The sequence below is a fragment of the Pseudomonas defluvii genome (assembly GCF_001695625.1).
GTDB lineage: Bacteria > Pseudomonadota > Gammaproteobacteria > Pseudomonadales > Pseudomonadaceae > Aquipseudomonas > Aquipseudomonas defluvii.
In genome coordinates this window covers 1-56,569 of sequence record NZ_MBPN01000023.1, presented here as the reverse complement: position 1 = coordinate 56,569, position 56,569 = coordinate 1, and the positions used below count along the sequence as shown (strand labels likewise).

Annotated in this window: 51 protein-coding genes and 1 tRNA gene (1 of these 52 cut by a window edge); 24 read left to right on the top strand and 28 right to left on the bottom strand. The window is 59.4% G+C overall.

Going from position 1 to position 56,569, the window contains the following annotated elements; genetic code table 11:
* The 7 genes from EKA13_RS09000 to rpsU form a co-directional block, all read right to left on the bottom strand.
* Positions 1-815, bottom strand: partial view of a flavin monoamine oxidase family protein gene (locus EKA13_RS09000; RefSeq protein WP_065759048.1) — the 5' end (the start) only. It extends 868 nt beyond the left edge of the window; the window shows 815 of its 1,683 coding nt (coding positions 1-815); it begins with the start codon at positions 813-815; its stop codon lies off the left edge, out of view.
* Between the two features lie 203 nt (positions 816-1,018).
* A complete protein-coding gene (locus EKA13_RS08995) occupies positions 1,019-1,480 on the bottom strand; it encodes an Lrp/AsnC family transcriptional regulator (protein ID WP_065759047.1) in 462 nt (153 codons plus the stop codon).
* Between the two features lie 303 nt (positions 1,481-1,783).
* A tRNA-Ile gene (locus EKA13_RS08990) sits at positions 1,784-1,860 on the bottom strand.
* Positions 1,861-1,874: 14 nt separating this feature from the next.
* Positions 1,875-5,618: a bifunctional diguanylate cyclase/phosphodiesterase gene (locus EKA13_RS08985; RefSeq protein WP_065759046.1), complete on the bottom strand. Its 3,744-nt coding sequence runs from the start codon at positions 5,616-5,618 to the stop codon at positions 1,875-1,877.
* A 128-nt stretch (positions 5,619-5,746) separates the two neighbouring features.
* The gene (gene rpoD, locus EKA13_RS08980; protein WP_065759045.1) at positions 5,747-7,597 is read right to left on the bottom strand and encodes an RNA polymerase sigma factor RpoD; all 1,851 of its coding nucleotides are present in this window, start codon (positions 7,595-7,597) and stop codon (positions 5,747-5,749) included.
* 68 nt (positions 7,598-7,665) lie between these two features.
* Entirely contained in the window at positions 7,666-9,639 is a 1,974-nt protein-coding gene (dnaG, locus tag EKA13_RS08975; RefSeq protein ID WP_065759044.1) for a DNA primase, read from the bottom strand.
* 301 nt (positions 9,640-9,940) lie between these two features.
* Positions 9,941-10,156: a 30S ribosomal protein S21 gene (gene rpsU / locus EKA13_RS08970; RefSeq protein WP_002551877.1), complete on the bottom strand. Its 216-nt coding sequence runs from the start codon at positions 10,154-10,156 to the stop codon at positions 9,941-9,943.
* Between the two features lie 200 nt (positions 10,157-10,356).
* Here rpsU and tsaD point away from each other — a divergent pair, with 200 nt between their 5' ends.
* Complete coding sequence (tsaD, locus tag EKA13_RS08965; protein ID WP_065759043.1) at positions 10,357-11,382, top strand: tRNA (adenosine(37)-N6)-threonylcarbamoyltransferase complex transferase subunit TsaD; 1,026 nt, start codon at positions 10,357-10,359, stop codon at positions 11,380-11,382.
* A 26-nt stretch (positions 11,383-11,408) separates the two neighbouring features.
* Here tsaD and plsY read toward each other — a convergent pair whose 3' ends face one another.
* Positions 11,409-11,978, bottom strand: coding sequence for a glycerol-3-phosphate 1-O-acyltransferase PlsY (gene plsY / locus EKA13_RS08960; protein WP_065759042.1), 570 nt, complete (start codon positions 11,976-11,978; stop codon positions 11,409-11,411).
* Between the two features lie 74 nt (positions 11,979-12,052).
* Between plsY and folB the strand changes: the two genes are divergently transcribed.
* Together folB and folK are read left to right on the top strand one after the other, a co-directional pair.
* The gene (folB, locus tag EKA13_RS08955) at positions 12,053-12,406 is read left to right on the top strand and encodes a dihydroneopterin aldolase (RefSeq protein WP_065759041.1); all 354 of its coding nucleotides are present in this window, start codon (positions 12,053-12,055) and stop codon (positions 12,404-12,406) included.
* Entirely contained in the window at positions 12,397-12,954 is a 558-nt protein-coding gene (gene folK, locus EKA13_RS08950; RefSeq protein WP_065759040.1) for a 2-amino-4-hydroxy-6-hydroxymethyldihydropteridine diphosphokinase, read from the top strand. The genes folB and folK overlap by 10 nt, the downstream gene beginning before the upstream one ends.
* On the opposite strand, the gene EKA13_RS08945 is transcribed toward folK, so the two are convergent.
* The 11 genes from EKA13_RS08945 to EKA13_RS08895 all read right to left on the bottom strand — a co-directional run bounded on the left by EKA13_RS08945 (position 12,951) and on the right by EKA13_RS08895 (position 27,033).
* Positions 12,951-14,180: a multifunctional CCA addition/repair protein gene (locus EKA13_RS08945; protein ID WP_065759039.1), complete on the bottom strand. Its 1,230-nt coding sequence runs from the start codon at positions 14,178-14,180 to the stop codon at positions 12,951-12,953. The genes folK and EKA13_RS08945 overlap by 4 nt on opposite strands.
* A gap of 60 nt (positions 14,181-14,240) precedes the next feature.
* Complete coding sequence (locus tag EKA13_RS08940; protein ID WP_065759038.1) at positions 14,241-15,803, bottom strand: SpoVR family protein; 1,563 nt, start codon at positions 15,801-15,803, stop codon at positions 14,241-14,243.
* Positions 15,800-17,071 (bottom strand): YeaH/YhbH family protein, encoded by a 1,272-nt coding sequence (locus EKA13_RS08935; protein ID WP_065759037.1) that lies wholly within the window; start codon positions 17,069-17,071, stop codon positions 15,800-15,802. The genes EKA13_RS08940 and EKA13_RS08935 overlap by 4 nt, the downstream gene beginning before the upstream one ends.
* 196 nt (positions 17,072-17,267) lie before the next feature.
* Positions 17,268-19,190, bottom strand: a complete 1,923-nt coding sequence (locus EKA13_RS08930) for a PrkA family serine protein kinase (protein WP_065759036.1) — start codon at positions 19,188-19,190, stop codon at positions 17,268-17,270.
* 282 nt (positions 19,191-19,472) lie between these two features.
* The gene (glpE, locus tag EKA13_RS08925; RefSeq protein ID WP_065759035.1) at positions 19,473-19,802 is read right to left on the bottom strand and encodes a thiosulfate sulfurtransferase GlpE; all 330 of its coding nucleotides are present in this window, start codon (positions 19,800-19,802) and stop codon (positions 19,473-19,475) included.
* Positions 19,803-19,812: 10 nt separating this feature from the next.
* Complete coding sequence (locus EKA13_RS08920) at positions 19,813-20,688, bottom strand: symmetrical bis(5'-nucleosyl)-tetraphosphatase (protein ID WP_065759034.1); 876 nt, start codon at positions 20,686-20,688, stop codon at positions 19,813-19,815.
* Positions 20,688-21,068: a Co2+/Mg2+ efflux protein ApaG gene (gene apaG, locus EKA13_RS08915; protein ID WP_065759033.1), complete on the bottom strand. Its 381-nt coding sequence runs from the start codon at positions 21,066-21,068 to the stop codon at positions 20,688-20,690. Before apaG ends, EKA13_RS08920 begins: the two co-directional genes overlap by 1 nt.
* 101 nt (positions 21,069-21,169) lie before the next feature.
* On the bottom strand, positions 21,170-21,976 hold the full coding sequence (gene rsmA / locus EKA13_RS08910) for a 16S rRNA (adenine(1518)-N(6)/adenine(1519)-N(6))-dimethyltransferase RsmA (protein WP_065759032.1): 807 nt from the start codon (positions 21,974-21,976) through the stop codon (positions 21,170-21,172).
* Positions 21,973-22,962: a 4-hydroxythreonine-4-phosphate dehydrogenase PdxA gene (gene pdxA / locus EKA13_RS08905; RefSeq protein ID WP_065759031.1), complete on the bottom strand. Its 990-nt coding sequence runs from the start codon at positions 22,960-22,962 to the stop codon at positions 21,973-21,975. Before pdxA ends, rsmA begins: the two co-directional genes overlap by 4 nt.
* On the bottom strand, positions 22,959-24,275 hold the full coding sequence (surA, locus tag EKA13_RS08900) for a peptidylprolyl isomerase SurA (protein ID WP_065759030.1): 1,317 nt from the start codon (positions 24,273-24,275) through the stop codon (positions 22,959-22,961). Before surA ends, pdxA begins: the two co-directional genes overlap by 4 nt.
* Positions 24,256-27,033, bottom strand: coding sequence for an LPS-assembly protein LptD (locus EKA13_RS08895; protein ID WP_065759029.1), 2,778 nt, complete (start codon positions 27,031-27,033; stop codon positions 24,256-24,258). The genes surA and EKA13_RS08895 overlap by 20 nt, the downstream gene beginning before the upstream one ends.
* Positions 27,034-27,163: 130 nt before the next feature.
* Between EKA13_RS08895 and EKA13_RS08890 the strand changes: the two genes are divergently transcribed.
* From EKA13_RS08890 to EKA13_RS08880, 3 genes are read left to right on the top strand one after another with little or no spacing between them, the layout of a single operon-like run.
* On the top strand, positions 27,164-28,189 hold the full coding sequence (locus EKA13_RS08890) for an aminoglycoside phosphotransferase family protein (RefSeq protein ID WP_065759028.1): 1,026 nt from the start codon (positions 27,164-27,166) through the stop codon (positions 28,187-28,189).
* Complete coding sequence (murU, locus tag EKA13_RS08885; RefSeq protein WP_065759027.1) at positions 28,186-28,860, top strand: N-acetylmuramate alpha-1-phosphate uridylyltransferase MurU; 675 nt, start codon at positions 28,186-28,188, stop codon at positions 28,858-28,860. The genes EKA13_RS08890 and murU overlap by 4 nt, the downstream gene beginning before the upstream one ends.
* A gap of 1 nt (position 28,861) precedes the next feature.
* Complete coding sequence (locus EKA13_RS08880; protein WP_065759026.1) at positions 28,862-29,626, top strand: TerB family tellurite resistance protein; 765 nt, start codon at positions 28,862-28,864, stop codon at positions 29,624-29,626.
* Here EKA13_RS08880 and EKA13_RS08875 read toward each other — a convergent pair.
* Positions 29,623-30,624 carry an alpha/beta hydrolase family protein gene (locus EKA13_RS08875; protein WP_065759025.1) on the bottom strand — a complete coding sequence of 334 codons (1,002 nt, stop codon included), beginning with the start codon at positions 30,622-30,624 and terminating at the stop codon, positions 29,623-29,625. The genes EKA13_RS08880 and EKA13_RS08875 overlap by 4 nt on opposite strands.
* Positions 30,625-30,718: 94 nt before the next feature.
* On the opposite strand from EKA13_RS08875, the gene EKA13_RS08870 reads away from it, so the two are divergent.
* From EKA13_RS08870 to EKA13_RS08810, 13 genes are all read left to right on the top strand, one after another.
* Positions 30,719-33,109: a PAS domain-containing sensor histidine kinase gene (locus tag EKA13_RS08870; RefSeq protein ID WP_065759024.1), complete on the top strand. Its 2,391-nt coding sequence runs from the start codon at positions 30,719-30,721 to the stop codon at positions 33,107-33,109.
* 15 nt (positions 33,110-33,124) lie between these two features.
* Positions 33,125-33,754, top strand: a complete 630-nt coding sequence (locus EKA13_RS08865; protein WP_065759023.1) for a response regulator — start codon at positions 33,125-33,127, stop codon at positions 33,752-33,754.
* A gap of 245 nt (positions 33,755-33,999) precedes the next feature.
* Positions 34,000-35,124: an ABC transporter ATP-binding protein gene (locus EKA13_RS08860; RefSeq protein ID WP_065759022.1), complete on the top strand. Its 1,125-nt coding sequence runs from the start codon at positions 34,000-34,002 to the stop codon at positions 35,122-35,124.
* A gap of 39 nt (positions 35,125-35,163) precedes the next feature.
* Complete coding sequence (locus tag EKA13_RS08855) at positions 35,164-36,198, top strand: ABC transporter substrate-binding protein (protein ID WP_065759021.1); 1,035 nt, start codon at positions 35,164-35,166, stop codon at positions 36,196-36,198.
* 65 nt (positions 36,199-36,263) lie between these two features.
* A complete protein-coding gene (locus tag EKA13_RS08850) occupies positions 36,264-37,511 on the top strand; it encodes an ABC transporter permease (RefSeq protein WP_065759020.1) in 1,248 nt (415 codons plus the stop codon).
* An 11-nt stretch (positions 37,512-37,522) separates the two neighbouring features.
* Positions 37,523-38,350, top strand: coding sequence for an ABC transporter permease (locus tag EKA13_RS08845; protein WP_065759019.1), 828 nt, complete (start codon positions 37,523-37,525; stop codon positions 38,348-38,350).
* 138 nt (positions 38,351-38,488) lie between these two features.
* Positions 38,489-39,163, top strand: coding sequence for a ribulose-phosphate 3-epimerase (gene rpe / locus EKA13_RS08840; protein ID WP_065759018.1), 675 nt, complete (start codon positions 38,489-38,491; stop codon positions 39,161-39,163).
* A complete protein-coding gene (locus EKA13_RS08835; RefSeq protein ID WP_065759017.1) occupies positions 39,160-39,975 on the top strand; it encodes a phosphoglycolate phosphatase in 816 nt (271 codons plus the stop codon). Before rpe ends, EKA13_RS08835 begins: the two co-directional genes overlap by 4 nt.
* A gap of 69 nt (positions 39,976-40,044) precedes the next feature.
* The gene (gene trpE / locus EKA13_RS08830; protein ID WP_065759016.1) at positions 40,045-41,526 is read left to right on the top strand and encodes an anthranilate synthase component I; all 1,482 of its coding nucleotides are present in this window, start codon (positions 40,045-40,047) and stop codon (positions 41,524-41,526) included.
* A gap of 62 nt (positions 41,527-41,588) precedes the next feature.
* Positions 41,589-42,182: an aminodeoxychorismate/anthranilate synthase component II gene (locus EKA13_RS08825; protein ID WP_065759050.1), complete on the top strand. Its 594-nt coding sequence runs from the start codon at positions 41,589-41,591 to the stop codon at positions 42,180-42,182.
* A gap of 9 nt (positions 42,183-42,191) precedes the next feature.
* Positions 42,192-43,241 carry an anthranilate phosphoribosyltransferase gene (gene trpD, locus EKA13_RS08820; protein ID WP_065759015.1) on the top strand — a complete coding sequence of 350 codons (1,050 nt, stop codon included), beginning with the start codon at positions 42,192-42,194 and terminating at the stop codon, positions 43,239-43,241.
* Positions 43,238-44,074, top strand: coding sequence for an indole-3-glycerol phosphate synthase TrpC (trpC, locus tag EKA13_RS08815; RefSeq protein WP_065759014.1), 837 nt, complete (start codon positions 43,238-43,240; stop codon positions 44,072-44,074). The genes trpD and trpC overlap by 4 nt, the downstream gene beginning before the upstream one ends.
* Positions 44,075-44,127: 53 nt before the next feature.
* Positions 44,128-44,832: a lipoate--protein ligase family protein gene (locus EKA13_RS08810; protein ID WP_065759013.1), complete on the top strand. Its 705-nt coding sequence runs from the start codon at positions 44,128-44,130 to the stop codon at positions 44,830-44,832.
* Here the strand turns inward: EKA13_RS08810 and crp are convergent.
* Positions 44,829-45,473: a cAMP-activated global transcriptional regulator CRP gene (gene crp, locus EKA13_RS08805; RefSeq protein ID WP_065759012.1), complete on the bottom strand. Its 645-nt coding sequence runs from the start codon at positions 45,471-45,473 to the stop codon at positions 44,829-44,831. The genes EKA13_RS08810 and crp overlap by 4 nt on opposite strands.
* A gap of 188 nt (positions 45,474-45,661) precedes the next feature.
* Here crp and EKA13_RS08800 point away from each other — a divergent pair, with 188 nt between their 5' ends.
* Positions 45,662-46,084, top strand: coding sequence for an OsmC family protein (locus EKA13_RS08800; protein ID WP_065759011.1), 423 nt, complete (start codon positions 45,662-45,664; stop codon positions 46,082-46,084).
* A gap of 232 nt (positions 46,085-46,316) precedes the next feature.
* Complete coding sequence (gene speD / locus EKA13_RS08795; protein ID WP_065759010.1) at positions 46,317-47,111, top strand: adenosylmethionine decarboxylase; 795 nt, start codon at positions 46,317-46,319, stop codon at positions 47,109-47,111.
* Positions 47,112-47,188: 77 nt separating this feature from the next.
* Here the strand turns inward: speD and EKA13_RS08790 are convergent, their stop codons facing one another.
* The 5 genes from EKA13_RS08790 to hemJ form a co-directional block, all read right to left on the bottom strand.
* Positions 47,189-48,229 (bottom strand): DUF2157 domain-containing protein, encoded by a 1,041-nt coding sequence (locus tag EKA13_RS08790; RefSeq protein WP_065759049.1) that lies wholly within the window; start codon positions 48,227-48,229, stop codon positions 47,189-47,191.
* Between the two features lie 5 nt (positions 48,230-48,234).
* Positions 48,235-48,882: a 2-polyprenyl-3-methyl-6-methoxy-1,4-benzoquinone monooxygenase gene (gene coq7 / locus EKA13_RS08785; protein WP_065759009.1), complete on the bottom strand. Its 648-nt coding sequence runs from the start codon at positions 48,880-48,882 to the stop codon at positions 48,235-48,237.
* A 65-nt stretch (positions 48,883-48,947) separates the two neighbouring features.
* On the bottom strand, positions 48,948-49,286 hold the full coding sequence (locus EKA13_RS08780; protein WP_028942126.1) for a histidine triad nucleotide-binding protein: 339 nt from the start codon (positions 49,284-49,286) through the stop codon (positions 48,948-48,950).
* 64 nt (positions 49,287-49,350) lie between these two features.
* The gene (locus EKA13_RS08775; RefSeq protein ID WP_065759008.1) at positions 49,351-50,133 is read right to left on the bottom strand and encodes an SDR family NAD(P)-dependent oxidoreductase; all 783 of its coding nucleotides are present in this window, start codon (positions 50,131-50,133) and stop codon (positions 49,351-49,353) included.
* A gap of 125 nt (positions 50,134-50,258) precedes the next feature.
* Positions 50,259-50,684, bottom strand: a complete 426-nt coding sequence (gene hemJ / locus EKA13_RS08770) for a protoporphyrinogen oxidase HemJ (RefSeq protein ID WP_065759007.1) — start codon at positions 50,682-50,684, stop codon at positions 50,259-50,261.
* A 149-nt stretch (positions 50,685-50,833) separates the two neighbouring features.
* Between hemJ and argC the strand changes: the two genes are divergently transcribed.
* Complete coding sequence (gene argC / locus EKA13_RS08765) at positions 50,834-51,868, top strand: N-acetyl-gamma-glutamyl-phosphate reductase (RefSeq protein WP_065759006.1); 1,035 nt, start codon at positions 50,834-50,836, stop codon at positions 51,866-51,868.
* Positions 51,869-52,025: 157 nt separating this feature from the next.
* Entirely contained in the window at positions 52,026-52,376 is a 351-nt protein-coding gene (gene erpA, locus EKA13_RS08760) for an iron-sulfur cluster insertion protein ErpA (protein WP_065759005.1), read from the top strand.
* A 54-nt stretch (positions 52,377-52,430) separates the two neighbouring features.
* On the opposite strand, the gene EKA13_RS08755 is transcribed toward erpA, so the two are convergent.
* Together EKA13_RS08755 and EKA13_RS08750 are read right to left on the bottom strand one after the other, a co-directional pair.
* The gene (locus EKA13_RS08755) at positions 52,431-53,528 is read right to left on the bottom strand and encodes an anhydro-N-acetylmuramic acid kinase (protein WP_065759004.1); all 1,098 of its coding nucleotides are present in this window, start codon (positions 53,526-53,528) and stop codon (positions 52,431-52,433) included.
* Between the two features lie 3 nt (positions 53,529-53,531).
* On the bottom strand, positions 53,532-54,944 hold the full coding sequence (locus EKA13_RS08750) for a peptidoglycan DD-metalloendopeptidase family protein (protein ID WP_065759003.1): 1,413 nt from the start codon (positions 54,942-54,944) through the stop codon (positions 53,532-53,534).
* Between the two features lie 209 nt (positions 54,945-55,153).
* Here EKA13_RS08750 and tyrS point away from each other — a divergent pair, with 209 nt between their 5' ends.
* A complete protein-coding gene (gene tyrS, locus EKA13_RS08740) occupies positions 55,154-56,353 on the top strand; it encodes a tyrosine--tRNA ligase (protein WP_065759002.1) in 1,200 nt (399 codons plus the stop codon).
* Positions 56,354-56,569 lie beyond the last annotated feature (216 nt).

Below are 56,569 nucleotides of genomic sequence, written 5' to 3'. Positions count from 1 at the left end.
ATGCCCTGCGGCACCTGCTCGACGCCACCGACGATCAAGTGCTGGTGATCGTCGCAGTTGGTCATTACCACACGGAAGATTTCCAGCATCGAGTTGGGGAAGTCCGAGTCCCAGCCGCCCGTGCCGAAACCCACCTGACCAAAGACTTCTCGGTGCAGGAAGCTGAGCTTGGCGAACGACTTTGAGGTCGCAACGAAATCGTAAAAGGTGCGGTCGTCCCAGAGCGGCACCAGCGTGTTCCACAGCTCTTTGAGGCGCGGAACATCACGGTCACGGATGGCTTGCTGGATATCCCCAAAGCGCGCGCCGCTTTCCAGGGCGTCGGCCCAGGCATCGGCCACTTCCTGGAACAGCTTGGGCAAATCGGAGAGTTTTTCAGCGTAATGGGTCTGGCCTTCCAGATCGATCACGGTGCTGCCGGACGCCGGGGTCAGCGGGTTGGGGAAGGGCTTGGTCTCAAGGCCGAGCTTGTCCACATAGTGATAGAACGCCGTGGAGGACACTGGAAAACGCATTCCCCCCAGTTCTGCAATGATCCCGTCAGTGCCTTCAAAGGCTTGCGAGCGCAGGCGGCCGCCCATCCTCGAGGCTTCGTAAACGACCGGTTTCAGGCCCAGCTTCATCAACTCGTACGCGGCCACCAGGCCGGCGATCCCGGCACCGACAATCGCTACTTCCTCACCCTGTCGCTCGGCCGGGATGCTGCCGAGGCCTGCGGGGTGTTCGATCCAGTCGTCAAAGGCGAAAGGGAAGTCCGGGCCGAAAATAGTGACGGGTTTCTTTCCATCGGCGGGGTGGCGATTGTTCTTGTTCATGATTGACCTTGCCAGGGCTGCGCGGAGTGCGGAGCTTGAGTATAGGAAACTGCCTGGCGGTCATTTTAGAGGGTGTGGATTTCGTTATTAAGATGCAGAGTGTCGTCGTTATGCTCTTATTTATGTCATTTAGACGACGATACGCTACAAAGTGACGATCTGTGTGGGCGCCGGCGTGGCTCATGCCATGCCGGCCGAGGCGGTCAAATCGGCTGCCTGCGATCCACCTTGCTGCTGAGGATGATCGAGGTGGTGGTTTTCTCCACACCTTCGACGTTGCCGATTTGATCGAGCAACTGGTCCAGTTGCTCCGGTGAGTCGCTGCGCAGCCAAGCCACATAGTCAAACTCGCCACTCACCGCACATAACTGCTGGATCTGGCCCATGGCACTGAGCCGCCGCACCACATCCTTGCCGGAGCGTGGCTGCACGGTAATCCCGACATACGCCTGCAAGCCGCCATCAATCACTCGCTGCCCGAGGCGAACACCGTAGCCAGTGATTACCTTGGTTTTCTCAAGGCGAGCCAGCCGTGAGGTGACGGTAGTACGAGCGATGCCCAACTGCCGGGCCAGCGTTGCCACGCCTTCACGGGCGTTGATCTGCAACAGGGCGATGAGTTGACGGTCGATTTCGTCGAGGGCTGCAGCGCGTGTTTCAGGCATGGGGTATCTCGGATACAGGCCCTGGGTCAGGGCTATTGGGCTGGCTGAAAGGCCTTGGTGCCAGGTTAACGGCACTTGCATCCTCTGTGGGATGCAGGCTTGCCTGCGATGGATTCGGCGGGGTGCCCGCATTTACGCGGTGCTTGCATCACAGGCATGAGCTTATTCGGCTCATGGTGTGAGCCGATTGTGTCGGCTATTCGGCTCACTGTCCAACAATGAGGCAGTGCTGTTTGCGGACAGGCGTGACGTGAGCTTTTTAGGGCAGATACGAAAAAGCCGCGCAGTGCGCGGCTTTGAACGTGGTGGGCCCAGCAGGACTCGAACCTGCGACCAAGGGATTATGAGTCCCCTGCTCTAACCAACTGAGCTATAGGCCCTCAGTGGTCGCGGATTATAACGAGGGTTTCCAGGCTGTGCCATCCGAAAGATCTGAAACTGCTATACGAAGAAAGGTCGCGGCAAACTCTTCGGGTGGTAATGGCAAGCTGACGATGTAGCCTTGGATCTGTTCGCAGCCCTCGGCCGCGAGGAAGCGTTGTTGGGCAAGGTTCTCTACGCCCTCGGCAATGATGGTCAGTTGCATGCTGCGGCCCAGGGCGATAATGGCGCGGGCAATCGCTGCGTCATGCGGGTCGTCCGGTAGGCCGCGGATGAATGACTGATCGATCTTGAGGATGTCCAGCGGCAGGCGCTTGAGGTAACTGAGCGATGAGTAGCCGGTGCCGAAGTCGTCGATAGCCAACTGTACGCCCAGGCGTTTGAGTTGGTGCAGAATCGCCAGGGCCTCTTCGGCCTGGCTCATGATGAAGTTCTCAGTGATCTCCAACTGCAGGTCGCCCGCGCTGAGGTGGTAGGTATTGAGCAACTGTTCAATACGTTTGACCAGGCTGGGCTGACGTAACTGGGCCCCCGCCAGGTTGATCGACAGTGGGCCGAAGGCGAGGTAGGTCTCTTTCCATTGCTGCATTTGTCGGCAGGCATGTTCCAGCACCCAGTCGCCCAGTTGCAGAATCATGCCGTTCTCTTCTGCCAACGCAATGAAGTGTTCGGGCGGAACATCACCAAAGGTGGGGTTGCTCCAGCGAATCAGGGCTTCGGCACCAATCAGGCTTTGGGTTTTCAGGCTGAACTTAGGCTGGTAGTACAGGCTCAGTTCGTCGCGCTCAATGGCTCTGCGCAGTTCATGCTCCAAGGCAACGCGCGCGCTGGCCTGTGCGGTCAGGTCGCGTGTGTAGGATTCGACGCGGTTGCGGCCCTTGGCTTTGGAACGGTACATCGCGGCGTCGGCGTTTCGGATAAGTGATGCAACGTCGCTGCCGTCCTGTGGATAAAGGCTGGTACCGATGCTGGCGCTGGTGAAGAACTCATGTTCGCCCGCCTGGAAAGGTGCACTGAAGCAATTCAGTAGCTTGGCGGCGATGTGTTCGGCGTCGCTGGGTTGGTGCAGGCCGGGAAGCAGGATGATGAACTCGTCACCGCCCAGGCGGGCGACGGTGTCGATATCCCGCACTTGCTCCTTCAGGCGATGGGCGATGCCTTTGAGCAGCAGGTCGCCGACCGGGTGACCAAGGCTGTCGTTGATGTGCTTGAAGCGGTCCAGGTCGAGAAACAGCACGGCTCCCTGAGCCTTGGAGGTTTGTGTGCAGCTCAAGGCGGCCTGTAGCCGGCTTTCAAACAGGGTACGGTTGGGCAGGCCGGTCAGTGGATCATGGTGCGCCTGATAGTCGAGCTTGGCCTGGGCGTGTTTGATGCTGGAGATGTCGGCGAATACTGCCACGAAGTGGGTGATTTCCCGGCCGCTATTACGTACGGCACTGATGGTCAGCCAGCCTGGGTACACTTCGCCGTTCTTGCGGCGGTTCTGAATTTCGCCTTGCCAGTGGCCTTCGGCGGTCAGTTGGTGCCACATGGCCGCGTAGAAGGCGCTGTCGTGCTGGCCAGAAGCGAGCAGGCGCGGTGTCTGTCCCAGCGCCTCGAATTCGCTGTAGCCGGTGATCTCGCTGAAAGCCCGGTTGACCGCACTGATACGCTGCTCGGTATCGGTGATCAGCACGCCCTCGGCCGTATTCTCGAAGACAGTGGCCGCCAGTTGCAGTTTTTCCTGCATCAGGTGGCGCTCGGTAATATCGCGCGCGATGGTCAGCATGCACTCTTCGCCGGCGATGGGCAGTGGCCGCGCTGAGAGTTCACACAGGCGAATCTGCCCGTCGCTGCGGCGAATATGGCAGGTGTAGTCGCGCACGAAGCCGTCCCTTTCCAGCAGTTCCAGCAGGCGTTTGCGTTCATTGAGGTCAACCCAGATGCCCAGGTCAATCGATGTGCGGTCCAGCGTCACGCTCAGGTCATAGCCTGTCAGGCGGCAGAACCCTTCGTTGACTTCAATCAGCCTGCCGTCTCGCTGGCGCGACAGAAGAAGCCCGTCGGGTGAGGCATGGAAAGCCTTGGCGAACTTCTCTTCGGATGTTTGCAACTGATCCTGGGCTTCCTTGAGTTGGCTGATGTCGCGTACGGCCACCACCAGGGCAGGCGTGCTATCCAGCTGGAAGGCCTCGACCGAGGTCAGCCCGGTAAACACCTGGCCATTGCGACGTTTGAACAGCATCTCAAGATTGCGCACCTTTCCGGCCTGCAGGCGCCGCAGTAATTTGGGGCCTATGCCTTCGATGCCCCAGATGTTCAACTCGGTGGCGGTCTTGCCGATGACGTGTGCCGGGCTCAGGCCAAGCTGCTCCTCGAAGGCTTCGTTGACTTCAAGCAGGCAGCCGTCGCTGAGGCGGGCGATAACCAGGATGTCTGGGCACTGCTGGAACACTGAGGCGAACTTTTGCTCAGAAAGGCGCAGGGCCAGTTCGGTATTCTTGGCTTCACTGATGTCTATCATCAAGCCGCGCATGACCGGCTTGTGCCCGTGTTCGATCAGGCTGACGATGTCGCGCACCCACAGGCTACGCCCGTCGGCAGTGATCACCCGGTAGTCGAGGCTGTGATCGCGTCCTGCAGCGGTTTCGCTGTCACAGTAGGCCTGTGCCCAAAGCGCGTCGTCGGGGTGCAGAATGCTGTTCCAGAAGCCGGGCTTGAGCCAGTCGCTGAGTGGATAGCCCAGCAGGTTTTCGGCATGGGGCGAGACGTAGCTGTAGGTGAAATCTTCGGTGTCGGCTTCCCAGGCGATGGCCGAAAGGCTCTCGATCAAGCCGCGGTAGTGGTATTCGCTGCTACGCAACTCCTGTTCAAGGGCGATGCGTCTGGAAATCTCGGAGCTGAGTCGGCGGTTGCTCCAGATGACCACCGCCAGGATGGTGAGCAGCACCAGGATCCCTGGCAAGCCATACATCAGCAGGTCGTACCAGCCTGTGCGGCGATCCAACACCTTGCCGACCCAGCGCTCCTGGATATTGCTGATCTCGCCCGGGCTCATGTCGGCCAGGACTTTGTCGAGGATTGCGACGAGTATTTTTTCCTCGCGGGGCACGGCCATTGCCAGTTGATAGCGATAGGGGGTTTCCCCGCTGACATACAAGCCTTCCAGCTTCTGCTGGCGTAGGCTCCAGATACTAGATGCCAGGTCGCCGACCACCGCATCGACCTGGTCTGTCGCCAGGGCTTGCAAGGTCGAGCTGACGTTGGGCAGGGCGACCAGATTGAGGTCGGGGTGATGGGTGCGTAACAGTTCGTGGGGGGCGTAGTTCTCAACCACGGCGACTTTCAGGCCATAGAGGTCTTTCAGGTCGTGGGGTTGCGCGCCGCCCTGATGGGCAAGAATGACAATCGGAAAATCCAGGTAGGGGCGCGTAAAGGACAGGTAGCTTTGTCGTTCAGGCGTCGACATGATGCCTGGCAACAGATCCAGTTTGCCGTTTCGAGCCTCCTCCAGTACTGCAGTCCAACTGATCGGTTCGATCGGTTTGAATGCGACCCCCAGGCGATCCTCGAGCAAGGTGATGTAGTCGGCGGCCAGTCCCTGGTAGCGACCCTCCTGGTCCCGGTATTCAAAGGGTGGCCAGGAAGCATCGACGCCTAGGCGCAGTTGCGGGTGCGCACTGAGCCAGGCTTGTTCTTCGTCTGTCAGGGTCAAGGCGCCGGCCGTTGCACTCCAGAGAAGCTGGAGCAGCAACAGGATGGCCGGCAATCTGAGCATAGCGGCCTCGTCACACAGGTAGTCTGATTCGAGTGTAGACGGCGCTTTTGCCTAGGGGATAGTGGCGAAAGTCTTAAATGCAGATGCCATGAAAAGAAAAACCCCGGCGCAAGGGCCGGGGTTTGTCATCACTCGTCGAGGAAGGAGCGCAGATGCTCGCTTCGCGTCGGGTGGCGCAGCTTACGCAGTGCCTTGGCTTCAATCTGACGGATCCGCTCACGGGTCACGTCGAACTGCTTGCCGACCTCTTCGAGGGTGTGGTCGGTGTTCATGTCGATACCGAAACGCATGCGCAGCACTTTGGCTTCGCGTGCAGTCAGGCCGGAGAGCACGTCACGGGTTGCTTCCTTGAGGCTTTCGACAGTGGCCACATCAATTGGCGACTGCATGGTCGAGTCCTCGATGAAGTCGCCCAGATGCGAGTCTTCGTCGTCACCGATCGGGGTTTCCATGGAGATCGGCTCTTTGGCGATCTTCAATACCTTGCGGATCTTGTCCTCAGGCATTTCCATGCGCTCACCCAATTCCTCCGGCGTCGGCTCGCGCCCCATTTCCTGCAGCATCTGCCGGGAAATACGGTTGAGCTTGTTGATCGTTTCGATCATGTGTACCGGGATACGGATGGTGCGAGCCTGGTCGGCGATGGAACGGGTAATCGCCTGACGGATCCACCAGGTGGCGTAGGTCGAGAACTTGTAGCCGCGACGGTATTCGAACTTGTCCACCGCCTTCATCAAGCCGATGTTGCCTTCCTGGATCAGATCGAGGAACTGCAGGCCACGGTTGGTGTACTTCTTGGCAATGGAGATCACCAGACGCAGGTTGGCCTCGACCATTTCCTTTTTCGCGCGGCGGGCCTTGGCCTCACCGATCGACATGCGACGGTTGATGTCCTTGATTTCGGCAATCGTCAGACCGGTTTCTGCTTCCAGGTCTACCAGCTTCTGCTGGCAACGCACGATGTCGGCGTCCAGGCGGCCCAATGCTTCAGCCCACTTGGTGCTGCGCTTGGCAAGATCGCCGCTCCAGGTCAGGTCGACTTCGTTGCTTGGGAACATGCGCAGGAAGTCGGCACGTGGCATACGTGCATCACGTACGCACAGCTGCATGATTGCGCGTTCCTGGGCCCGCAGGCGTTCCAGGGCGCTACGTACACGCTCGACCAGTACTTCAAACTGTTTTGGAACCAGTTTGATCGGCATGAACAGCTCGGCCAGTTGCAGCAGTTCGGCGATGCCTTGCTTGCTGTTGCGACCGTGCTTTTTCAGCACCTTGACCGTCGCTTCGAGCTGTTCGGCCACTGCGCCGAAACGCTGGCGAGCCACTTCCGGATCCGGACCGCTTTCGGTCTCTTCCTCGTCGTCGGAGGCTTCGGCAGCCTCTTCCTCGTCGTCATCAGCGACCGCAGCCGGAGCGGCTTTGGTGTCGACCGGTGGCGGCATTTCGGCCGGCGCGGCGATGCCGTCATCCGGGTCGATGTAGCCACTGAGCACGTCGGACAGACGGCCGCCTTCGGCGGTTACACGGTCGTATTCGCTGAGGATGTAGTCGACAGTACCCGGGAAGTGGGCAATCGCACCCATGACTTCACGGATGCCTTCCTCGATGCGCTTGGCGATTTCGATTTCGCCTTCACGGGTCAGCAGCTCAACCGTACCCATTTCGCGCATGTACATGCGCACTGGGTCGGTAGTGCGACCAATGTCGGTTTCCACAGCTGCCAACGCGGCGGCCGCTTCCTCGGCGGCGGCTTCGTCGGTATCGGCTTCGGCCAACAAAAGGGCATCCGCATCCGGAGCACTCTCGAATACGTTGATCCCCATGTCGTTGATCATGCGGATGATGTCTTCCACCTGCTCCGGATCTGAAATATCCTCTGGCAGGTGGTCGTTGACCTCCGCGTAAGTCAGGTAGCCCTGCTCACGACCGCGGGTGATCAACTCTTTGATGCGAGACTGCTGTTGCGCTTTTCCGGACATAACACCCTATCCACTGAAGGTCTTGGCGGGCAAAAAAACAAGCCGAGGATTATACCCGAGCATGGACCTCACGCGCCAGTTGAGGTCGGGTTTTGTGCGGGAACATTACGGCTTAACAGGTCGCGCAGCTGATTTTTTTCCTCTGCGCTCAGTTCACTTTGACGTGCTTTCCTGAGCAAATGTTCCAGGCTGCGCTCGCGTTGGCGAGCGGACAAGCTAGTTATAGTGTCGAAAAACTGTTGTTCAAGGTTGTCGGCATCGATCAACCATTCCTTTTCTGCCAGCGCTCGCAGCAAGCGGCCTTGTTCAGTGCCGTGCCAGCGTGCGATCAGCTGTAATGAGCGTAGCTCAGGATTTTTCTGCAAGGCCTCAAGCAGCGCCACCAGTAGCTGAGCGTAATGGTGCTCTTCGGCAGCGAAGTGGCTGGCGTCCTCGACTTTTTTGGCCAGTCGCGGGTGGTGCAGCAGTGTACGCAGGGCGCTCAGCGTGGGTGGCTCGACGGCGGTCGGTACCCGTGGTGGCGCCTCTTGATTGCGGCCATTGCGCTCCCATGGCTTGCCTTTCTTGTCCCATGGCTTGCCGTCCCACTTCTTTTTCTGGCCACCCTTGTTCGGTGTCCACTGCTGCTGTGGCGGCGTGTATTCGGGCTGATGAAAATCATTGTAATCGGGTGTGTAGTCGGGCATCGCACCGTAGTCGATGCCCGGGTCGTAGCTGGGCGGCGCTTCGGTGGGCGCACTGTGCGACAGCTGCTCGACCTGCTCGCTATTGAGGCCGGTAATTTCCTTCAGCCGATTACGCATCAGGGCGCGCAGGTTTGCACCGGGCACTTTGTCGATCAGCGGTGCGGCGAGGGTGGCCATGTGGGCCTTGCCTTCGAGCGAGCGCGGGTCGGCCTCTTCGGTCAGTCGTTGAAAAAAGTAATCGGCAAGCGGTTGAGCGTGCTGGTTGATCCGTGCGCGGAAGGCGTCTGTGCCTTCGGCGCGAATCAGGGTGTCAGGGTCTTCACCTTCGGGCAGGAACAGGAAGCGTGCCTTGCGACCATCCTGCAGGCTCGGCAGTGCAGCTTCCAGTGCGCGCCAGGCGGCATTGCGGCCAGCCTGGTCGCCGTCGAAGCAGAACAGCACGCTGGGCACCACGCGGAACAGGCGCTTGAGGTGTTCTTCGCTGGTGGCTGTGCCCAGGGTGGCTACGGCATTGCGCAGGCCTTGCTGGGCCAGGGCGATGACGTCCATGTAGCCTTCTACGACGATAATTTCATCGAGATTGCGGTTGAACTTGCGCGCTTCGTAGAGCCCGTACAGCTCCTGGCCTTTGTGGAATACAGGCGTCTCCGGGGAGTTCAGGTACTTGGGCTTGTCGTCCCCCAGCACGCGGCCACCAAAGGCGATGACGCGGCCCCGGCTATCGCGGATCGGGAACATGACGCGATCGCGGAAGCGGTCATAGCGTTTGCCGGTTTCGGCGTTCTCGATCAACAGCCCGGCGTCGATCATGGCTTTTTGCTGCAGTGTATCGCTGCTGAGGTGCTTGAACAGGTTGTCCCAGCCGGGCGGGGCGAAGCCCAGGCCGAAGTCGCGGGCAATTTCACCGGACAGGCCACGCCCTTTGAGGTATTCGACTGCTGATTTGCGCGTCGGGTGGCTTTTCAGGGCCTGGCGGTAGTACTCCGCGGCGGCTTCCAGCAGTGGATAGAGCGGTGAATCGGTCGGTTGCCGGGGCTTGTGCCCGCGCTGGCCTTCTTCGCGTGGCACTTCCATGCCGGCCGCTTTGGCCAGTTCCTCGACAGCCTGGGGAAAGTCCAGGTTGTCGTGGTCCATGATGAAGCCCAGGGCGTTGCCACCAGCGCCGCAGCCAAAGCAGTAGTAGAACTGCTTGTCGGGGCTGACGCTGAAAGAAGGGGTCTTCTCTTTATGGAACGGGCAGCAGGCGGTGAGGTTCTTGCCGGCTTTTTTCAGTTGGACGCGTGAACTCACCACATCGACGATATCGGTGCGGTTGAGGAGGTCGTCAATGAAACTTTGGGGTATCAGCCCGGCCATGGCACTCTCATCATCAGGCGATAAACCAGTGTAATCGCTAATGCTGCGGGAACGGCTGCGCATTCGAGCGTGGTCGAATGTTCATAACACAAGTGTGGAAGAGTGTGCTCGCCTGCAGCCCGTGAGGACTCGTCAGTGTTGACGTGCACAGCTGGCGTGATGCCAGTTCTGACGATTGGAAGGCCTGCTTCAACCGACGAGCGGTCTCTGCAGCTCAGGTGTTTAGGCCTGAGTAAAACATCATCTGCCGACAACCCGGCGTTTAGACCGGGTTAGGCAGAAGCGTGGTCGAACGTCTGTATTAGTACAGGCGAACGGCGCGGCGCTGCTCGCGCTGGACTTTCTTGGCGTGACGCTTAACTGCAGCAGCAGCCTTGCGCTTACGCTCGGAAGTCGGCTTCTCGTAAAATTCGCGGCTACGAACTTCAGCCAGTACACCGGCTTTTTCGCAGGAGCGCTTGAAACGACGCAGAGCTACGTCGAAGGGTTCATTCTCTTTAACTTTGACGGCTGGCATCCAGAGCTACCTTCATTTAGTACCGGGGCAACGTACTCGTGGCAAAAATGTGCGCTGGAGAACGTCGGTTTTTAAGGGTTGCGGATGTTAACCCTTAGACGCTCGGAATGCAAAGCCTCTGATCGAAAACCGCTGGTCGGCATCGGGTACGGGGACTATCATGCGCGCCTTCGAATTCAGCCTATACAAGGCATAGACCCATGCTAGTACTGGGATTGGAAACATCCTGCGACGAAACCGGCGTCGCATTATACGACAGTGAGCGCGGTTTGTTGGCCGACGCGCTGTTCAGTCAAATCGACCTTCACCGTGTCTACGGCGGGGTGGTGCCCGAGCTTGCCTCGCGTGATCACGTCAAGCGCATGCTGCCGTTGATCCGGCAGGTGCTGGCCGAGGCCGACTGTGTCGCGACCGAGATCGATGCCATCGCGTATACGGCAGGCCCCGGGCTTGTCGGTGCGTTGCTGGTTGGTGCCTCCTGCGCCCAGGCCCTGGCGTTTGCCTGGGGCATCCCGGCGTTGGGCGTACACCATATGGAAGGCCATCTGTTGGCGCCGATGCTGGAAGCCCAGCCGCCGGAGTTCCCGTTCGTCGCCTTGCTGGTTTCGGGTGGCCACACCCAACTGGTCCGGGTGGATGGTATCGGTCGCTACGAACTGTTGGGCGAGAGCCTGGATGACGCAGCAGGTGAGGCGTTCGACAAGACTGCCAAGCTGATCGGTCTGAACTATCCGGGCGGGCCAGAGATTGCCCGCCTTGCCGCTCAGGGCGTACCGGGACGCTTCGTGTTCCCGCGGCCTATGACCGATCGTCCGGGCCTGGATTTCAGCTTCAGCGGCCTGAAAACCTTTGCGCTCAACACCTGGCAGCAGTGTCAGCGCGCTGGGGACGACGGTGAGCAAACCCGTTGCGACATCTCGCTGGCCTTCCAGCAGGCAGTGGTGGAGACTTTGACCATCAAGTGCCGGCGTGCCTTGAAGCAAACCGGCCTCAAGCGGCTGGTGATTGCCGGTGGAGTGAGCGCGAACAAGGCCTTGCGTGCGTCGTTGGAAGAGATGCTGGCCGGGCTCAAAGGCAATGTGTATTACGCGCGCCCAGCGTTCTGTACCGATAACGGGGCGATGATCGCCTATGCCGGCTGCCAGCGTTTGGCCGCCGGGCAGCACGAAAGCCTGGCAATTACAGTGCAGGCGCGCTGGCCGATGGAGCAGTTGCCAGCGCTTTGAAGCTGAAAGCCATTCATGTTTCAGGTTCAGAAGTGTCGTTCGCGTCCAGCGAAAAGGTCGCGTAGATTGCCGCGATGGCGCCAGACGATCAGTATCGTCAGCACGCTTATCGGCAGCAGTGCCTCAGGTTCGCGCCAGGCCAGCAAGGGCAGGGTGAGCGGTGTGGCGATCAACGCGGCCAGCGAGCTGGTACGGGTCAGGCGGAAGGTAAGCAGCCAGGCACTGATGGCCAGCAGAGCAGCCGGCGGGTAGAGGCCAAGGAGCATGCCGGCGGCAGTGGCAACGCCCTTGCCGCCACGAAAGCGAAAGTACACCGGGAACAGATGGCCGATGACGGCGTACAGGCCGATCCAGGCTTGTTGTTGCAGGCCAAGGCCCAGCGCTTGCGCGATCAGTACGGGCAGCAGGCCTTTGCAGAGATCGCCGAGCAGGGTCAGGATGGCGAGTTTTTTCCCCGCCAGGCGCAGCATGTTGGTCGCGCCGGCGTTGCCTGAACCGCTCATGCGCGGGTCGGGGCAGCCGTTCAGGCGGCTGAGTAGGATGGCAAAGGACAGCGAGCCGAGCAGGTAGGCGAGCAATGCCAGTAACCAAAACATGCTAACTATTCCGGGCGAGGACGCCCTGATTCTAACGGCGCAAGGCGCCCTTGTCGTGCAGCGGAGAAAAGTGCTTGGACAGAGTGTTCATCGAAGGGCTGGAAGTCGATACCGTCATCGGTGCTTACGATTGGGAGCGCGGTATTCGCCAGTGCTTGCGGCTGGACCTGCGATTCGCCTGGGACAATCGCCCGGCAGCCGCAGGTGATGACCTGACGCTGGCCCTCGATTACGCCAGTGTGTCGGCGCGCATCCAGGCTTTTGCCGAGCAGGCGCAGTTCCAACTGGTGGAAACCTTTGCCGAGCGCTTGGCCAAGGTGCTGATGGACGAATTTCAGATTCCCTGGCTGCACCTCAAGCTGACCAAGCCCGGCGCCGTCCCGGAAGCCAGCGGGGTGGGTGTGGAGATTGAGCGCGGATGTCTCTGACCACGGTTTACCTTGGGCTTGGTAGCAATACCGAGCGAGAACGGCATTTGACCGCAGGGCTTGATGCGCTGGCATCGTTCCTTGTGGACATGCACTGTTCGGCGGTGTTCGAGAGCCAGGCGGTGGGTATCAAGAGTGGCCCGTTCTTCAATCTGGTGGTGGTAGCGAAGACCGATCTGCAGCTGACGGAGCTGGATCGTCGCTTGAAGTTCATTGAGGCCGACAACGGTCGCTATGCGCCTGAGCGCAAAGGCTTGCCGCTGGATATCGATGTACTGCTGTACGGCGATCTGGTCGGTAATTTCGATGGTTTGGTGCTGCCGCGTGCCGAAATTCTGAAAAATGCCTTCGTGCTCTGGCCGTTGTCGCTGATTGCCCCCGAACTGGTTCATGTTGAGGTCGGTAAGACCATGGCTCAGTTGTGGGCTGACTCGCATATCGAACAGGTGTTGGCGCCTGTGCCGTTCGAGTGGCGCGGTCAGCAACTGACGCGTCAGGACAGCCTCGGCGGGGATGCAGGCGCCGCCAAGGCTGATGAGGCGTGCTAGTGTGCGGCCGCGTCCTTGTAGGCCTTCAGCGCCTTCAGCCGCTCTGATTTAAGCGCATCACCCAAGGCTTGCCCCGTCAGGCCTTGCTGCACCAATGGCTGGACTGCGACCGCGCGTGCTGCCGCAGCTGCACCACGCAGGTAGTCCGCTTGTGGGTAGGGCCGCTGCTCCAGCCCAAGGCGCCCACGGGCGTCCATTTCGCAGGCCGCGATGAACGCCTCAAAACGCTCTGGGCGGCGATACACATCGAAGCTCTGCAACAGCTCCAGCAGGGTCGACGCCTTGAGCTCCAGGGCCCGGTGGCTGTGGGTGTGATACTCGCCGACCAGTATTGCCAGTTCCTGGCAGTCTCGCGGTACCTTGAAACGCTGGTTGACCGCTTTGATCAAGGGCCGCCCGCGATGCTCGTGGGCAATGTGCTGTGGCCATTGCGCTTCAGGGGTCAGGCCTTTGCCCAGGTCGTGCAGCAGGCAAGCCCAGCGCACGCTGAGGGGCTGTTGATGCACGGCCGCCTGTTCCAGCACGGCGAGGGTATGCAGGCCGGTGTCGATTTCCGGATGGTGTGCAGCCGGCTGCGGTACACCGAACAACGCATCGACCTCGGGCAGCAACTCCTTCAGCGCGCCACACGCCCGTAGCACCTCAATGAAGACCTGTGGTTGGTCTTCCATCAGTGCGCGGGAGATTTCCTTCCAGCTGCGTTCTGCCGTAAGGGCCTGGAGTTCCCCGGAGGCGCTGAGTTGGCGCATCAGTTCAAGGGTTTCCGGAGCCACCGTGAAGCCCAGGTAGGCATACCGCGCGGCGAAGCGGGCTACACGTAATACGCGCAGGGGATCTTCGGCGAACGCCGGGGAAACATGGCGTAAGATGCGCGCTTCGAGATCGCGGATGCCGTTGTAGGGGTCAAACACCTGGCCGTGTTCGTCTTCGGCGATGGCATTGATGGTCAGGTCGCGGCGGATGAGGTCTTCTTCGAGGGTGACCTCGGGGCTTGCGTGAAAGGTGAACCCGCCATAGCCACGCCCGCTCTTGCGCTCCGTGCGTGCCAGCGCATATTCCTCGCCGCTGCGTGGATGCAGGAAAACCGGAAAGTCGGCACCGACCGGGCGATAGCCCAAGGCTTGCATCTGCTCGACTGTCGCGCCCACTACCACCCAGTCGATATCTGTTACGGGCCTGTTGAGCAGGCGGTCACGTACCGCGCCGCCGACCTTGTAGATGTGCATTAAAAAACCTCCGTTGATGCCACAGGATACCCTGTCCGGCAGCAACGGAGGCTGGCTTCGCTACAGGTGTACGACGGCCAAGTCGAGGCGACCGTAATCGCCGTCCGAGTGTTCGCCTTTGGGCGGCACATGGTGGGTTTTGACGATCTGGTCGCCCTGCAGGGTTTCCAGGTGGATATCGAAGCCCCAGAGACGGTGCAGGTGCTTGAGTACTTCTTCGGTGGAGTCCCCCAGAGGTTTTCGGTCGTGCTGCTGATGGCGCAGGGTCAGCGAGCGGTCGCCCCGCCGGTCAATGCTCCAGATCTGCACGTTGGGCTCGCGGTTGCCCAGGTTGTATTGGGCGGCCAGGGTTTCACGAATGGTCCGGTAGCCGGCTTCGTCGTGGATCGCAGGCACCAGCAGGTCGTCGCGTTGGTCATCGTCGAGGATGCTGAACAGCTTGAGGTCGCGGATGACCTTGGGCGACAGGTACTGCAGGATGAAGCTCTCGTCCTTGAAGCTGCTCATGGCGAACTTGATGGTCGAGAGCCAGTCGCCACCTGCGATGTCGGGGAACCAGCGACGGTCTTCTTCCGTGGGGTTTTCGCACATGCGGCGAATATCGCGGTACATGGCAAAGCCCAGGGCATAAGGGTTGATGCCGCTGTAGTAGGGGCTGTCGAAACCTGGCTGGAACACCACGCTGGTGTGCGACTGGAGGAACTCCATCATGAAGCCGTCGGTCACCAGCCCTTCGTCGTACAGGTCGTTCATCAGGGTGTAGTGCCAGAAGGTAGCCCAGCCTTCGTTCATCACCTGGGTTTGCCGTTGTGGGTAGAAGTACTGGGCGATCTTGCGCACGATGCGCACCACTTCACGCTGCCAGGGCTCAAGCAGCGGTGCATGCTTCTCGATGAAATACAGGATGTTCTCCTGTGGCTCGGCCGGGAAGCGTGCGTTGTCTCTGTCGCTGTTCTTGTCACTGTTCTTGGGTATGGTGCGCCACAGGTCGTTGATCTGTTTCTGCAGGTGTTCTTCACGGTCCTTTTGCCGACGCCGTTCTTCTTCGGCAGAGATCGGGTAGGGGCGCTTGTAACGGTCTACACCGTAGTTCATCAGGGCATGGCAGGAGTCGAGCAGGTCCTCCACGGCATCAATGCCATGCCGCTCCTCGCACTGGGTGATGTACTGCTTGGCGAACACCAGGTAGTCGATGATCGAGCTGGCGTCAGTCCAGGTGCGGAACAGGTAGTTGCCCTTGAAAAAGCTGTTGTGACCATAGCAGGCATGGGCCACCACCAGCGCCTGCATGCAGATGGTGTTTTCTTCCATCAAGTAGGCGATGCACGGGTCGGAGTTGATGACGATCTCGTACGCCAGGCCCATCTGGCCGCGGCTGTAGGACTTCTCGGTGCTGAGAAAGTGTTTGCCATACGACCAGTGGTGGTAGCCCAGCGGCATGCCGACCGAGGCATAGGCGTCCATCATCTGCTCGGCGGTGATCACCTCGATCTGGTTGGGATAAGTGTCCAGGGCATAGCGCTCTGCCAGGCGGCCGATCTCACGGTCATAGGCCTGGATGAGTTCGAACGTCCATTCGGACCCCGTGGAAATGGGTTGGCGCTTCTGTTCTCTGGCGGTCATGTCACTAACCTGCGCTGGAAGAGTTCACGGAAGACCGGATAGATATCACCGGCCGATACCAGTTGTTGCTGGGCGAATGTGTCGGGGAAGGACTCGCCGATGCGCTCATACTCGAACCACAGGGCCTGGTGCTCGCGCGGGGTAATCTCGACGTACGTGTAGTACTGCACGAAGGGCATGATCTGCTTGCTGAGGATCTCGCGGCAGATCGGCGAGTCATCATTCCAGTTGTCGCCGTCCGAGGCCTGGGCGGCGTAGATGTTCCACTCGTTGGCCGGGTAACGTTCGGCCATGATCTCCTGCATCATTTTCAGGGCGCTGGAAACGATGGTGCCGCCCGTCTCCCGTGAATAGAAAAACTCTTCCTCGTCCACTTCGCGGGCACTGGTGTGGTGGCGGATGAACACGACTTCGATCTTGTCGTAGTTACGCTTGAGGAACAGGTACAGGAGGATGAAAAAGCGTTTGGCGATGTCCTTGGTTGCCTGGGTCATGGACCCGGAAACGTCCATCAGGCAGAACATCACTGCTTTTGAGCTTGGGTTCGGCTGTTTGACCAGCAAGTTGTACTTGAGGTCGAATGTATCAAGGAAGGGGACGCGATGAATGCGCGCACTCAACCGCTCTATCTCCGCTTCTATTGCTTGAATGTCGCCGAAATTGTCAGGTTCTTCCTGTTTCAGTCGGGCAAGTTCTTCCTGAGCCTCGCGCAGTTTGGCGCGGCTGCTGCCAGACAGGGCAATACGCCGTGCATGGGCAGAACGCAATGTGCGAATGATGTTGATGCGTGACGGGTTGCCTTCGTTGCTGATACCGGCGCGTACGGTTTTGAAGGTGTCGGTACCGGCCAGGTGACGCTTGACCAGGTTGGGCAATTCGAGGTCCTCGAACATGAATTCGAGAAACTCTTCCTGGGTGATCTGGAAGACGAACTCGTCCATGCCTTCGCCGGAGTTACCGGCCTTGCCGCGTCCACTGCCGCCACCGCCGCCTTGAGGGCGGGCGATATGTTCGCCAGCGGTAAACTCCTTGTTGCCGGGGTGGACGACGGTCTGCTTGCCGCCGCGGCCATGGTGCAGCACCGGCTCGTCAATATCGCGCCCGGGAATACTGATCTGCTCGCCGTGCTCCATATCGGTAATGGAGCGGCGGCTTACGGCCTCCTCGACGGCTTTCTTGATGTGGTCGCGGTAGCGCCGCAAGAAGCGCTGGCGGTTAACCGTGCTCTTGTTCTTGCCGTTCAGACGTCGGTCGATCACATAGCTCATGACTGCTCCTTATGAAGCCGTCTTGGAAAACCTTAGGCGGGTCAATCGGCCAGAACATCCGAAACGGACTGCTCGGGTGCGCACTGAGTGTGGCTGAACCACGCCGCCAGCTTTCCGACAACTTCCCTCAAGCCTGTGTAGCAGATATTGCTGACACAGGCTCTGGGCTAACGACAACCGGTGCTCCGGTTGCGGGTTATTGTGACTTTCTGACCCGCAGGTACCACTCGGAGAGCAGCCGGACTTGCTTGTCGGTGTAACCGCGTTCCACCATCCGTGTGACGAAGTCGTTGTGCTTTTGTTGATCCTCTTTGCTGGCTTTGGCGTTGAAGCTGATGACAGGCAGCAGGTCCTCGGTGTTGGAGAACATTTTCTTCTCGATGACCACGCGCAGCTTCTCGTAGCTGAGCCAGGTCGGGTTCTTGCCGTTGTTGTTGGCCCGGGCGCGCAGCACGAAGTTCACGATCTCGTTGCGGAAATCCTTCGGATTGCTGATACCGGCCGGTTTTTCGATCTTCTCCAGTTCCTCGTTGAGGGCAATGCGGTTGAGGATCTCGCCGGTTTCCGGATCGCGGTACTCCTGGTCCTGAATCCAGAAGTCGGCGTAGAGCACGTAGCGGTCGAAGATGTTTTGACCGTACTCGCTGTAGGACTCCAGGTAAGCGGTCTGGATTTCCTTGCCGATGAACTCGATGTAGCGGGGCGCCAGGTACTCTTTCAGGTAGCGCAGGTAACGCTCGCGCACCTCAGCCGGGAACTGTTCCTGTTCGATCTGCTGCTCCAGCACATACAGCAGGTGTACCGGGTTGGCGGCGATTTCGTGTGGGTCGAAGTTGAAGACCTTGGACAGGATCTTGAAGGCAAAACGGGTTGAAAGGCCGTTCATGCCTTCATCGACCCCGGCCGCGTCGCGGTATTCCTGGATCGACTTGGCCTTTGGATCGGTGTCCTTGAGGTTTTCGCCGTCATAGACGCGCATCTTCGAGTAGATGTTGGAGTTCTCTGGCTCCTTGAGGCGCGACAATACGGTGAACTGGGCAAGCATCTTCAGGGTGTCGGGCGCGCAATGGGCCTTGGCCAGGGAGCTGTTGAACAGGAGTTTGTCGTAGATCTTGATCTCATCGCTGACGCGCAGGCAGTACGGCACCTTGACGATGTAGATCCGGTCGATGAACGCCTCGTTGTTCTTGTTGTTGCGGAAGCTGTGCCATTCCGATTCGTTGGAGTGGGCCAACAGGATCCCGGAGTAGGGGATTGCGCCCAGGCCTTCGGTACTGTTGTAGTTACCTTCCTGGGTTGCGGTCAGCAACGGGTGCAGGACTTTGATCGGCGCCTTGAACATCTCGACGAATTCCATCAGGCCCTGGTTGGCCCGGCACAACGCACCCGAGTAGCTGTAGGCGTCAGCGTCGTTCTGTGGGTACTCCTCCAGCTTGCGGATATCGACTTTACCGACCAGTGCAGAGATGTCCTGGTTGTTCTCGTCACCAGGCTCGGTCTTGGCTACCGCGATCTGGTTGAGGATCGAGGGGTAGAGTTTGACCACCTTGAACTTGCTGATGTCGCCGCCGAACTCGGACAGGCGTTTGGTGGCCCATGGCGACATGATGGTATTCAGGTAGCGCCGTGGAATGCCGTACTCTTCCTCAAGGATGCTGCCGTCTTCCGCGGCATTGAACAGACCCAGCGGGGACTCGAAAACGGGTGAGCCCTTGATGGCGTAGAAGGGCACTTTCTCCATCAACTGCTTCAGCTTTTCTGCCAGTGACGATTTACCGCCGCCGACCGGGCCGAGCAGGTAGAGAATCTGCTTCTTCTCTTCCAGGCCCTGAGCGGCGTGGCGGAAGTAGGAGACGATCTGGTCGATGCATTCTTCCATGCCGTGGAAGTCTTCAAAGGCCGGGTAGCGCCGTATGACCTTGTTGGAGAAAATCCGCGACAGCCTCGAGTTGTGCGAAGTGTCGATCAGCTCTGGTTCGCCAATAGCCATCAGCAGGCGTTCGGCCGCCGAAGCATAGGCACTGCGATCTTTCTTGCAGAGCTCTAGATACTCTTGCAGTGAAAGTTCTTCCTGACGGGTGGACTCGAAACGTTGTTGGAAGTGGCTAAAAATACTCATGACGTCACCTCGCTCGATACGTGGAGCCGACGCCGGATCAGTCAGCTGATGCTGGCAAACAACCGGATGCCCGATTGCTTCATACCCCCCAGAACACCTGTAAAATCGCTACCGATGACCCGCACGCCGGTGTACCGGCTCTCCCCTTTTTGGATGGCCTGAGCCTAAGAATAGTTCGGAATCGGGGAGGTCAAGGGTGGTTGCGTGATAAGTTCGCCACGACCGTTCGTCAGATCTGGCGCCAGCCCACAGGGGACGTGGGCTGGAGGACCGTGAAAAAAATTATTCGGCGTCGCCTTGAGCGGTTTGCTCGGGGTAGACGCTACGCCACAGTTCGAAACCGCCATCAAGGCTGTAGACATCGGAAAAGCCCTGGCTGACCAGATAGGCCGCTGCGCTTTGGCTGGAATTACCGTGGTAGCAGACCACCACCAGTGGGGCATCAAGGTCGGCATTGCGGATGAAGTCGGCAACCGACTGGTTATCCAGGTGGTGAGCACCTGTGATGTGGCTGGCGGCGTAGGTCTGTGGATCGCGAATGTCGACCACGACCGCACCTTGCTCACGCAGCGCTTGGGCTTGCTCGGGAGGGATGCGTTTGAATTCGCTCATGGGGGTTCCTTCAGGAGTGATCAGCCATCTGAGAGGCTGCAGGCATTGAGGGTTGTGGGCGCAGGCTGCCTTCGCTGCTGCATTCGCACTCGAAGCGCTCGCCTGTGTCGACGTTCATCAGGGTCATGGAACCGCCCCAGACACAGCCGGTGTCCAGTGCGTAAAGGCCGGGTACGTCACACCGGCCTTCAAGCGCAGCCCAATGACCGAAGATGATCTTCAGGCCGTGGGTGCGTCGCTCCTTGTGACTGAACCAGGGCGCATAGCCGGGGAGCGCAGTATCGACCCCCTCCTTGCCTTTGAGGTCGAGCTTGCCGTCACTGGTGCAGAAGCGCATGCGGGTGAAGTAGTTGGTGATGACCCGCAAGCGCGTCACCCCGTGGAGGCTCTTGTCCCACTTGTTCGGTTCATTGCCGTACATGCCGTCCAGGTAGGGCTTCAGGCGTGTGTCATCACGCAGCACTTCCTCGACTTCCGCGGCCAGGCGCCTAGCCTTGTTCAGGCTCCACTGCGGCGGGATGCCAGCATGCACCAGGGCGATGTCGCGTTGCTCATCGTAGTGCAGCAGCTTTTGCTGGCGCAGCCAGTCGAGCAGGTCGTTGGCGTCTGGCGCTTCGATGATCTCGCGCAGGGTGTCACTCTTTTTCAAACGCTCGATATTGTGCCCGGCCGCCAGCAGGTGCAGGTCATGGTTGCCCAGCACACACACCAGTGAGTCACGCATGTTGTAGAGAAAGCGCAGGGTTTCCAGTGATTCCGGGCCGCGGTTGACCAGGTCACCGACCAGCCACAGCGTATCGACGGCAGGGTTGAACGCTACGCGCTTCAGCAGGCATTTGAGGGGTTGCAGGCAGCCTTGCAGGTCGCCGACGGCATAAACCGCCATCAGTGTAGGGCCCCAGGCACTGCAAGCCGGAATGGCGCGATGATCGCATCGAAGCGTTTGCCGTCTTCGGCAAACATCTGGTAGGTGCCTTGCATGATTCCAACACGCGTGGTGATGACCGCGCCGCTGCTGTAGGTATGGCTGGCTCCGGGCTCGATCAGCGGTTGCTGGCCAACCACGCCGGCACCGCGTACTTCTTCGACTTCGCCATCGCCGTTGGTGATCAGCCAATGCCGGGACATCAGCTTGGCGGGCAACTGGCCGTTGTTCTGCACCGTGATGGTGTAGGCGAAGGCATAACGGTCGTTGTCGGGTTGGGACTGCTCGGGAAGGAATCGGGTGACGACGCTGACGTCGATCTGGTAGCGAGGATCAGACATGCAAAGGGCCTTAAGCAAACGCGAATGCTGCAATTGCTTCAGTCTAGGCCAAAGGCGGGGCGGCCGGCCAGCCGTGAATGCACGGTTGACCGGCGGGAGGCTTATTCGGCGCCGTTCTGCTCGGCCAGTTTGTCGGCCAGGCGGACAAAGGCGGCGAGATCGAGTTGCTCCGGACGCAGGCTGCCATCAACATTGGCCGCCTCGATCGCCTCGCTGCTGAGCAGCGCCTTGAGGGTGTTGCGCAAGGTCTTGCGGCGCTGGTTGAAGGCTTCACGAACAATGCGCTCAAGCAGCCGGTGGTCTTTGGCTGGGTGCGGCAGGGTTTCGTGAGGCACCAGGCGGACGATGGCTGAATCAACCTTGGGAGGCGGGTTGAAGGCGCCAGGCCCGACGTTGAACAGGTGCTCGACCTTGCAATGGTACTGAACCATGATCGACAGACGTCCCCAGTCGCCGCCACCAGGCCCTGCGGCCAGGCGCTCGACCACTTCTTTCTGCAGCATGAAGTGCATGTCACGGATCAGCCCGGCGTTATCCAGCAGGTGGAAAATCAGCGGGGTGGAGATGTTGTACGGCAGGTTGCCGACGACACGCAGGCTGTGTGGGGATGCCCCCAGGCTGGTGAAGTCGAACTTCAGGGCGTCGCCCTGGTGCAGGCGGAAGTTGTCACGGCCGGCGAACTGGTGGTTGAGGATCGGGATCAGGTCCTTGTCCAGTTCCACCACGTCCAGCTCTGCGCCACTGCCCAGCAGGCCAGCGGTCAGTGCACCCTGGCCGGGGCCGATTTCCAGCATGCGCTCGCCTGGGCGAGCGTGAATGGCACGCAGGATACGGTCGATAACGCCTGCGTCATGCAGGAAGTTCTGGCCGAAGCGCTTGCGCGCCCGGTGTTGGTATTGCTCACTCATAAACGGGTCTCGGCCATCTGATAGGCGGTTTCCAGGGCGACCTGCAGGCTGCCGGTGTCGATCTTGCCGGTTCCGGCAAGGTCCAGGGCGGTGCCATGATCAACCGAAGTGCGGATGATCGGCAGGCCCAGGGTCACGTTCACTGCAGCGCCAAACCCTTTGTACTTGAGTACGGGCAGGCCTTGGTCGTGGTACATCGCCAGCACTGCATCGCAGTGCTCCAGATATTTGGGGGTAAACAGGGTATCGGCGGGCAGTGGGCCGCGCAGGTCCATGCCTTCGCTGCGCAGGCGCGCCAATGTCGGTTCGATAATGTCGATTTCTTCGCGGCCCAGATGGCCGCCTTCACCGGCATGCGGGTTGAGGCCGCAGACCAGGATGCGCGGGTTGGCGATGCCAAACTTGTTCACCAGGTCGGCATGCAGGATACGCGTGACGCGCTCCAGCCGCTCCTCGGTGATGGCGTCGGCCACGTCGCGCAAGGGCAGGTGAGTGGTCACCAGTGCAACACGCAGGCCGCGTGTCGCCAGCATCATTACCACCTGCTGGGTGTGGGTGAGGTCAGCAAGAAACTCGGTGTGGCCGGAGAAGGCGATACCGCTCTCGTTGATCACGCCTTTGTGCACCGGCGCGGTGATCATGCCCGCGAAATGGCCATCCAGGCAGCCTTGGCCTGCACGGGTGAGGGTTTCCAGCACGAAGGCGGCGTTGGCTTTATCCAGTTGCCCAGGCACCACAGCGGTTTGCAGCGGTGTATCCCAGACATACAGGCTGCCTGCGTCGGCAGGTGTATCCGGGAACGCATCGGCAGACACGGGCAGCAGTGTGACGGCCACGCCCAACTGCGCGGCCCGCTCGGCGAGCAGGTCACGGTTGGTAATGGCGATCAGAGGGTAAGGCTGGGCGTGTGCAGCGAGCAGCAGGCACAGGTCTGGACCTATGCCGGCCGGCTCGCCGGGTGTCAGGGCGAAACGTTGGCGTTTCACTGGGCGGCCTGGGCCGCGCCGGGGAGCTTGATTTCAACGTAGGCTTCGTCACGAATCTGACGCAGCCAGGTCTGCAGCTCCTCGTCGTACTTGCGGTTGCGCAGTACAGTCAACGCCTGTTGTTCGCGTGCTTGAGTCGTGCTGTCGGTGGCGCGGCGACCCAGCACTTCAAGTACGTGCCAGCCGTATTGGGTCTTGAAGGGCTTGGACACTACACCTTGCTGGCTGCTTGCCATGACTTCGCGGAACTCCGGCACCAGCGCGTTCGGGTCGATCCAGTTCAGGTCGCCACCATTGAGTGCCGAGCCTGGGTCTTCCGAGAAGCTCTTGGCCAGTTCAGCGAAGTCTTCCCCGGCCTTGATCCGGTCGTAGAGCTTTTCCACCAACTGCTTGGTTGCGGCTTCGCTGCGGATCTCGCTTGGCTTGATCAGGATGTGACGAACATGGACTTCGTCACGAACCTGGGTTTGGCCACCACGCTTGTCCAGCAGCTTGAGGATGATGAAGCCCCCTGGCGTACGCACTGGCTCGGTAACATCACCGACCGACAGGGAACTCAGCAGGCGGTCGAACGGTGGCGGCAGTTGAGCGGCTTTGCGCCAGCCCATCTCACCACCTTCCAGTGCCGTTTCGCTGGCGGAGCGGGCGATAGCCAGTTGGCCGAAGTCGGCACCCTGCTTGAGCTGCTGGTACACCTCGCCGGCTTGCTTGGCCGCAGCCTGGATTGCAGCCGAGTTGGCGCTTTCCGGGGTCGGGATCAGGATGTTCGCCAGGCGGAACTCTTCAGAGAGTTGCATCTTGCCCAGGTCGGAGGCGAGGAAGTTCTTCACTTCCTGCTCCGACACTTGAATGCGCTCGGCTACACGGCGTTGACGCACACGGCTGATGATCATCTCGCGGCGAACCTGCTCGCGGGCGTCCTCATAGGAGAGGCCGTCGCGGGCCAGGGCTGCGCGGAACTGATCGATGCTCATGCCATTGCGCTGGGCAATGGTGCCAATGGCCTGGTTCAGCTCTTCATCGGTGATGCGGATGCCGGAACGGTCGCCGATCTGCAATTGCAGGTTCTCGACGATCAGGCGTTCCAGTACCTGCGGCTCCAGGGCGCTGGCTGGCGGAACGCCAGAACCGCGCTTGGCGATGGTTTGCTGCACCTCGTGCACACGTTGGTCCAGCTGGCTTTGCATGACCACATCGTTATCGACGATGGCCACCACGCGGTCCAGTTCCTGTACCGCGGCATGCACTGCGGAACTCAGCAATACAGCGCCCAGCATCAGCGGGCGCAGACAATCAATAAGCTTGGTCTTCACGTGTACGATAACCTTGAATGCCTTCGTCGAGGAACGTCTCGACCTTGTTGCCCACTACGCCACCGAGACCTTTGAGTACGATCTGCAGGAAGATGCCGTGGTCGCCTTTTTCGTTGCTTGGTGCGTCCTGGCTGAACTCGTCGTAGTCGATCCAGTAGCGGTTGATCAGACGCAGTTTCCAGCAGCAGTTGTCGTACTCGAAACCACCGAAGGCTTCCAGCGTACGGTTGCGGTTGTAGTCATGCTGCCAGCGAGCGATGGCATTCCACTGCGGAACGACCGGCCAGATGACAGAGAAGTCATGCTGCTGGATCTTGTAGTAGTCCTTGACGTAGTTCGCGTCACCCGGCTTGCCATAGTCGCCACCACCCACCTGCCATTTACCAGTGGTCTGGTCATAGCGGACAGCATCATTACGATAGCGATAGCCGAGGTTGACCACTTTGTTGACGTTGTCTTCAGGCTGGTAGTGGAACATCGCACTGCCCGAACGGGTGCTGCGGCTGTCCGGATCCCAGTTGAAGTCGGAGTTCAGGCGCCAGTCGCGGTTGAAGCGGTACTGGTATTCCAGGGCGTAGGGCGAAACGTTCGCTTGGGCATCTTCGCGATCACGCCAGTCAATGCGCGGCAACTGGACTTTGCGGTCCTTGAAGTACAGGGCCTGGCCAATGCTGAAGCGTTGCCGCTCGAAACCGTTTTCTTCAATCCAGCGGTTGGTCACGCCAAGCGACAGTTTGTTCTCGTCGCCGATGCGGTCGGAGCCAGTGAAACGGTTCTCACGGAAGAGTGAGGAATAGCTGAAGGTGCTTTCGCTGGTGTCAAAGACTGGGATATCAGTCTGGTCTTTGTAAGGCACATACAGGTAGAACAGTCGCGGTTCCAGGGTCTGGCGGTAGTTCTTGCCGAACCATTGGGTATTGCGGTCGAAGTACAGGCCGCTGTCCACGCTGAAGACAGGGACATCACGGTTTTGCGAGCTTTTGAAGGTCTCGCCATCGACCAGTGTGTCTTTCCCGCGCTGATCCAGGTCCAGGTTGTAGTCGGTGTAGACGTAGGTCAGCGATGGTTTCAGGAAGCCATAACCGGTTTCCAGCGGCAGGCTGATTCGTGGTGCCAGGTTGATTCGGTCACCATTGGCACGTGCCAGGCCCGAAACGCGAGTGTCATACCACGGGTCGGAATTTCCATTTTCATCAATGAAGTTGCCGGTGCGCAGGTCGCGCTCAAAACGTGCAAACTCGGTCTTGTAGGAAAGGTCCAGCCCGCCTGGATGGTACGGCAGCTTCCCGTTGAAGGTGATTTGCGGCAACCGGTCGTACGGCGTGATCCGGGTGATCGTCGCCAGCTCGTAGGCCTGCACGTTCAACCGCGCCGTGTAGTCCTCGGCACGGTAGGTGAGCGCGCCCTGCTGGTTCACGTAGTCGCGGCTTTCAACGCCAATCTGGTCGGTTTCCAGATCCTGGAAGTAGTACGGATCGCTGATGTCGGTGTAGTCGACTTCAGTCATCAGGCGCGAGTCAAGGCCGCCTTTGTGCTGCCAGTTGATCATCCAGCGCTGGTCCTTGTAGTCGGACTGCAGCTTGCGTTCGTCTTCCTTGTCGTTCAACCAGGCGCCGCCGAATTGGCCCTCGCTGGACTCGGTCAGGTAGCGGAACTCGCCTTCCATCAACAGGCCGCGCTTGGCCATGTAGCGCGGGTACAACGTGGCATCGTAGTTCGGCGCCAGGTTGAAGTAGTACGGGGTGACCAGCGTGAAGCCGCTGTCGCTGCTGGTGCTGAACGACGGTGGCAGGAAGCCGGATTGGCGACGGTCGTCGATCGGGAAGTAGATGTACGGTGTATAGAACACCGGGAAATCCTTGACCCGCAGGGTGACGTTGGTCGCGGTGCCGAAACCGGTGGCCGGGTTCAGGGTGATGTTGTTGCCCTTGAGCTGCCAGGCGTTGCTGTTCGGCTCACAGGTGGTGTAGGTACCGTCTTTCAGCCGGATGATGGCGTTTTCGGCGCGCTTGGCATACAGGGCGTTACCGCGGATGTGTGACTTGTGCATCACGTATTCGGCGTTGTCGACCTTGGCTTCGCCAGTGTCGAGCTGAATATCGGCGTGATCGCCAACCACCAGCGAGCCGTTGTCGCGAATCTTCACGTTGCCTTTGAGCTCACCACGGTTTTCAGCCTGGTACAGGTTGGCTTCATCGGCCTCGACCTGCATGCTGCCCTGGCGCATCACTACGTCACCGGCGAGCTGAGCGATCTGCTGCTCCTGCTGATAGCGCGAAACCTTGGCACCAATGAAGGTCGGTGCTTCGTCTTTCGGGGTGCTGTCGTTCATGCCGGGGCGGGTTGGCTCGACATAGGCGCCACCACAGTACGGGCCGGTCTCGGCCAGTTGTGCAGGGGTCAGCTTGTCACGGGGTACCCAGTCAAGATGGCTGTAATCGGCGCTACGCGATTTCAGTACACGGCCTTTGCTTTCAGTGACGAGCATCGGGCCTTTGCCCGGCTCTTCAGCCGCTTCGGCAGCGGGTGCCGAGGTTTCGTCGGTCGAGCTGACGGCGGCGCCTGGGTGCACAGGACGTGGAGGCAAGTTGGCAGTAGTGGTCTTGGGCTTGCAGTCCCAACCGCCGGCAGCAGACACTTGACAGTCGAACTGTTCTGCGGCGACCACATACGACGTCGCCAGAGGTTGCATGGCCAGCAAGCCGCCGGTAACCAGCAACGGGAATTTTTTACGAAACGCGGGGGATTTCAATGCCATCTTATTAGTCCGGGCTTCCTGCGTGCCATCTGCCCGCGTGTGGGGCCGCACGCCTCTCGATGGTCTGAAAAAGATGCTGGATAATAAAGCATGACCCGCTTGACGGCTAGGGCCGTCGGAGACCCTTGTAATGCCCGATCACGATGTACGCCTGCAACACTTGAATGTCTGGCTCGATGAACAACTGGCAAATCTGTTCCAGGCCCAGGGCTGGGGCGAGGTGCCGCAAGGCAGCCTGACTGCCGCCAGCAGCGATGCCAGCTTCCGCCGCTACTTTCGCTGGGAAGCCAATGGCCGCAGTTTTATCGTCATGGACGCACCGCCGCCCCAGGAAAACTGCAAGCCCTTCGTGGATATCGATCATTTGCTGGCCAGTGCCGGCATCCATGTCCCGAACATTTATGCGCAGGATCTGCAGCGTGGCTTTCTGCTGCTCAGTGATATGGGCAAGCAGACTTACCTGGATGTCATTGATGCCGACAATGCCGACACCTTGTTCAATGATGCGGTTGACGCACTGTTAGCGTTCCAGCGGTTACCCATGACGGCGCCATTGCCCAGCTATGACGTCGCGCTGCTGCGCCGCGAACTGGAGTTGTTCCCTGAGTGGTACGTGGGGCGGGAACTGGGGCTTGCCTTCAGCGAGGCGCAACACGCGGCCTGGCAGCGTGTGAGCGGTCTATTGATCGACAGTGCGCTGGATCAGCCTAAGGTACTGGTGCACCGCGACTATATGCCGCGCAACCTGATGCTCAGTACCCCGAACCCGGGCGTGCTGGATTTTCAGGATGCCGTGTATGGCCCGGTCACCTATGACATCACCTGCCTGTTCAAAGATGCGTTTCTGAGCTGGCCAGAGGCCCGCGTAGCCGGTTGGTTGCGTGATTACTGGCAGCGTGCGCAAGCCCGGGGCATCCCTGTGCAAGGCGACTTTGACAGTTTCCACCGTGCCAGTGACCTGATGGGCGTGCAGCGCCACCTGAAGGTGATCGGCATTTTCGCGCGGATCTGCCACCGCGATGGCAAACCACGCTACCTGGGTGATGTGCCGCGTTTCTTTGCTTATATAGATGCAGTGGTTGCCCGTCGTCCGGAGCTTGCTGAACTCGGTGAGTTGATCACGCAGTTGCAGCAGGCAGCCGGAGTGCGGTCATGAAGGCAATGATCCTGGCTGCGGGAAAAGGCGAGCGCATGCGGCCGCTGACGCTGCATACCCCAAAGCCCTTGGTGCCAGTGGCGGGGGTGCCGTTGATCGAGTATCACCTGAAGGCACTGGCTGCCGCCGGGTTCAAGGATGTCGTGATCAATCACGCCTGGCTTGGCCAGCAGATTGAAGACTACCTGGGTGACGGTGCGCAGTGGGGGCTTAGCATTCAGTACTCGGCGGAAGGTGAACCACTGGAAACCGGCGGGGGTATCTACAAGGCGTTGCCACTACTGGGTGATGCGCCGTTTGCGCTGGTTAACGGCGATATCTGGACCGAGTTTGACTTCTCCCGCTTGCGTCAGCCCTTGGCGGGTTTGGCGCATTTGGTGCTGGTGGATAACCCCGGGCATCACGGCAAGGGTGATTTTCGTTTGGTCGATGGCCGGGTGCTCGACGCCGAGGCGGGGGCTGACACCCTGACCTACAGCGGTATTGCCGTGCTTGATCCGGCACTTTTTGCCGACTGCCAGCCAGGCGCCTTCAAACTGGCGCCGCTGTTGCGCCAGGCGATGACAACGGGGCAGGTGAGCGGCGAGCACTTCGCTGGCCATTGGGTGGATGTGGGCACGCTTGAGCGTCTTGCCGATGTCGAACGCATCATGACTGGCGAGCGCCGCTGAGATGTTGTGGCCGAGCACAGTGATTGGTGCTGGGGCGGGTTTCGCCATTGCCAGCATTCCTGGGGCCTTGCTGGGGGCGTTACTTGGTCAGGCGATGGACCGCCGTCTGCAGTTGCATAGCTGGGCGCACGTGCGTGAGCGCATGGGTGGTCGCCCCGTGTTGCGTGACGATGAGGTGTTGTTCCTGCTGTTGGGGCGGTTGGCCAAGAGTGACGGCCGAGTGGTGGAGGGGCACATTCAGCAGGCACGGCAGGAAATGCAGCGCCTGGAAATGAGCGATCCGGCGCGGCGCCGGGCGATTGCGGCGTTCAACCGGGGCAAGAACGGACGGGAGCGGCTCGGGCGCTATCTGCGTCGCCTCAAACAGCAACCGCATGCTGCCGAAGGGGTTTTGCGTGCGTGTCTGCGGATGGTCTGGGCCGATGGCCGGGCGAGCCCTCATGAACGTGAGTTGATTGTGCAATGGGGGCAGGCGTTGGGCTGGTCAGCCGCCAAGGTGAAGGCCTTGACGCAGGACTATGAACCTCAGAAAGCCGCGCTGGGCAGTGCCACCCTGGCGTATCCGGATGCGCTGAAGTTGCTGGGTGTCGAGGTGGGCGCAGCGCCTGAGCAGATCAAGCGTGCTTATCGGCGCTTGTTGAGCCGTCACCACCCCGACAAATTAGTGGGTAGTGGCGCGAGCCCTGAGCGTGTGCGGGAGGCGACCGAGTACACCCGTGATCTGCATCAGGCTTACTCGGTCATCCGCACGCGGCAGGGATTTTAGTTGTCCTGGCTGGGGCTCAACCAGCCACGGACCCGGCGAAACAGGTTTTCCTGTTCGGCGTTGCGGTTACCGGGCATGGCAGTGAGGACCACTTGGTGGTAGTTGCTGCCTTTTAGCCGTTTGCTGGCTTGTAGTCGCTGCTCGGCCGCCTTTCGGGCTCGTGGCTGGTTGTAGTAGAAATCGGCCGTCGGCAGCTTCAGCCCCGGTGCCAGGGCCGTCAGGTTCTGGTCCGCAGTGGCCGGTGTTTGTGCTTCGACCATCACAAGTTTTTGTACCTGCGCCGGTTGGCGTTCATTCAGGTAGCGAGCAGCCCAGTAGGCCCCCGTGCCATGTCCGAGCAGTACAATGCTACGGGCATTCTGTTGCTGCGCGTAAGCGACGGCCGCATCCAGGCGAGCAAAAATCCGTTCGGCATCGGCGTTGCTTTGAGCTTCCGGCGTTTGTGCCGGTTCGCTGTTATCGGCACTTTCGCCTTCGGCGGCCGTGGCTTGTTCAACGCTGGCATTGGCGTCGGCAGGTGTGTCTTTGGCCGGTGCCTGCTGGCCTTCTGCGCTGGGCTCTGCGGGCTTGGCCGGTGGTTCGGCCCTGGGTTGCGGGCTGTCAGCCAGCAGGTCGGGCAGGCTCAGGCTAAGGCTGTGCCAACCGGCATCCGGAAATTTGCGCCGTAGTGGGCCAACAGCCTTTGGCCAGTCTGCGGTTTCGCCGGCACCCGCAAGAATGATCAATGCTCCTTCCGGGTCGCCGCTATTGGCGGGCTTCCAGAGGGCCAGAAAGCTCTCGCTGCCGGCTTGCAGGGTTTGTTGTTCTTCTTTTGGGGCTTGGCGCTCAAGTGCCAAGGCATCGTCCTGGCTGCGTTCATTCAGGGCTTGGCGCTGCACAGGCGCGGGCTGTGCCTCTTTCGCCGGCTCTGGCGTTTCGCCATCTGCGGCGTGTAGGGTACAAGGTAGTATCAAGGACAGGCATAACGCAGGAAGCGTTGTGCGATTCAGTGGGAACATGGATCTATCCAGGCCAGATTATTACCGGCAGCCTAAAGGTATTTGTCCGGGACGGCCATGCTCTGAGGCCGTCCGTTCTATGACGAGATTCAAGATGAAGCGTTTGCGCTGCTTGTGGTTTATCGGCTGTTTTTGTCTGCCCTTTATCGTGTGGGCCGCACCGGCATCGACAACGCCGCCGCTGCAGCTGGATCCGGCTCAACAGCAGTGGCTGGACGAACATCGCAGCCTGCGTGTGGGTTTGGTACTGCAAGCCCCTTATGCTCAGTTCGACCGCAGACTTCAGCAGCTTTCGGGGGTTAATGTCGAGTTGATGAACTGGCTTGGCAAGCGCTTGGGGCTGGACCTGACATGGCGTAACTATCCTGACCAGTCGGCGCTTGAGCACGCGCTGGTGGGCGGCGAAATCGATATGGCCCCCGGCTTGACCCAAACGCCAGCGGGCTTGCGCTTATGGTTGTTCAGCGACCCGTACATGCGTGTGCCGCAGTTGATTGTCGGCCCGCGTAATGGTGCCGTAGCGGTGGACCTGGAAAAGCTCAGCAGTACGGACCGCGTGGCTGTGCGCATGCCCAGTGCGGTGGCCGATTATTTGCGCAGCACCTATCCCAATTTGAATGTGCAAGGTGTACCACTGGAGCGCCAGGCTCTACAGCTGTTGCTCACTGAACAGGCACGCTACGCGGTGGTGGATGAAGCCCAGCTCAGCCGTCTGTCTCGCGAGAACGAATTCAGCGAGCTGGCGGTGGTCGGTGATATTGGCTTGCCGCAGTTGCTGCGTATCGGCTCGCGACGTGACTGGCCGCAGTTGGCGGAAATACTTGAGCGGGGGCTGCAGGCGATTCCGCCCAAAGACCTCGAGAAACTGCACAACCGTTGGCTGCAGCCCAAGTACCCGCGCCTGAGCGAGTCGCCGGGTTTCTGGCAAAACCTGAGCCTGCTGCTGCTGGCGTTGCTGCTGAGCGCCATGGCCATCGTGCTCTGGCAGCGGCGTCAACAGCATGCGCTGGAACATAGCCTGCTCGCCGCGCGCGACAATATTGCCCAGCGTTTGGCGCGAGAACAGGCGCTGCGTTTGAGCCAGTTTTCGATTGATCAAAGTACCGTCGGCATTCTGTGGGTCAACTGGGACAGCCATGTACGTTATGCCAACCGCGCGGCTGAAGCGATGCTCGGTTATGCGCCGGGGCAGGTGGTGGAACGCCCATTGATCGACTTCGAGCCCAATCTGCACATGGATCGCTGGTTGACGCTGTGGAAGCGTGCGCGTTCCTGTGACGAAGCGGCGCAACGCTTTGAAACCGAATGCCTGCGCGCTGATGGCCGACTGTTGCCGGTGGATGTTTCGCTGAGCTTCCTGCGTTTTCGTGATGCCGAGTACCTGGTGGTGTTCCTGACCGATGTCACCGAGCGTCGCCGTGCATTGGCGGCGCAACAGGAAAGCGAGGCACGGCTCAAGGGGATTGCCGCCAACGTCCCGGGCCTGGTGTTTCGCCTGGAGCGGGATCCGCCTGTTGGTCTCTTGGAGTTCCCCTACATCAGTGAGGGCAGTGAGGCACTCGTTGGCTATACGCCGGCTGAAATCCAGCGCCCGCATATGGGCTTGCGCAGCCTGGTTCATCCGGATGACCGTGCCCATTATCATCAGGTCCAGGACCGAGCACTTGAGACTGACAGTGACTGGGCCTGGCAGGGGCGAATCGTTACGCGTCAGGGCGACATACGCTGGGCGGACATCAAGGCCACCGCGCGGGCACTGGGCGATGGGCGTGTGGTCTGGGACGGCATCGTGTGGGACATCACCCAGAGCAAGGTGATCGAACTGGAGTTGGCGCGCTCGCAGGAGCAATTGCGTGAGCTGTCGGCGCACCTGGAAAGCGTCCGGGAGGAAGAGAAGGCCCGCATCGCCCGCGAGGTGCATGACGAACTGGGCCAAATGCTCACCGTACTGAAACTGGAGACATCGATGTGCGAGCTTGCTTATGCCGACCTCGACCCCGGCTTGAATGAACGCTTGGCGAGCATGAAACGCCTGATTGCCCAGCTCTTTCAACTGGTGCGCGATGTAGCGACGGCATTGCGCCCGCCGATCCTCGACGCCGGGATCGCATCGGCAATCGAATGGCAGGCGCGTCGCTTTGAGGCGCGTACGCAGATTCCTTGCCTGGTGGAGGTGCCGGAAAACCTGCCGCCCTTGAGCGATGCCAAGGCCATAGGGTTGTTCCGTATCTTGCAGGAGGCGTTGACCAATGTGATGCGCCACGCTCAGGCGCATACTGTAGAGATAAGCCTGACCGAAGATGAGCAGCAGCTATGCCTGACCATCAGTGATGACGGTATTGGTTTCGCCATGCACGATAGTCGCCCGAGTTCCTTCGGGCTGGTTGGTATGCGCGAGCGGGTGCTGATGCTGGGCGGCACCATGACACTCAACAGTGAACCGGGCGAGGGCACCAGCCTGAGCGTGCGGATTCCCTTGGATTAACACAGGAGCAGGGCCGTGATACGAGTACTGGTTGCTGAAGACCACACCATTGTGCGCGAAGGCATCAAACAATTGATCGGCCTGGCCAAGGACATGCAGGTGGTGGGCGAGGCCGCCAATGGCGAGCAGCTACTCGATACCTTGCGTCATACCGAGTGCGAAGTGGTGTTACTGGACATCTCGATGCCAGGCGTCAATGGTCTTGAGGCGATCCCGCGTATCCGGGCGCTGAACAACCCGCCGTCGATCCTGGTGCTGTCGATGCATGACGAAGCACAGATGGCTGCACGGGCGCTTAAGATTGGCGCCGCCGGCTATGCAACCAAGGACAGTGACCCTGCCTTGTTGCTGACGGCGATTCGCCGGGTGTCTTCAGGGGGGCGTTACATTGATCCGGATCTGGCAGACCGAATGGTCTTTGAGGTAGGCCTGACGGACGCTCGCCCCCTGCACTCGCTGCTATCCGAACGTGAGTTTTCGGTCTTCGAGCGCCTGGCCCAAGGTGCCAATGTCAACGACATTGCCCAGCAACTGGCCCTGAGCAACAAGACCATCAGCACGCACAAGGCGCGGCTGATGCAGAAGCTCAACGTCAACTCGCTGGCTGAGCTGGTGAAGTACGCCATGGAGCACAAGCTGCTCTGACTGTTCTGAATACGACACCTTGCGTCGGCCCGTCGGGCCCTTCCCACGCTGTCCTGCCGGGGGCGGCATTGGTTGGGGGGCTCCAGTAGCGTCGGCGGATATCTAAAAACGCCATCCTTGTAGGGCAATCCCTACAACAACCCTTCCACCCGGCTGATGTCAATCTCTCTCCACCCCCGATTTGCGCTGCCTTTTGCCTTCACTAGGCTTGTGCTACGGCAGTCATCCAACAAAAAGGTACGGGTATGAGTGAGGTGAATTCGAGCGCTGCAACCGGCGAAGTGCTGGTCAGCTTCCGTGGTGTGCAGAAGAGCTACGATGGCGAGTCGCTAATCGTCAAAGACCTCAATCTGGACATTCGCAAAGGCGAGTTTCTCACCTTGTTGGGGCCTTCGGGCTCGGGCAAGACTACCAGCCTGATGATGTTGGCTGGCTTTGAGACCCCGACCGCTGGCGAGATCCAACTGGCGGGTCGCTCGATCAATAATGTACCGCCGCATAAACGTGACATCGGCATGGTGTTCCAGAACTATGCACTGTTCCCGCACATGACCGTTGCCGAGAACCTGGCGTTCCCGCTGACCGTGCGCGGCCTGAGCAAGACCGACATCAGTGAGCGGGTCAAGCGGGTGCTGAACATGGTTCAGCTCGATGCCTTCGCCCAGCGTTATCCGGGCCAGCTCTCCGGTGGTCAGCAGCAGCGTGTGGCCTTGGCCCGGGCGCTGGTGTTCGAGCCACAGCTGGTTCTGATGGACGAACCGCTCGGCGCGCTGGACAAGCAGCTGCGTGAACACATGCAGATGGAAATCAAACACCTGCACCAACGCCTTGGCGTGACCGTGGTGTATGTGACCCACGACCAAGGTGAAGCCTTGACCATGTCGGATCGGGTGGCGGTGTTCCATCAAGGCGAGATTCAGCAGATCGCCGACCCACGCACCCTCTACGAAGAGCCGAAGAACACCTTCGTTGCCAACTTCATCGGTGAGAACAACCGTATCAATGGCCGTTTGCTCAGCCAGAGCGGTGACCGTTGCCAGGTGCAACTGGCGCGTGGCGAGAAGATTGAGGCGCTGGCGGTCAACGTCGGTCAGCCGGGCGAGCCTGTAACCCTTTCGATTCGCCCTGAGCGCGTGCGCCTCAACGGCCATAGCGAACATTGCGTCAACCGTTTCTCCGGCCGCGTGGCCGAATTCGTCTACCTGGGTGACCACGTAAGGGTGCGCCTGGAAGTCTGCGGCAAGGCCGATTTCTTCGTGAAGCAGCCGATTGCCGAACTCGACCCAGCCCTGGCTGTGGGCGATGTGGTACCGCTGGGCTGGGAGGTCGAGCACGGTCGCGCGCTCGATCCGATCCTGGAAGCCCATTGAGGTTTGCTTCACCAACCCTGCACTGTGGAGAGAATAATAATGCTCAAGCACTTGAAGTTGACCGCCCTTTCTTTGGGCCTGTTCGCAGCAACCCAGGCCATGGCGGCGGCCGATCTGACTGTGATTTCCTTTGGGGGCGCGAATAAGGCAGCCCAGACCAAGGCGTTCTACGAGCCTTGGGAAAAGGCTGGCAACGGCAAGATTGTTGCGGGTGAGTACAACGGCGAGATGGCCAAGGTCAAAGCCATGGTCGACACCAAAAGCGTGTCCTGGAACCTGGTCGAAGTCGAATCGCCAGAGCTGGCGCGTGGTTGCGACGAAGGCATGTTCGAGGAGCTCGACCCGGCGCTGTTCGGTGATGAGTCCGACTATGTTCCCGGTGCCATTCAGCCGTGCGGTGTAGGTTTCTTCGTGTGGTCCACGGTGATGGCCTACAACGCCGACAAACTGAAATCTGCGCCAACCAGCTGGGCCGATTTCTGGGATACCAAGAAATTCCCGGGCAAGCGTGGCCTGCGCAAGGGCGCCAAGTACACCTTGGAATTCGCCTTGATGGCCGACGGTGTCGCGCCGAAGGAAGTCTACAAAGTGCTGGCGACCAAGGAAGGCCAGGATCGCGCCTTCAAGAAGCTTGATGAACTCAAGCCAAGCATCCAGTGGTGGGAAGCCGGTGCTCAACCACCGCAGTACCTGGCCTCGGGTGACGTGGTCATGAGCTCGGCCTACAACGGTCGTATCGCCGCCGTTCAGAAAGAAAGCAACCTGAAGGTGGTGTGGAACGGCGGTATCTACGACTTCGACGCTTGGGCCATTCCAAAGGGTGCCAAAAACCTTGAAGAGGCGAAGAAGTTCATCGCCTATTCGGTCAAGCCAGAGCAGCAGAAGACCTACTCCGAAAACATCGCTTACGGTCCGGCGAATTCGAAAGCTGTCGCCCTGTTGTCTGACAGCATCAAGAAAGACATGCCGACCACCCCGGAAAACATCGCCAATCAGGTGCAAATCGACGTGGCGTTCTGGGCCGACAATAGCGAGCAACTGGAGCAACGCTTCAACGCGTGGGCAGCCAAGTAAGCCGTGCTGATGGCGCGTCACCCTTCCGGTGACGCGCCTTTTGATCAAGTTTTTCGGAGTTCGCTATGGCCATCGCAGTGCCCCTGAACGAAGGCACCGGTCCTTCCCTCAAGCGTCGCCTGGCGCATGCCGAGCGGGTCAACCGCTGGAAGGCGCAGGCATTGATCGCACCTCTGGCAGTGTTTCTGCTGCTGGTGTTTCTGGTGCCTATCGCTGCGCTGTTGTACAAGAGTGTCGGTAACCCTGAGGTGGTCAGCGGCTTGCCGCGTACCGTCGTTGCGGTCAGCGAGTGGGATGGCAAGAGCCTGCCGGCCGAGCCGGTGTACAAGGCATTGGCCGACGATCTCGCCGAATCGCGCAAGAACCAGACCTTGGGCGACCTGTCCAAGCGTTTGAACATGGAGCTGGCTGGCTACCGTAGCCTGTTGGCCAAGACTGCCCGTGCCCTTCCGTTCAAGGCCGAGCCGGCTTCTTATAAAGAAGCGCTGCAGGAGTTGGACGAGCGTTGGGGCGACCCCGCCTACTGGCAGGCGATTCGCCGTAACACCAGTAGTATCACCCCGTTCTACCTGTTGGCTTCCCTGGACCATCGTATCGACGATCTGGGCGAGCTGGCCCCGGCTACCCCTGACCAGGCGATCTACCTGGACATTTTCGCCCGTACCCTGTGGATGGGCTTCGTCATCACTGGCATCTGTCTGCTGTTGGCCTATCCGTTGGCGTATCTGCTTGCCAACCTGCCAACCCGCCAGAGCAACCTGCTGATGATCCTGGTGCTGTTGCCGTTCTGGACCTCGATCCTGGTGCGTGTTGCCGCCTGGATCGTGCTGTTGCAGTCTGGTGGTTTGATCAACAGCGCACTGATGGCGATCGGCATCATCGACAAACCACTGGAGTTGGTGTTCAACCGGACCGGTGTGTACATCTCCATGGTGCATATCCTGCTGCCGTTCATGATCCTGCCGATTTACAGCGTGATGAAGGGCATTTCGCCGACTTACATGCGTGCAGCCATCTCGCTGGGTTGCCATCCTTTCGCCAGCTTCTGGCGGGTGTACTTCCCACAAACCTATGCGGGCGTTGGCGCAGGCTGCCTGTTGGTGTTCATCCTGGCGATCGGTTACTACATCACCCCGGCGTTGCTGGGTAGCCCGAACGACCAGATGGTCAGCTACTTCGTCGCCTTCTACACCAACACCAGTATCAACTGGGGTATGGCCACGGCGCTGGGCGGTTTGCTGTTGCTTGCCACCGTGCTGTTGTACTTGATCTATAGCTGGCTGGTCGGTTCAAGCCGCCGTCGTCTGAGCTGAGGAGCCTTTCCATGTTGAGTCCTTACATGTCGCCTATCGAGCGGGTCTGGTTCTACAGCTTGCGTATCCTCTGCGGGCTGATCCTGCTGTTCCTGGTGTTGCCGGTGCTGGTCATCATTCCACTGTCATTCAACTCGGGCAGTTTTCTGGTCTACCCGCTGCAGGGCTTCTCGCTGCACTGGTATCAGGACTTCTTCGCTTCGGCGGAGTGGATGCGCGCACTGAAGAACAGCATCATCGTTGCGCCAGCGGCCATGGTGCTGGCAATGGTCTTCGGTACGTTGGCCTCGATTGGCCTGACCCGTGGCGACTTCCCTGGTAAATCGCTGGTGATGGCATTGGTGATTTCGCCGATGGTGGTGCCGGTGGTGATCATCGGTGTGGCCAGCTACCTGTTCTTCGCACCGCTGGGCATGGGAAACAGCTTCATTTCGCTGATCCTGGTGCATGCCGTGCTGGGTGTGCCGTTTGTGATCATCACGGTTTCGGCAACCCTGCAGGGCTTCAACCATAACCTGGTGCGTGCAGCGGCCAGCCTGGGTGCATCGCCATTGACAGCGTTCCGCCGTGTGACCCTGCCATTGATTGCACCTGGCGTCATTTCCGGAGCCTTGTTCGCCTTTGCGACCTCGTTCGACGAAGTGGTGGTCACCCTGTTCCTTGCTGGCCCGCAGCAGGCGACCTTGCCACGGCAAATGTTCAGCGGTATCCGTGAGAACCTGAGCCCGACCATTGCGGCGGCCGCGACCTTGCTGATTGCATTCTCGGTGCTCCTGCTGCTGACCCTGGAATGGTTGCGTGGGCGTAGCGAAAAACTGCGCACCCAGCAGCCGGCTTGATGCCTGTGCCCCTCAGGTGCAAAACCTGGGGGGCACGCCTTGGTACCTGTTTGTCGCTGTGATTGATACCGGTCAGCCCTTGGCCGGTCGCTTGAGCTACAATGCGCACCACCGTGATTTCTGCCCTACAGGTGCGCCATGCAGCCCTACGCTATTGCCCCCTCCATTCTCTCTGCCGATTTCGCTCGCCTGGGCGAGGAAGTCGACAATGTGCTGGAGGCCGGAGCCGACATCGTTCACTTCGATGTCATGGATAACCACTACGTCCCCAACCTGACTATCGGCCCGATGGTCTGCAGTGCGCTGCGCAAGTATGGCGTCACCGCGCCGATCGACGTGCACCTGATGGTCAGCCCGGTAGATCGCATCATTGGCGATTTCATTGAAGCCGGTGCGACGTACATCACTTTCCACCCAGAAGCTTCCCAGCACATCGACCGCTCGCTGCAACTGATCCGTGATGGTGGCTGCAAGGCGGGCCTGGTGTTCAACCCGGCAACATCGCTCGATGCCTTGAAGTACGTCATGGACAAGGTCGACATGGTCCTGTTGATGAGCGTTAACCCAGGCTTTGGTGGGCAGAAGTTCATTCCCGGCACCCTCGACAAGCTGCGTGAGGCTCGCGCGCTGATCCAGGCCAGTGGTCGCGATATCCGTCTGGAAATCGATGGCGGCGTCAACGTCAACAACATCCGCGAGATCGCTGCTGCTGGCGCTGACACCTTTGTTGCGGGCTCTGCGATCTTCAATGCGCCGGACTACCGCGAAGTCATCGCCAAAATGCATGCTGAACTGGCTTTGGCACGGCCATGAGTGGTTTCGAGCAGCTGTTCCCGGGCAGCCTTCCCAGGCTGGTAATGTTCGATCTGGATGGCACGCTGATCGACTCCGTACCGGACCTGGCGGTCGCTGTGGACCAGATGCTGCTCGAAATGGGCCGTCGTCCGGTTGGCCTTGAGGCTGTACGCCAATGGGTCGGTAACGGCGCTGCGGTACTGGTACGCCGCGCCTTGGCCGGTGGCCTGGATCACTCCGCCGTCGATGAAGACGAGGCGGAGAAGGGCCTGGAGATTTTCATGCAGGCCTATGCTGAAAACCATGCGCTGTCGGCGGTTTACCCTGGCGTGAAGGATACGCTGCGTTGGTTGCGCAAGCAGGGCGTGGAAATGGCTCTGATCACCAACAAGCCTGAACGCTTTGTTGGCCCGTTACTGGACCAGATGAAAATCGGCCGTTATTTTCGCTGGATCATCGGCGGCGATACCTTGCCGCAGCAGAAGCCAGACCCGGCAGCGCTGATGTTCGTTATGAAAATGGCGAATGTGCCGCCAGAAAACGCGCTGTTTGTCGGTGATTCGCGCAGCGATGTGCTGGCGGCGAAGGCTGCTGGCGTCAAGTGTGTTGCACTCAGCTATGGCTATAACCATGGTCGTCCGATAGCCGAGGAGTCACCCACATTGGTGATTGATGACCTTCGTGCACTCTTGCCTGGTTGCTTAGAAGCAGACACTGAGCTAATGTCGGACGTTCAATCCCCCCCTGATAGAGATTCCATCGTGGTGGTCACCTGCAAACTCTGGATGAAAGTCATCAAGGCACTGGCCCGTTGGCGTTGGCGCGCCTGACTTCTATCTAGCCGGCTTGGCCCGGCACGTTTGCTTGCCCGACCCATAGCTCCTTGCCACGAGGCTATCATGACCCGCGAAGAATTCCTGCGCCTGGCCGCAGCCGGCTACAACCGCATTCCGCTTGCCTGCGAAACCCTGGCCGACTTCGATACGCCGCTGTCCATTTACCTGAAGCTGGCCGACCAGCCCAACTCCTACCTGCTCGAATCCGTGCAGGGCGGGGAAAAATGGGGGCGTTATTCCATCATTGGCTTGCCGTGCCGCACGGTGTTGCGTGTGCATGACTATCAGGTTCGCATCAGCCATGACGGTGTAGAAGTCGAGCAGCATGATGTCGACGATCCGTTGGCATTCGTCGAGGCCTTCAAAGATCGCTACAAGGTGCCAACGATCGCTGGTCTGCCGCGTTTCGACGGCGGTCTGGTGGGGTACTTTGGCTATGACTGCGTGCGCTATGTGGAAAAGCGCCTGGGCAAATGCCCGAATCCAGACCCGTTGGGTGTGCCGGATATTTTGCTGATGGTTTCTGATGCCGTCGTGGTGTTCGACAACCTGGCCAGCAAGATCCATGCAATCGTGCTGGTCGACCCGGCGCAGGAAAACGCCTACGAAGAAGGTCAGGCGCGCCTCGAGCAATTACTCGAGCAACTGCGTCAGCCGATCACGCCGCGCCGTGGCCTGGATTTCAAGGGGTTGCAGGCTGCCGAGCCCGCATTCCGCTCCAGTTTCACGCAGGACGACTACGAGCGTGCTGTCGATACCATCAAGGAGTACATCCTGGCGGGCGACTGCATGCAGGTTGTGCCGTCGCAGCGTATGTCCATTGATTTCAGTGCCGCGCCTATCGACCTGTACCGTGCGCTGCGCTGCTTCAACCCGACGCCGTACATGTACTTCTTCAACTTTGGCGACTTCCACGTCGTTGGCAGTTCGCCGGAAGTACTGGTGCGCGTCGAGGACAACCTGGTCACCGTACGTCCAATCGCCGGTACTCGTCCACGCGGTGCAACCGAAGAAGCCGACCGTGCCCTGGAAGAAGACCTGCTGTCCGATGACAAGGAAATCGCCGAGCACCTGATGCTGATTGATCTGGGGCGTAACGACACCGGTCGGGTATCCGAAACCGGCTCGGTCAAGGTCACCGAGAAAATGGTGATCGAGCGCTACTCCAATGTGATGCATATTGTCTCTAACGTTACTGGTCAACTGAAGGAAGGTCTTTCGGCCATGGATGCGCTACGCGCGATTCTTCCGGCGGGTACCTTGTCGGGTGCGCCGAAGATCCGTGCGATGGAGATCATCGATGAGCTGGAGCCGGTAAAGCGCGGCGTGTATGGCGGTGCGGTCGGTTACCTCGCCTGGAACGGCAACATGGATACCGCCATCGCGATCCGCACGGCGGTGATCAAGGACGGCGAGTTGCATGTCCAGGCCGGTGGCGGCATCGTCGCCGACTCGGTGCCCGCGCTGGAGTGGGAAGAAACCATCAACAAGCGCCGCGCGATGTTCCGGGCCGTAGCCTTGGCCGAGCAGACGCCACGCCAGTGAAGATGGCGCCTTTTCGGCGCAAGACAGGTATTCAGAGTCAGCAGACTCAAGAGGTTGACCAGATGTTACTGATGATCGACAACTACGACTCCTTCACCTACAACGTCGTGCAGTACCTTGGCGAGTTGGGTGCAGAGGTCAAGGTCATTCGCAATGACGAACTGACCATCGCCCAGATCGAGGCGCTCAAGCCTGAACGCATCGTTGTTTCCCCCGGCCCTTGCACCCCAACTGAAGCGGGTGTGTCGCTGGAGGCAATCAAGTATTTTGCCGGGAAACTGCCCATTCTCGGTGTCTGCCTGGGCCACCAGTCCATCGGCCAGGCCTTTGGCGGGGACGTGGTGCGTGCCCGTCAGGTGATGCACGGCAAAACCAGCCCTGTGTTCCACCGCGACCTCGGCGTATTTGCGGGCCTGAACAATCCGCTCACCGTAACCCGCTACCACTCGCTGGTGGTCAAGCGCGAAACCTTGCCGGAGTGTCTTGAGGTCACCGCCTGGACTGCGCTGGCAGATGGTTCTGTCGATGAAATCATGGGCCTGCGGCACAAGACGCTGAACATCGAAGGGGTGCAGTTCCACCCTGAGTCGATCCTCACTGAACAGGGCCACGAGCTGTTCGCCAACTTCCTCAAGCAGAGCGGCGGCCACCGCTAAGGATCGAACATGGATATCAAGAGCGCGCTGGCCCGTATCGTCAGTCAGTTGGACCTCTCCACCGATGAAATGCGCGACGTCATGCGTCAGATCATGACCGGCCAATGCACCGAAGCGCAGATCGGCGCTTTCATGATGGGGCTGCGCATGAAGAGCGAGAGCATTGACGAAATCGTCGGTGCCGTCTCGGCGATGCGTGAGCTGGCGGATAAAGTTGAACTCAACACCCTTGCCGGTGTTGTCGATGTCGTCGGCACCGGCGGCGACGGCGCGAACATCTTTAATGTCTCTACTGCCTCGTCATTTGTGGTGGCAGCGGCGGGTTGCACGGTTGCCAAGCATGGTAACCGTGCCGTTTCGGGCAAGAGTGGCAGTGCCGACCTGCTTGAGGCCGCCGGTATCTACCTGAACCTGACCCCGGTTCAAGTGGCTCGTTGCATTGACAGCGTTGGTATCGGCTTCATGTTTGCCCAGTCGCACCATGGGGCAATGAAGCACGCTGCCGGCCCTCGCCGTGATCTGGGGTTGCGCACCCTGTTCAACATGATTGGCCCGCTGACGAATCCTGCCGGCGTGAAGCACCAGGTGGTCGGTGTGTTTAGTCAAGCGCTGTGCCGGCCGTTGGCCGAAGTGCTGCAACGCTTGGGCAGCAAACATGTACTGGTGGTGCATTCAAAGGACGGTCTGGACGAGTTCAGCCTGGCCGCGCCGACCTTTGTGGCGGAATTGAAGAACGACCAGATTACCGAGTATTGGGTCGAGCCTGAAGACCTTGGCATGAAAAGCCAGAGTCTGCATGGGCTGTCGGTTGAAAGCCCGGCGGCTTCGCTGGAGCTGATTCGCGATGCCTTGGGCCGACGCAAGACTGAAAACGGTCAGAAGGCTGCAGAAATGATCGTGCTTAATGCGGGCGCAGCACTGTACGCCGCAGACCACGCCTCTTCGCTCAAAGAGGGCGTCGCGTTGGCACATGATGCGCTGCACACCGGTCTTGCCCGCGAAAAACTTGAGGAGCTGGGTGCGTTTACCGCTGTATTCAAGCAGGAGAATGAAGGATGAGTGTGCCGACGGTTCTGGAAAAAATCCTCGCGCGCAAGGTCGAAGAAGTCGCTGAGCGCAGTGCCCGGGTGAGCCTGGCCGAACTTGAGCGTCTGGCGGCCAGCGCCGATGCGCCTCGTGGTTTTGCCAAGGCGCTGATCGAGCAGGCGGCACGCAAGCAGCCAGCGGTTATTGCTGAAATCAAGAAAGCTTCGCCGAGCAAGGGTGTCATTCGCGAGCACTTCGTTCCGGCCGACATCGCGGTCAGTTACCAGAAGGGTGGGGCAACCTGCCTGTCGGTACTGACCGACATCGACTACTTCCAGGGCGCTGATGTGTATTTGCAGCAGGCCCGAGCGGCTTGTGCCTTGCCCGTTATCCGCAAGGATTTCATGATCGATCCTTACCAGATCGTCGAAGCGCGAGCCCTGGGTGCTGACTGCGTACTGCTGATCGTTTCCGCGTTGGACGACGTGAAGATGGCTGAGCTGGCGGCCACTGCCAAAGGTGTCGGCCTCGATGTATTGGTCGAAGTGCATGATGGTGATGAGCTCGATCGGGCATTGAGCGTCCTTGATACCCCGCTGGTTGGTGTCAACAACCGTAACCTGCACACCTTTGAGGTGAGCCTGGAAACGACGCTCGACCTGTTGCCACGCATTCCGCGTGATCGTCTGGCAATTACTGAAAGCGGCATTCTGACCCGTGCCGACGTCGAGCTGATGGAAGTCAATGAGGTGTATTCCTTCCTGGTCGGCGAAGCGTTCATGCGCGCGGACAATCCAGGTTATGAACTGCAGCGTCTGTTCTTTCCTGAGCGTGTGCCACAGAACCAGGTTCCAGGTCTGGACTGATCAACCCCTGAAGCCGGCGATGCCGGCTTTTTTGTATCGACAAGGTTAATGCGATGAACGATCAACCTGTTGCCGTGACCGTTGAAGCTGGCCTGCGTGCCGAGCAGGATTTGCTGGCCGCTGTGTGTCGAGGTGAGCAAGACCATGGTGTGTTGTTCTGGCGCCCGACTGACCGGGCCTTGGTCATGCCTCGGCGCATGAGTCGCCTGGAGGGCTTCGAGGCGGCCTGTGCGGAACTGGCGATTGCCGGCTGGCCGATATTGTTGCGAGAGACTGGCGGCGAGCCTGTACCGCAATCACCAGCGGTCATCAACATTGCCCTGGTCTATGTTGCGCCGCGCAGTGAGGGTGATCATGGGCGGATCGAAAGCGCCTATGAGCGACTTTGCCAACCCTTGTGCGAGGCCCTGCGTGAGTGGGGCGGGGTTGCTTCGGTCGGAGAGATCGAGGGGGCGTTCTGCGATGGTCGTTACAACGTCAACCTTAATGGTCGCAAACTGGTCGGTACGGCTCAGCGCTGGCGTCAGGGGCTCAATGGCAAGCGGCCTGTCGTGCTGGTGCACGGTGCACTGCTGCTGGATAACGAGCGCGAAACGATGGTCGCCGCAGTGAACCGGTTCAATGAGTGTTGCGAGCTGGAGCAACGTTGTCTGGCCGATAGCCACATTGCCCTGCACGAAGTGGTACCCGAGGCCCCACTGTTTACACAGTTGGCGCAGGCCTATGGCGCGGTGCTTGCGGGTATCGCGAAAGACTAGCGGGTACCGTAGACCACCATGGTCTTGCCCTTGACCTGAACCAGGCTGCGTTCTTCAAGATCCTTTAGCACGCGGCCGACCATCTCCCGTGAGCATCCGACGATCCGGCCGATTTCCTGGCGGGTTATCTTGATCTGCATACCGTCCGGGTGGGTCATTGCGTCGGGTTGCTTGCATAGCTCCAGCAGGCAGCGGGCTACGCGTCCGGTGACGTCGAAAAAGGCCAGGTCGCCTACCTTGCGAGTCGTGTTACGCAGGCGTTGTGCCATCTGGCTGCCGAGCGCGTAGAGAATGTCCGGGTCCTGGCGGGCCAGCTCGCGAAATTTCTCATAGGTGATTTCGGCCACTTCACATTCGCTTTTGGCGCGTACCCAGGCACTGCGTTGCTGTTCTTTGCCCTCGGGTTCAAAGAGCCCAAGTTCACCAAAGAAGTCGCCACTGTTGAGGTAGGCGATGATCATCTCATGGCCTTCATCATCCTCGATCAGGATGGTCACCGAACCCTTGACGATGTACCACAGGGTATGAGCCTCGTCGCCCGCGCAAATGATGTTGCTCTTGGCGGTGAAATGCCGACGCTGACAATGAGCAAGCAACTTGTCGATGTTCTTGATCTTGGCTGGGAGGTTCAAGGCAACCATGGCTGAATTCCGGAAAGAAGCGATGCGTGGACACTTTTGTAAGTAGCCTGGCTTTTGCGCCAGTGATTTGGCGTCAGCTTATCAGACGCGTGTTCCTGTATCGGCACATTTCCTTGAACGCTTAGCTTTTCCGACGTGCCCGCAGGGTCTAAGCTGGCAGCCTTTTTCATGTTTAATGGAGTCCAGGTATGAAGGCGCGTATCCAGTGGGCTGGCGAAGCCATGTTTCTCGGCGAGTCAGGCAGTGGCCATGTGGTGGTCATGGATGGTCCGCCGGAGAGTGGCGGGCGTAATCTGGGCGTTCGGCCGATGGAGATGCTGCTGCTGGGTCTGGGCGGTTGCAGCAACTTCGATGTGGTCAGCATCTTGAAGAAGTCGCGGCAGGCAGTAGAAAGCTGTGAAGCGTTCCTGGAGGCTGAGCGTGCGAGTGAAGACCCCAAGGTATTCACCAAGATACATCTGCGCTTTGTGGTCAAGGGCCGTGGTTTGAAAGAGGCTCAGGTCAAACGTGCGGTTGAGCTGTCTGCCGAGAAGTATTGCTCGGCTTCGATCATGCTGGGGCGTGCGGGTGTCGAGATTACTCACGCCTATGAAATCGTCGAGCTGGGTTGAGTCGACATTCAACTATCATAAAAGCGGCGCACACTCTGGCAGACCGGGCTTCAGGTCTGCATAATGCGCCCCTTTTTCAGGGCTTTGGCCCTGTCTCGGACCTGCTCCGACCAGACAACCAAAATCGCCATCGCGAAGAGGTGTTAACCGTCCTACGCAGGTGCGTCGTTCGCATCTGACGGGCATGCTTGATCACGCGGCCGGGCCGCACACATATAGAGAGTTTTCAACGGTGAAAAGCAAACTCAAGCTCCACGGGTTCAACAACCTGACAAAGACCTTGAGCTTCAACATCTATGATATCTGCTATGCAGAGTCCCCTCAGGACCTGCAGGCCTACGTCGAGTACATCAACCAAGAGTACGACGCCGAACGCCTGACGCAGATTCTCACCGATGTGGTTGATATCATTGGTGCCAATATCCTGAACATTGCCCGTCAGGATTACGAGCCACAAGGCGCCAGCGTGACCATTCTGATCTCTGAACAACCGGTCACCCCGACCGACAGCCAGATCGAAGAGTCGCCGGGCCCATTGCCAGATACCATTCTGGCCCACCTCGACAAGAGCCATATCACTGTTCACACCTACCCGGAAATTCATCCGGTGGATGGCATCGCTACCTTCCGTGTGGATATCGATGTGTCGACCTGCGGGGTTATTTCACCGCTCAAGGCGCTCAACTACCTGATTCACCAGTTCGATTCGGACATCGTGACTGTGGATTACCGTGTGCGCGGTTTCACCCGTGACATCGAAGGGAAGAAGCACTTCATCGATCACGAGATCAACTCGATCCAGAACTACCTCTCTGAAGATACCAAGTCCGCTTACCAGTTGACGGACGTCAATGTGTATCAGGAGAACCTGTTCCACACCAAGATGCTGCTCAAGGACTTCGAACTGGACAACTACCTGTTCGGCGACGCGACCAACAACTTGTCTGCAGAACAGCGCGCGCAGGTGACTGAGCGTGTAAAACACGAAATGCTGGAAATCTTTTACGCTCGCAACATGCCAGCGTAAATTTCCAGGCAAAAAAAGGGGCCCTTGCGAGGGCCCCTTTTTTATTTTCGTCAGTTGCTCCGGTTGTTGCGCTGCATTTAGCGGCGCAATCCGGGCAGAAAATCCACGATGGCAGTTGGCAGCAGGGTACGTAGGGCGGTACTCAAGCGCTCGCGGTGTTTCTGGTAGAACACGCCAAGGCCAATAATCGCGATCCCGATCAGGCTCAGTACCAGCGGGAACAGCAGTGAGTCAGCGAACACATCATAGGACAGGTACCCCAGGTAAGCCGCCACACCCAGTGCCCCGAACACCATGAACACGGGGCGGCGCAGCAAAAGAGCCACGGCCATCAAGCCAAGGTTGATCAGGCAGTACATGGCCTTGCCCCATTCGCTGCCGCTGTCCATCAATGTCAAACCGCCCCAGAAGGCTGCGAGCCCGGCCAGATAGCCCCAGAAGGCATAGTCCTGGCGGCTGCGCCCATCAATCCAGACGCATACCAGCAGCAAACCGAGGCCGAACCACAGCGAGACTTCTCGACGCTGATCCCAACTGAATCCGTCACCGTAGACCCACTCGGTCAGGTCCATTGACATGAACCAGAGGGCGATCGCCATTGGCATCACAATAAACGGGAAGGGCACCAGGCGCAGCATCAGAAGGCCGGCAACCACTGCCGCAACTTCCATCAACAACCACCCACCTTGTACATAGCGGTAGTAGTTCTGGTAGTCACCTTGGCTGTCGTCCATGGGCCAGAAACCGCTAAGGCGTTCGAGTGCGAACACTGCCAACGGCACAATGCTCACCGCCACGGCAGCGAGCAGCCCACCAGGGATTACCTGCCCACTGCGGTGCATGGCCTTGCCGGCCAGGGTGAGCAGGGCGATGTAGCTCAGTGCGACCAGCAGCAGGGCGCTGTCACCGATACTCATCCAGGCTTCGGTCAATAGCCAGCCCATGGCGCCCATGATCAGTAGTGCGCCAAAGTAATAGGCGACATGCGCCAGTTGGAAGCTGGCACGCTCTTGCGGTTGCTGCTTGAGAAAGTCCAGCAGGGCCTGATCCTGGCCTGGCTGGAGAATCCCCGCAGCTACGGCACGGGCAAGATCTTGAGCATCGAAGCGGTCAGCCATGATGGTCACATACGGTAGGTGCTTTTAGTCATGACCTTTGCCATAAGGCTCATCCCGAACTTGATCGGCGCAGGGAAACGGAAGCCCCCAGCGTCCAGCGCGGACTCGGCATGGTGTGCTTCATCGATGCGCATCTGCTCGAGGATAGCCCGTGATTTCTCATCTTCGGCTGGAATCTGCTCCAGGTGCTCATCCAGGTGCCTGCACACTTGATGCTCGGTAGCTGCGACGAACCCCAGGCTGACTTTGTCGCTGATCATCCCGGCCACTGCGCCGATGCCGAATGACATGCCATAGAACAACGGGTTTAGCACACTGGGGTGGCTGCCAAGTTGGCGAATGCGCTGTTCGCACCAGGCCAGGTGATCGATTTCTTCTTCGGCTGCATGTTCCATTGCCTTGCGTACCTGCGGCAGCTTTGCCGTCAGTGCCTGGCCTTGATACAGCGCTTGAGCACAGACCTCGCCGGTATGGTTGATGCGCATCAGGCCCGCTACATGGCGCGTTTGTTCGTCGTCCATGTCACTGTCGGGCTGGATGATCGCCGGAGACGGGCGGGAAGGTTGGCCGCTGAAGGGCAGCAAGGTGCGCATGGCAGTGTCGGCCTGCAGCAACAAGCGGTCGAGCGGTGAGTAGTGACGTTCGGTAGCCATCGGGCACCTCCGCAAGAATGTGCCCGATAGTTTACCCCAATCCAGATGACACGGCTTGCGTTGGATCAGCCCGGCGGCCAGTGCATCTGGCGTTGACCGAGCACGTGCATATGGATGTGGTAGACGGTCTGACCGCCCAGCTCATTGCAGTTCATGACCACGCGAAAACCGTCTTCGCAGCCCAGCTCTTTGGCCAGGCGCTGAGCGGTGAAGAGGATATGGCCAGCCAGGCCTTTGTCTTCTTCGGTCAGGTCATTGAGGGTACGGATAGGCTTTTTCGGGATAACCAGAAAGTGTACGGGGGCCTGTGGTGCGATATCGTGGAAGGCCAGAACCTGGTCGTCCTCGTAGATGATCTTGGCCGGGATCTCCCGGTTGATGATCTTGGTGAAGAGAGTCTCCACAACGCTTGCTCCATGGTGGTGGTCTGGCCTGAGTGTACTCAGCGCAGGGCCTGCCGCCCAGCCTCTATTCGATTCTGCTTGGGCGATAGCGTTGGTTGATGGCACCGGCCAGCTTGCGTGTGAGCCAGCGCGAGAGCATTCGCGGGCTGAATGCAAGCCAGCGATTGCGCCGACCGGGAAGGATCAAGGCGCGGTTTTTTTCCAGCGCTCGAACGGTATACAGCGCCACTTCCTCGGCGCTCAGGCAGCGCTTGCTGTTGTCCAGGCGTGGAATACGGCGTCTGGACGAGCGCACCGGGCCGGGGCAGAGGACTGAAACCTTGATGCCGGTGCGCTTGAGTTCTTCGCGTAGCCCTTCGGAGAAGTGCAGAACATACGCCTTGCTTGCGGCATAGCTGCTCATCCAGGGGCCAGGCGCAAACGCCGCGAGGGAGGCAACGTTGAGGATCTGCCCTCCGCCCTGAACCGCCATGGCGTTACCCAGCGCGTGGCAAAGGCGGGTAAGGGCGAGAATGTTCACTTCGATCAGGTCCTGCTCGTCTGCCCATTCCTGAGCGAGGAACGGACCATAGGAGCGGATGCCCGCACAGTTCACCAGCAGATCGATTTGCCGTTCGCCTTCTTCGAGCTCAAGTAGAAAGCCAGACAGACGCAGCGGCTCGCCGAGATCGCAGGCGCGGAAAAGAACTTCTACACCGAAACGTTGAGTCAGTTCGATGGCGACAGGTTCAAGCAGGTCGCGTTGTCGTGCCACCAGAATCAGGTTGCGCCCCCGCCTGGCCAGTGCTTCGGCCAGTGCCAGGCCGAGGCCGCTGGAGGCACCGGTGATCATGGCGTAACGGGTCATGCAGTTCTCCAATCAGGGGGGGCGTTGTTCAAGGCGCGTAGTTTACAGGTTGGGGTCGGCGCAGCCACTACCGCTACGTACAGGCGTTGCGCCTGCAGTGCGGGTAGTAGCCGACGAGGTTCGGCTTAGAACGGTTTGACCACCACCAGGATGACGATACCCAGCAGAATCAGCACGGGCACCTCATTGAACCAGCGGTAGTAGACGTGGCTGCGAGTGTTTTCTCCACGTGCAAAGCGTTTCAGCTGGGCGCCGCACATATGGTGGTAGCCGGTCAACAGCACGATAAGTGTCAGCTTGGCGTGCATCCAGCCTTGGCTCATGAAGCCGGGGTTCAAGCTAAGCAGCCAGATGCCAAAGATGAAAGTGGCGATCATCGCCGGCCCCATGATGCCCCGGTACAGCTTGCGCTCCATGGTCACGAAACGTTCCTGGCTGATGCTGTCCTGGCTCTGGGCGTGGTAGACGAAGAGCCGGGGCAAATAGAACAGCCCGGCAAACCAGCACACCACGCTGACGATGTGTAGGGCCTTGATCCATAGATAAAGCATGTTTTGCAGTTCCTTCAGGGTTCACGGTGGTCGGATAGTAGTGGCTGTGGGTGGCCCCCGTCATCTCAACGGTTGTTACCAAAGCGACAGCCCCATATTATCGCTGGCTTTACACTCTACAGTCGGTTCGTTCAGAAGGGGCACGCGTTATGGTCAAGGTCGGTATCGTCGGCGGCACGGGTTACACCGGTGTCGAGCTGCTGCGTCTGTTGGCACAGCATCCACAGGCAGAGGTGGCGGTGATCACATCGCGATCAGAAGCAGGGCTGGCCGTCGCCGACATGTACCCGAACCTGCGCGGCCACTACGATGGCCTTGCCTTCAGCGTGCCCGACAGCAAGGCATTGGCAGCATGCGACGTGGTCTTCTTTGCCACGCCACATGGTGTAGCCCATGCGCTGGCTGGGGAGCTCCTGGCAGCCGGTACCAAGGTGATCGACCTCTCTGCGGACTTCCGTTTGCAGGATGCTGACGAGTGGGCCAAGTGGTATGGCCAGCCACACGGTGCACCTGAACTGCTCAAGGATGCGGTCTATGGCTTACCCGAGGTCAACCGTGAGCAGATTCGCCAGGCTCGCCTGATTGCCGTCCCAGGTTGCTATCCAACCGCTACCCAATTGGGATTCCTGCCACTGCTTGAGGCCGGCATTGCTGATACCTCGCGCCTGATCGCCGACTGCAAGTCCGGTGTCAGTGGTGCTGGCCGTGGCGCCAGCGTAGGGTCGCTGTTCTGCGAAGCCGGTGAAAGCATGAAGGCATACGCGGTCAAAGGGCACCGTCACCTCCCAGAAATTAGCCAAGGCTTGCGCCGTGCTGCCGGTGGTGATGTCGGTCTGACCTTTGTGCCGCATCTGACGCCAATGATCCGGGGTATCCACTCGACCCTGTACGCCACCGTTGCCGATACCTCGGTTGACCTGCAAGCGCTGTTCGAAAAACGTTATGCAGATGAGCCGTTTGTCGATGTCATGCCAGCCGGCAGCCACCCGGAAACCCGTAGCGTGCGGGGTGCTAACGTTTGCCGTATTGCGGTTCATCGGCCACAAGGTGGTGACCTGGTCGTAGTGCTCTCGGTCATCGATAACCTGGTCAAGGGCGCGTCGGGTCAGGCGGTACAGAACCTGAACATCCTTTTTGGCCTGGACGAGCGCATGGGTCTGTCTCATGCGGGGCTGTTGCCTTAATCACCTTTAAAGTGCGGGAAACCACACGTGGGAGACGCTTGCAGTGTCGTTTCACGTGTGGCGTGGGTCTGCTTCAATTCTTGACCAATTTTCTCGGAGAAGCGGATAATGCCTGTCATCACGCATTATGGCGGCACAGCGCCGGGAGATAGTCAGCATGAGCGTCGAATCCTTCACCCCTACGGCCTTGCAATTCACGCAGGGCGCCGCGCACAAGGTGAAGACCCTGGTCGATGAAGAGGGTAATGATCGTCTGAAGTTGCGAGTGTTCGTAACGGGCGGCGGTTGCTCCGGCTTTCAGTATGGTTTCACCTTTGATGAAGACGTTGCCGAAGACGATACTGTCGTGGAGCGCGAAGGCGTCGCCTTGGTTGTCGATCCGATGAGCTTCCAGTACCTGGCAGGTGCCGAAGTGGATTACCAGGAAGGTTTGGAAGGCTCGCGTTTCGTGATCAAGAACCCTAACGCTACCACCACCTGTGGTTGCGGTTCTTCGTTCTCGATCTAAGGCCGGGTGTCTACTGCTAACGCCGCGCACTTGCGCGGCGTTTTGCTTTGCGCTTCAGGCAGGGTAGATAGCGCCAAGTACCCGAGGGCCGCGGGCGCCGGTGACGCTGGGGCGATTGCCCGCAATGCCTTCCAGGCAGCAATGAGCCAACCAGGCGAATGCCATCGCCTCTACCCAGTCCGGATCGACGCCGCAAGCGTCAGTGCTGCTGACCCGCGCACCGGGAAGCAACTTGGCCAAGCGCTGTATCAGCACGTCGTTGTGCGCGCCGCCCCCGCATACCAACAGTACCTGTGTCCCCGGTTGGGCTGCCTGCAGTGAGTTGATGATGCTTTGTGCGGTCAACTCCAGCAGTGTGGCCTGTACGTCGGCATCGTTGTGGATGGGTTGTGAGCTGAGGTGGTGCTTGAGCCATGGAAGGTTAAACACTTCCCTGCCTGTGCTCTTGGGGCCGGTTTCCGCGAAGAACGGGTCACTGAGCAAGGCAGACAGCAAGCTCGGAATGACCGTCCCACTCGCAGCCCAAGCACCCCCTGCATCGAAGCTAAGCCCCTTGCAGTCTTGAATCCAGGCGTCCAGCAGTACGTTGCCCGGACCACAGTCAAAGCCTCTGACTGGCATGCCGTGCTCGATCAGGCTGAGGTTGCTGAAACCACCGACATTGAGTACTGCCAGGCGTTCGCCTGGGTGCTCGAACAGCGATTCATGGAAGGCGGGTACCAGAGGGGCGCCCTGGCCGCCTGCGGCGACGTCGCGGCGTCGGAAGTCACTGACGACGCTGATGCCCGTGAGCTCGGCTAGCAGGGCTGGGTTGCCGATCTGCACAGTGAAGCCGCGCGCCGGTTCATGCCGAATGGTCTGGCCGTGGCTGCCAATGGCGCGAATGGCACTGGGTTGCAGGTGCTGAGTACTCAGCAATTGTTGGATTCCGGTCGCTGCCAGTGCCACCCACTCATTTTCGGCAAGTGCTGCCCGGGCGACTTCATCCGGCCCGCTGGCGCACAACGCCAGTAGCGACTGGCGAAGCGTGTCCGGCATGGGGATGTAATGCGTGGCGAGTAGCGTTGGCTTGAGCTGTTGCGCTTGCTCGATCAATGCGATGTCCAGGCCGTCAAGGCTGGTCCCGGACATCACTCCCAGATAGAGAGGCATCGCTTAACGCTTGCTCGAGGCCAGCATGGTGGCCTTTTCCTGGTCCATGCGTGCGATCAGCGGTTGGCTCTGCTGCATGAAGCGTTGGCGTTCAGCCTTGGCGATAGGGTCTGCCATGGGTAGCTTCTGGCCCAGAGGGTCGACGTGGACGCCATTGACCTGGAATTCATAGTGCAGGTGTGGGCCGGTGGAGAGGCCAGTAGTGCCGATATAACCAATCACCTGGCCCTGCTTGACCGAGCCTCCGGTCTTCACGCCTTTTGCGAAGCCCTGCATATGCCCGTAGAGCGTCTGATAGCGGTTACCGTGCTGAATGATGACGGTGTTGCCATAGCCGCCGCGACGCCCTGCCAGAAGCACCTTGCCATCGCCAGCGGCTTTGATTGGCGTCCCACGTGGCGCTGCATAGTCGACGCCTTTGTGCGCGCGAATCTTGTTCAGGATCGGGTGTTTACGCCCAGCAGAGAAGCGCGAGCTGATACGTGCGAAATCAACCGGTGTACGGATGAACGCCTTGCGCATGCTGTTGCCGTCGGCGGTGTAGTAACTGGTGTTGCCCTGCTTGTTGGTATAGCGAACGGCGCTATAGCTCTTGCCGCGGTTGCTGAAGCGGGCGGAAAGGATATTGCCGGTGCCTACGACCTTGCCGTTGACTACCTTCTGTTCATAAATCACATCGAACTCGTCACCCTGGCGAATGTCCTGAGCGAAGTCGATGTCGTAGCCGAAGATACCGGCCATATCCATGGTCAGGCTGTGAGACAGGCCGGCACGTTGTGCTGACGCAGAAAGCGAGCTCTTGATGACGCCGTGCACATAGGCAGTGCGTACAGTCGGTTTGCTGATCTCGCGATTGAACGCATAGCCGTTGCTGGTCTTGGTCAGGCGGATGGTTTCCAGGTCGCTGACCTTGCTGTGCAGGCTGGACAGTTGGCCGTCCTTGTCCAGTTCAATTTCCAGAACCTGGCCATGTTTGAGCTGGCTGAACTGCTTGGCCTGCTTGTTACTGGCCAGTACCTCATGCACCGCATTGGCTGGCAGGCCGACTTTGTTGAACAGTGTCGACAGCGTATCGCCGCGGCCTACGGTGACTTCGCGGTGGCTAGGCGATTTAGCTGTTTCTGCTGTTGGTGCAGGCTCCGCCTTGGCAGCTTGCTCGTTTTTTTCGTCAGCGTTGTCTATCTGGGCAAACGGTGAGGGTGCAGCCTCTTCGCTGGCCAGCGGTGGCGTTGCTTGTTGTTGCTCAAGCTGCTCGACTGGGCTTTCCAGCTCAAGGTTCAGGGTTGTTTTCTTGGCCTCGACTTCGCTGGATGGGAATACCAGCAAAGCCAGGCTGAGTAAGGCTGCAATGCCGCTCGCAGCCAACAGATGGCTCTTCGGATAAAGCGGAGGCGCTTTAGGCGGTTCGTTGCTCATGGGTAAATTGACTTTGAAAAAGATGAAATGGAAAAGATGAATGACATGATGAAGATGAAATAACTGTATAAAATATAACCAAATCCCTTCCAAAGCAAGCGGGCAGACGTCATCAGTCGGGTGTTGGGTCACATTCAGGCCAAAAACTTGTAATTGACGGCTGATCTTGTATGGTTGGGGCCTTTTAATCTGAGCCTTACGGGTCTGTCATGAAGTCGGTTGAAGAGCAGCTAGAGCTGATCAAACGTGGTGCGGAAGAGGTACTGGTCGAGTCCGAACTGGTCGAGAAGCTCAAGCGCGGTCAGCCGCTGCGGATCAAGGCGGGTTTCGACCCTACCGCGCCTGACCTGCACCTGGGGCATACCGTCCTTATTAACAAGCTGCGTCAGTTCCAGGATCTGGGGCATCAAGTGATCTTCCTGATTGGGGACTTCACCGGGATGATCGGGGATCCGAGTGGCAAGAGTGCTACGCGTCCGCCGCTGACTCGCGAGCAGGTGCTGGAAAATGCCGAGACGTATAAACAGCAGGTGTTCAAGATCCTTGACCCAGCCAAGACAGAAGTTGCATTCAACTCGACCTGGATGGATGCGCTGACCCCGGCTGATTTCATTCGCCTGGCGTCCCAATACACGGTTGCGCGTATGCTGGAGCGGGATGACTTCCATAAGCGCTACACCACCAATCAACCGATCGCGATCCATGAGTTCCTCTACCCGCTGGTGCAGGGGTATGACTCGGTAGCGCTGAAGGCGGATGTTGAACTGGGTGGTACCGATCAGAAGTTCAATCTGCTGATGGGGCGCGAACTTCAGCGCGGTTACGGTCAGGAACCTCAGAATATTGTCACCATGCCACTGCTTGAGGGGCTTGATGGTGTCAAGAAGATGTCCAAGTCCCTCGGGAACTATGTTGGTATCCAGGAAGCGCCGGGTGTGATGTACAGCAAGCTTGTCTCGATCCCGGACACCTTGATGTGGCGTTACTTCGAGTTGTTGAGCTTCCGGTCCATGGAAGAGATCAATGCATTCCGTGCAGAGGTAGAGGCGGGCGCTAATCCGCGGGACATCAAGATCAAGCTGGCTGAAGAGATCGTTGCGCGCTTCCATGGTGAAGAGGCTGCTGCGAACGCACACCGTGCCGCGGGCAATCGCATGAAGGATGGCGAGTTGCCAGAAGACCTGCCCGAGGTTGTAGTGCCTGCCGATGAAGAGATGCCGATTGCGGCTGTCCTTAATAAGGCTGGGCTGGTCAAGAATGCTGCTGCGGCTCGCGATCTTCTGGCGGCGGGTAGTGTGCGCATTGATGGCGAGGTCGTTGATCGTGGCTTCGTATTCGCGTTGGGCGCCACTCATGTTTGCCAGGCCGGCAAGAAGGCCTTTGCGCGTATTACGCTGAAGGCTGAGTGAGTTTGTAAATAAGGCTTGACGGCGAATTGTAACTGTCTATAATTCGCCCCACTTCCGGCGTAGTCGAAACGGAAAACTCCTTGGTAATCAACGAGTTAGATGTTTAAAGATGGTGCTGGAAGTGCTTCGGTCGAATAGATCGGCAGCGGTGAAAAAGGTGGTTGACAGCGAGTTGAAACGCTGTAGAATTCGCCTCCCGCTAACGAGAGATCGAAG

Bases quoted from the DNA above. Each gene is read 5' to 3' on its own strand.
- EKA13_RS08930 (WP_065759036.1), bottom strand. From the start codon at position 19,190: ATGAGTATTTTTAGCCACTTCCAACAACGTTTCGAGTCCACCCGTCAG.
- EKA13_RS08810 (WP_065759013.1), top strand. From the start codon at position 44,128: ATGAACGATCAACCTGTTGCCGTGACCGTTGAAGCTGGCCTGCGTGCC.
- EKA13_RS08790 (WP_065759049.1), bottom strand. From the start codon at position 48,229: ATGGCTGACCGCTTCGATGCTCAAGATCTTGCCCGTGCCGTAGCTGCG.
- folK (WP_065759040.1), top strand. From the start codon at position 12,397: ATGTCTCTGACCACGGTTTACCTTGGGCTTGGTAGCAATACCGAGCGA.
- murU (WP_065759027.1), top strand. From the start codon at position 28,186: ATGAAGGCAATGATCCTGGCTGCGGGAAAAGGCGAGCGCATGCGGCCG.
- EKA13_RS08750 (WP_065759003.1), bottom strand. From the start codon at position 54,944: ATGAGCAACGAACCGCCTAAAGCGCCTCCGCTTTATCCGAAGAGCCAT.
- EKA13_RS08860 (WP_065759022.1), top strand. From the start codon at position 34,000: ATGAGTGAGGTGAATTCGAGCGCTGCAACCGGCGAAGTGCTGGTCAGC.
- rpsU (WP_002551877.1), bottom strand. From the start codon at position 10,156: ATGCCAGCCGTCAAAGTTAAAGAGAATGAACCCTTCGACGTAGCTCTG.
- crp (WP_065759012.1), bottom strand. From the start codon at position 45,473: ATGGTTGCCTTGAACCTCCCAGCCAAGATCAAGAACATCGACAAGTTG.
- apaG (WP_065759033.1), bottom strand. From the start codon at position 21,068: ATGTCTGATCCTCGCTACCAGATCGACGTCAGCGTCGTCACCCGATTC.
- EKA13_RS08935 (WP_065759037.1), bottom strand. From the start codon at position 17,071: ATGAGCTATGTGATCGACCGACGTCTGAACGGCAAGAACAAGAGCACG.
- EKA13_RS08870 (WP_065759024.1), top strand. From the start codon at position 30,719: ATGAAGCGTTTGCGCTGCTTGTGGTTTATCGGCTGTTTTTGTCTGCCC.
- EKA13_RS08855 (WP_065759021.1), top strand. From the start codon at position 35,164: ATGCTCAAGCACTTGAAGTTGACCGCCCTTTCTTTGGGCCTGTTCGCA.
- dnaG (WP_065759044.1), bottom strand. From the start codon at position 9,639: ATGGCCGGGCTGATACCCCAAAGTTTCATTGACGACCTCCTCAACCGC.
- rpoD (WP_065759045.1), bottom strand. From the start codon at position 7,597: ATGTCCGGAAAAGCGCAACAGCAGTCTCGCATCAAAGAGTTGATCACC.
- EKA13_RS08895 (WP_065759029.1), bottom strand. From the start codon at position 27,033: ATGGCATTGAAATCCCCCGCGTTTCGTAAAAAATTCCCGTTGCTGGTT.
- argC (WP_065759006.1), top strand. From the start codon at position 50,834: ATGGTCAAGGTCGGTATCGTCGGCGGCACGGGTTACACCGGTGTCGAG.
- EKA13_RS08945 (WP_065759039.1), bottom strand. From the start codon at position 14,180: ATGCACATCTACAAGGTCGGCGGCGCGGTACGTGACCGCCTGCTCAAC.
- tyrS (WP_065759002.1), top strand. From the start codon at position 55,154: ATGAAGTCGGTTGAAGAGCAGCTAGAGCTGATCAAACGTGGTGCGGAA.
- trpD (WP_065759015.1), top strand. From the start codon at position 42,192: ATGGATATCAAGAGCGCGCTGGCCCGTATCGTCAGTCAGTTGGACCTC.
- rpe (WP_065759018.1), top strand. From the start codon at position 38,489: ATGCAGCCCTACGCTATTGCCCCCTCCATTCTCTCTGCCGATTTCGCT.
- EKA13_RS08835 (WP_065759017.1), top strand. From the start codon at position 39,160: ATGAGTGGTTTCGAGCAGCTGTTCCCGGGCAGCCTTCCCAGGCTGGTA.
- EKA13_RS08890 (WP_065759028.1), top strand. From the start codon at position 27,164: ATGCCCGATCACGATGTACGCCTGCAACACTTGAATGTCTGGCTCGAT.
- EKA13_RS08800 (WP_065759011.1), top strand. From the start codon at position 45,662: ATGAAGGCGCGTATCCAGTGGGCTGGCGAAGCCATGTTTCTCGGCGAG.
- hemJ (WP_065759007.1), bottom strand. From the start codon at position 50,684: ATGCTTTATCTATGGATCAAGGCCCTACACATCGTCAGCGTGGTGTGC.
- EKA13_RS08845 (WP_065759019.1), top strand. From the start codon at position 37,523: ATGTTGAGTCCTTACATGTCGCCTATCGAGCGGGTCTGGTTCTACAGC.
- EKA13_RS08825 (WP_065759050.1), top strand. From the start codon at position 41,589: ATGTTACTGATGATCGACAACTACGACTCCTTCACCTACAACGTCGTG.
- EKA13_RS08755 (WP_065759004.1), bottom strand. From the start codon at position 53,528: ATGCCTCTCTATCTGGGAGTGATGTCCGGGACCAGCCTTGACGGCCTG.
- EKA13_RS08995 (WP_065759047.1), bottom strand. From the start codon at position 1,480: ATGCCTGAAACACGCGCTGCAGCCCTCGACGAAATCGACCGTCAACTC.
- erpA (WP_065759005.1), top strand. From the start codon at position 52,026: ATGAGCGTCGAATCCTTCACCCCTACGGCCTTGCAATTCACGCAGGGC.
- trpC (WP_065759014.1), top strand. From the start codon at position 43,238: ATGAGTGTGCCGACGGTTCTGGAAAAAATCCTCGCGCGCAAGGTCGAA.
- coq7 (WP_065759009.1), bottom strand. From the start codon at position 48,882: ATGGCTACCGAACGTCACTACTCACCGCTCGACCGCTTGTTGCTGCAG.
- EKA13_RS08875 (WP_065759025.1), bottom strand. From the start codon at position 30,624: ATGTTCCCACTGAATCGCACAACGCTTCCTGCGTTATGCCTGTCCTTG.
- EKA13_RS08940 (WP_065759038.1), bottom strand. From the start codon at position 15,803: ATGACCGCCAGAGAACAGAAGCGCCAACCCATTTCCACGGGGTCCGAA.
- glpE (WP_065759035.1), bottom strand. From the start codon at position 19,802: ATGAGCGAATTCAAACGCATCCCTCCCGAGCAAGCCCAAGCGCTGCGT.
- EKA13_RS08920 (WP_065759034.1), bottom strand. From the start codon at position 20,688: ATGGCGGTTTATGCCGTCGGCGACCTGCAAGGCTGCCTGCAACCCCTC.
- trpE (WP_065759016.1), top strand. From the start codon at position 40,045: ATGACCCGCGAAGAATTCCTGCGCCTGGCCGCAGCCGGCTACAACCGC.
- EKA13_RS08880 (WP_065759026.1), top strand. From the start codon at position 28,862: ATGTTGTGGCCGAGCACAGTGATTGGTGCTGGGGCGGGTTTCGCCATT.
- plsY (WP_065759042.1), bottom strand. From the start codon at position 11,978: ATGTTTTGGTTACTGGCATTGCTCGCCTACCTGCTCGGCTCGCTGTCC.
- EKA13_RS08985 (WP_065759046.1), bottom strand. From the start codon at position 5,618: ATGCTCAGATTGCCGGCCATCCTGTTGCTGCTCCAGCTTCTCTGGAGT.
- EKA13_RS08850 (WP_065759020.1), top strand. From the start codon at position 36,264: ATGGCCATCGCAGTGCCCCTGAACGAAGGCACCGGTCCTTCCCTCAAG.
- EKA13_RS08775 (WP_065759008.1), bottom strand. From the start codon at position 50,133: ATGACCCGTTACGCCATGATCACCGGTGCCTCCAGCGGCCTCGGCCTG.
- rsmA (WP_065759032.1), bottom strand. From the start codon at position 21,976: ATGAGTGAGCAATACCAACACCGGGCGCGCAAGCGCTTCGGCCAGAAC.
- tsaD (WP_065759043.1), top strand. From the start codon at position 10,357: ATGCTAGTACTGGGATTGGAAACATCCTGCGACGAAACCGGCGTCGCA.